General features: G+C 67.6%; 36 protein-coding genes and 7 tRNA genes. 32 read left to right on the forward strand and 11 right to left on the reverse strand.

The window, feature by feature from the left end; genetic code table 11:
- The 12 genes from VF651_00085 to VF651_00140 form a co-directional block, all read left to right on the forward strand.
- On the forward strand, nt 1–2,234 hold a 2,234-nt coding region (locus tag VF651_00085; GenBank protein HEX7964091.1), incomplete at its 5' end, for a FimV/HubP family polar landmark protein.
- 70 nt (nt 2,235–2,304) lie between these two features.
- Nucleotides 2,305–3,117, forward strand: coding sequence for a tRNA pseudouridine(38-40) synthase TruA (gene truA / locus VF651_00090; GenBank protein ID HEX7964092.1), 813 nt, complete (start codon nt 2,305–2,307; stop codon nt 3,115–3,117).
- 3 nt (nt 3,118–3,120) lie between these two features.
- Complete coding sequence (locus tag VF651_00095) at nt 3,121–3,747, forward strand: phosphoribosylanthranilate isomerase (protein ID HEX7964093.1); 627 nt, start codon at nt 3,121–3,123, stop codon at nt 3,745–3,747.
- A complete protein-coding gene (gene trpB, locus VF651_00100; protein HEX7964094.1) occupies nt 3,731–4,960 on the forward strand; it encodes a tryptophan synthase subunit beta in 1,230 nt (409 codons plus the stop codon). Before VF651_00095 ends, trpB begins: the two co-directional genes overlap by 17 nt.
- Nucleotides 4,957–5,778, forward strand: coding sequence for a tryptophan synthase subunit alpha (gene trpA, locus VF651_00105; GenBank protein HEX7964095.1), 822 nt, complete (start codon nt 4,957–4,959; stop codon nt 5,776–5,778). The genes trpB and trpA overlap by 4 nt, the downstream gene beginning before the upstream one ends.
- A gap of 7 nt (nt 5,779–5,785) precedes the next feature.
- Nucleotides 5,786–6,667 (forward strand): acetyl-CoA carboxylase, carboxyltransferase subunit beta, encoded by an 882-nt coding sequence (gene accD / locus VF651_00110; protein HEX7964096.1) that lies wholly within the window; start codon nt 5,786–5,788, stop codon nt 6,665–6,667.
- A gap of 20 nt (nt 6,668–6,687) precedes the next feature.
- Nucleotides 6,688–7,944, forward strand: a complete 1,257-nt coding sequence (gene folC / locus VF651_00115; protein HEX7964097.1) for a bifunctional tetrahydrofolate synthase/dihydrofolate synthase — start codon at nt 6,688–6,690, stop codon at nt 7,942–7,944.
- A 56-nt stretch (nt 7,945–8,000) separates the two neighbouring features.
- Nucleotides 8,001–8,579, forward strand: coding sequence for an SPOR domain-containing protein (locus tag VF651_00120; protein HEX7964098.1), 579 nt, complete (start codon nt 8,001–8,003; stop codon nt 8,577–8,579).
- 139 nt (nt 8,580–8,718) lie between these two features.
- The gene (locus VF651_00125) at nt 8,719–9,243 is read left to right on the forward strand and encodes a CvpA family protein (GenBank protein HEX7964099.1); all 525 of its coding nucleotides are present in this window, start codon (nt 8,719–8,721) and stop codon (nt 9,241–9,243) included.
- Between the two features lie 23 nt (nt 9,244–9,266).
- A complete protein-coding gene (purF, locus tag VF651_00130; protein HEX7964100.1) occupies nt 9,267–10,766 on the forward strand; it encodes an amidophosphoribosyltransferase in 1,500 nt (499 codons plus the stop codon).
- A gap of 20 nt (nt 10,767–10,786) precedes the next feature.
- A complete protein-coding gene (locus VF651_00135; GenBank protein ID HEX7964101.1) occupies nt 10,787–12,007 on the forward strand; it encodes a DUF4147 domain-containing protein in 1,221 nt (406 codons plus the stop codon).
- 1 nt (nt 12,008) lies between these two features.
- Nucleotides 12,009–12,623: a tRNA-(ms[2]io[6]A)-hydroxylase gene (locus VF651_00140; protein ID HEX7964102.1), complete on the forward strand. Its 615-nt coding sequence runs from the start codon at nt 12,009–12,011 to the stop codon at nt 12,621–12,623.
- Here VF651_00140 and VF651_00145 read toward each other — a convergent pair.
- Genes VF651_00145 through VF651_00155 form a run of 3 tightly spaced genes read right to left on the reverse strand, consistent with a single transcriptional unit; the run spans nt 12,620 to nt 14,904 of the window.
- Nucleotides 12,620–13,363, reverse strand: coding sequence for a UDP-2,3-diacylglucosamine diphosphatase (locus VF651_00145; protein HEX7964103.1), 744 nt, complete (start codon nt 13,361–13,363; stop codon nt 12,620–12,622). The two genes, VF651_00140 and VF651_00145, sit on opposite strands and share 4 nt — an antisense overlap.
- Nucleotides 13,360–14,109 (reverse strand): peptidylprolyl isomerase, encoded by a 750-nt coding sequence (locus VF651_00150; GenBank protein ID HEX7964104.1) that lies wholly within the window; start codon nt 14,107–14,109, stop codon nt 13,360–13,362. Before VF651_00150 ends, VF651_00145 begins: the two co-directional genes overlap by 4 nt.
- A gap of 36 nt (nt 14,110–14,145) precedes the next feature.
- Nucleotides 14,146–14,904, reverse strand: a complete 759-nt coding sequence (locus VF651_00155) for a peptidylprolyl isomerase (GenBank protein HEX7964105.1) — start codon at nt 14,902–14,904, stop codon at nt 14,146–14,148.
- Between the two features lie 86 nt (nt 14,905–14,990).
- Here VF651_00155 and gltX (VF651_00160) point away from each other — a divergent pair, with 86 nt between their 5' ends.
- Nucleotides 14,991–16,409 carry a glutamate--tRNA ligase gene (gene gltX, locus VF651_00160; protein ID HEX7964106.1) on the forward strand — a complete coding sequence of 473 codons (1,419 nt, stop codon included), beginning with the start codon at nt 14,991–14,993 and terminating at the stop codon, nt 16,407–16,409.
- A gap of 11 nt (nt 16,410–16,420) precedes the next feature.
- Nucleotides 16,421–17,806 (forward strand): cysteine--tRNA ligase, encoded by a 1,386-nt coding sequence (cysS, locus tag VF651_00165; GenBank protein HEX7964107.1) that lies wholly within the window; start codon nt 16,421–16,423, stop codon nt 17,804–17,806.
- 163 nt (nt 17,807–17,969) lie between these two features.
- On the opposite strand, the gene VF651_00170 is transcribed toward cysS, so the two are convergent.
- From VF651_00170 to VF651_00180, 3 genes are all read right to left on the reverse strand, one after another.
- Nucleotides 17,970–18,045 (reverse strand) — tRNA-Lys (locus VF651_00170).
- A 37-nt stretch (nt 18,046–18,082) separates the two neighbouring features.
- Nucleotides 18,083–18,158, reverse strand: a tRNA-His gene (locus tag VF651_00175).
- 38 nt (nt 18,159–18,196) lie between these two features.
- A tRNA-Arg gene (locus tag VF651_00180) sits at nt 18,197–18,273 on the reverse strand.
- A 233-nt stretch (nt 18,274–18,506) separates the two neighbouring features.
- On the opposite strand from VF651_00180, the gene VF651_00185 reads away from it, so the two are divergent.
- The 11 genes from VF651_00185 to VF651_00235 all read left to right on the forward strand — a co-directional run bounded on the left by VF651_00185 (nt 18,507) and on the right by VF651_00235 (nt 28,548).
- A tRNA-Pro gene (locus VF651_00185) sits at nt 18,507–18,583 on the forward strand.
- Nucleotides 18,584–18,667: 84 nt separating this feature from the next.
- Nucleotides 18,668–19,516, forward strand: a complete 849-nt coding sequence (folD, locus tag VF651_00190; GenBank protein ID HEX7964108.1) for a bifunctional methylenetetrahydrofolate dehydrogenase/methenyltetrahydrofolate cyclohydrolase FolD — start codon at nt 18,668–18,670, stop codon at nt 19,514–19,516.
- 209 nt (nt 19,517–19,725) lie between these two features.
- Nucleotides 19,726–19,810 (forward strand) — tRNA-Leu (locus tag VF651_00195).
- A 60-nt stretch (nt 19,811–19,870) separates the two neighbouring features.
- A complete protein-coding gene (gene tig / locus VF651_00200; protein HEX7964109.1) occupies nt 19,871–21,202 on the forward strand; it encodes a trigger factor in 1,332 nt (443 codons plus the stop codon).
- A 32-nt stretch (nt 21,203–21,234) separates the two neighbouring features.
- On the forward strand, nt 21,235–21,855 hold the full coding sequence (clpP, locus tag VF651_00205; protein HEX7964110.1) for an ATP-dependent Clp endopeptidase proteolytic subunit ClpP: 621 nt from the start codon (nt 21,235–21,237) through the stop codon (nt 21,853–21,855).
- Between the two features lie 107 nt (nt 21,856–21,962).
- Nucleotides 21,963–23,249: an ATP-dependent Clp protease ATP-binding subunit ClpX gene (clpX, locus tag VF651_00210; protein ID HEX7964111.1), complete on the forward strand. Its 1,287-nt coding sequence runs from the start codon at nt 21,963–21,965 to the stop codon at nt 23,247–23,249.
- Between the two features lie 134 nt (nt 23,250–23,383).
- Nucleotides 23,384–25,762 carry an endopeptidase La gene (gene lon / locus VF651_00215; GenBank protein HEX7964112.1) on the forward strand — a complete coding sequence of 793 codons (2,379 nt, stop codon included), beginning with the start codon at nt 23,384–23,386 and terminating at the stop codon, nt 25,760–25,762.
- A gap of 326 nt (nt 25,763–26,088) precedes the next feature.
- On the forward strand, nt 26,089–26,361 hold the full coding sequence (locus VF651_00220) for an HU family DNA-binding protein (GenBank protein HEX7964113.1): 273 nt from the start codon (nt 26,089–26,091) through the stop codon (nt 26,359–26,361).
- A gap of 21 nt (nt 26,362–26,382) precedes the next feature.
- Nucleotides 26,383–26,458 (forward strand) — tRNA-Val (locus tag VF651_00225).
- 8 nt (nt 26,459–26,466) lie between these two features.
- A tRNA-Asp gene (locus tag VF651_00230) sits at nt 26,467–26,543 on the forward strand.
- A gap of 70 nt (nt 26,544–26,613) precedes the next feature.
- Nucleotides 26,614–28,548 carry a SurA N-terminal domain-containing protein gene (locus VF651_00235; GenBank protein HEX7964114.1) on the forward strand — a complete coding sequence of 645 codons (1,935 nt, stop codon included), beginning with the start codon at nt 26,614–26,616 and terminating at the stop codon, nt 28,546–28,548.
- A gap of 67 nt (nt 28,549–28,615) precedes the next feature.
- On the opposite strand, the gene VF651_00240 is transcribed toward VF651_00235, so the two are convergent.
- The 3 genes from VF651_00240 to gloB are packed head-to-tail and all read right to left on the reverse strand — an operon-like array spanning nt 28,616 to nt 31,706.
- On the reverse strand, nt 28,616–29,401 hold the full coding sequence (locus tag VF651_00240) for an enoyl-ACP reductase (protein HEX7964115.1): 786 nt from the start codon (nt 29,399–29,401) through the stop codon (nt 28,616–28,618).
- 42 nt (nt 29,402–29,443) lie between these two features.
- Nucleotides 29,444–30,904, reverse strand: coding sequence for a transglycosylase SLT domain-containing protein (locus tag VF651_00245; protein ID HEX7964116.1), 1,461 nt, complete (start codon nt 30,902–30,904; stop codon nt 29,444–29,446).
- Nucleotides 30,905–30,929: 25 nt separating this feature from the next.
- Entirely contained in the window at nt 30,930–31,706 is a 777-nt protein-coding gene (gene gloB, locus VF651_00250; protein ID HEX7964117.1) for a hydroxyacylglutathione hydrolase, read from the reverse strand.
- Nucleotides 31,707–31,784: 78 nt separating this feature from the next.
- On the opposite strand from gloB, the gene VF651_00255 reads away from it, so the two are divergent.
- The 6 genes from VF651_00255 to hrpB are packed head-to-tail and all read left to right on the forward strand — an operon-like array spanning nt 31,785 to nt 37,986.
- Entirely contained in the window at nt 31,785–32,489 is a 705-nt protein-coding gene (locus VF651_00255; GenBank protein ID HEX7964118.1) for a methyltransferase domain-containing protein, read from the forward strand.
- Nucleotides 32,486–32,935 carry a ribonuclease HI gene (gene rnhA / locus VF651_00260; protein ID HEX7964119.1) on the forward strand — a complete coding sequence of 150 codons (450 nt, stop codon included), beginning with the start codon at nt 32,486–32,488 and terminating at the stop codon, nt 32,933–32,935. Before VF651_00255 ends, rnhA begins: the two co-directional genes overlap by 4 nt.
- A 1-nt stretch (nt 32,936) precedes the next feature.
- Nucleotides 32,937–33,653 (forward strand): DNA polymerase III subunit epsilon, encoded by a 717-nt coding sequence (dnaQ, locus tag VF651_00265; protein ID HEX7964120.1) that lies wholly within the window; start codon nt 32,937–32,939, stop codon nt 33,651–33,653.
- Entirely contained in the window at nt 33,653–34,897 is a 1,245-nt protein-coding gene (locus tag VF651_00270; GenBank protein HEX7964121.1) for a sodium:proton antiporter, read from the forward strand. The genes dnaQ and VF651_00270 overlap by 1 nt, the downstream gene beginning before the upstream one ends.
- A gap of 13 nt (nt 34,898–34,910) precedes the next feature.
- The gene (locus VF651_00275; GenBank protein ID HEX7964122.1) at nt 34,911–35,504 is read left to right on the forward strand and encodes a hypothetical protein; all 594 of its coding nucleotides are present in this window, start codon (nt 34,911–34,913) and stop codon (nt 35,502–35,504) included.
- Entirely contained in the window at nt 35,452–37,986 is a 2,535-nt protein-coding gene (gene hrpB, locus VF651_00280; protein HEX7964123.1) for an ATP-dependent helicase HrpB, read from the forward strand. The genes VF651_00275 and hrpB overlap by 53 nt, the downstream gene beginning before the upstream one ends.
- On the opposite strand, the gene VF651_00285 is transcribed toward hrpB, so the two are convergent.
- Nucleotides 37,987–38,331: a hypothetical protein gene (locus VF651_00285; protein HEX7964124.1), complete on the reverse strand. Its 345-nt coding sequence runs from the start codon at nt 38,329–38,331 to the stop codon at nt 37,987–37,989.
- A gap of 173 nt (nt 38,332–38,504) precedes the next feature.
- On the opposite strand from VF651_00285, the gene gltX (VF651_00290) reads away from it, so the two are divergent.
- The gene (gene gltX, locus VF651_00290; protein HEX7964125.1) at nt 38,505–39,908 is read left to right on the forward strand and encodes a glutamate--tRNA ligase; all 1,404 of its coding nucleotides are present in this window, start codon (nt 38,505–38,507) and stop codon (nt 39,906–39,908) included.
- A 67-nt stretch (nt 39,909–39,975) separates the two neighbouring features.
- On the opposite strand, the gene VF651_00295 is transcribed toward gltX (VF651_00290), so the two are convergent.
- A partial coding sequence (locus VF651_00295) for a hypothetical protein (GenBank protein ID HEX7964126.1) occupies nt 39,976–40,582 on the reverse strand: 607 nt, incomplete at its 5' end.

Genomic DNA, 40,582 nt, shown 5'->3' on the forward strand with positions numbered 1-40,582 from the left:
CGACGCCCGCCACCGCCGCGCCGGCGATGACCGCACCCGAGAGCCAGGCTCCCGCCGAACAGGCGCCAGCGGAAGTCGCCGCTGCGCCGCAAGCGCAGCCGCAAGCAGCCACGCCCGAGCCGACCGCTTCGCCGCCGCCCGCACCCGCGCCCTCGTTCGAACAGGCGCCCGCACAACGGGCGCTTGGCATGAATTACGGCCCGATTCATCGCGGTGAGACCCTCTCCAGCATCGCCAAGTCGGTGCGTCCGGAGGGCGTGACGCTCAACCAGATGATGATCGCCATCTACCAGGCGAACCCCGAAGTCTTCATGCGCAACATCAACCGCATGAAGTCGGGCTACATCTTGCGGATGCCGGCTGCGACCGACGTGCAGGCCATCAGCGTCGCCGACGCCAACGCCGAAGTGCGCGAGCAGATGCAGGCCTGGCGCGAGAACCGCATCGCGGCGGCGCCGTCGTCCGCCGCGCCCGCCACCACTTCGCCGGAGCTGCAGATCGTGGCCCCGGGTTCCGCCGCCGAGAGCAGCGCAGAGGTGCCGGGTGCCGAGCAGCAGGGCAGCGGCACCGCGCCTTCCAGCACCGGCAAGCCGGGCACGGGCAGCGCGCCGTCCGGTGGCCTGACGCCGCCCGCACCGACGCCCGCCAACCAGGCGCCGCTGTCGGTCAACAGCAACTCCTTGGCGAACGTGCAGCAGCAGGCCACGCAGCAGAACGCCGCGCCCAGTCTGCCGACGCCGCCCGCCGCCACCAACGTGCCGCTGCCCCAGGCGGCGCAGTCCACGCCTGCCAAATCCAAGCCCGCGCCGCAACCGGTGCAGGAGTCCGGCGGCATCCTGGACATGGTGTTCAGCCTCTACGGCATCATCGCCCTGATCGTCATCGCGATGATCGTGCTGGCGGTGGTGATCATCAGGAAGCGCAAAGCTGCTGGCGGCGGTTCCGGTGCCACCGCCAAGGGCCCGGGCCGCATCAAGGCCGACTGGATGAAGCAGGAGAGCGTGGATTCCGGTGACGACACCGCCGCGTCCTCCACCACGCGTACCCGCAACCGCAAGAAGATCGCGGCTTCGGAAGACGTGCAGGAGAAGACGGTGCTGGCCGAGCCGCCGAGTGAGCTCGGCGACAGCGACAAGACCATGCTCATGGCCTCGCCTCCGCCGATGCCCTCGGGCGGTGACACCATGATGGGCGGCGCCGCGACCGGCGGCTCGCAGCTCGACGTGTCCGATCCGATGGCGGAGGCCGACTTCCACATGGCCTACGGCCTGTATGACCAGGCCGCGGACGTGCTGCGCAAGGCGTTGCGCCAGGATCCGAACGCGCGCGCGGTGCAGGTCAAGCTGCTGGAGGTGTTCTTCACCGCCGGCGACAAGGACAACTTTGTCAACGAAGCCAAGAAGCTGCGCCAGTCCATGGGCGGCGCGCCGGACAAGGACTGGGAGAGCGTCGCGATCATGGGCCGCCAGGTGGCCCCCGACGAGCCCTTGTTCAGCTCCGGAGGCGGCGCCGTCACCGGCGCGGTGGACCTCGCGCTCGATGGCGGCGGCACCGACACGGTGGTCAGCGACCTGGACGCGCTCGGCGGCGCCTTCACCAGCGCCGGTGCGGCTCCGATCCCTGAGGCTCCGGCTCCCGCGCCGGCCCCGGCGGCTGACAACAGCATGGATTTCTCGCTGCCGGACATCGAGCCGATGGCGGCCGAGCCTGCGGCGGAACCCGTGGCCGAAGCCCCCAAGGCGGCTGAAGGCGGCATGGAGTTCGACCTGGGTGACCTCAACTTCGAGCCCACCCCGGCCAAGCAGGGCGGCGTCGAGAAGGCAGCCCCCTCGCTCGGCACAGACGAGCCCACAGTGGCCACGGACTTCGGCACGGATTCCCAGGTGGAGTTCGACAAGGCCCTGAACGACCTGGCCTCGTTCGTGAACACCAACGTCCCGGCCCAGCCGGCGACGGAAGAAGAGGACGATAAGACGCTGGCGATCCGCCCGCCGAAGGCCCCGGCCCCGGCGGATGACCTCAGCATGGATCTCGGCAGCGTGCCCGCCGCCGAGGACGCCCCTGCCGGCGGCGGCAGCAGCATGAACGAGATCGGCACCAAGCTGGACCTCGCCCGCGCCTACATCGACATGGGCGACCCGGACGGTGCCAAGAGCATCCTCGAAGAGGTGATCGCCGAGGGCAACGCCCAGCAGAAGTCGGAAGCCCAGGAGCTGATCAAGCACGTCTCCTGACCGGCCGGTCCGTCCCGACGTACATCTGCGCCGCCTTCGGGCGGCGCAGTCCTTTCAAGCGGTGGCACGAGTGACCCGTTACGCAGTCGGCATCGAATACGACGGTTCCGCCTTCATGGGCTGGCAGCGCCAGGTCCATCCCGGCCGCACCGTGCAGGCCGCCGTGGAAGACGCGCTGGCGAAGGTGGCCGACCATGTGGTCGAGGTCACTTGCGCCGGCCGCACCGACGCCGGCGTGCATGCCTCGGGCCAGGTGATCCACTTCGACACGGGCGCGAGACGCGACCTGCGCGGCTGGCTGCTCGGCACCAACGCCAACCTGCCGCCGGACGTGGCGGCGGGCTGGGTGATGGAGGTGCCGGAGACGTTCCACGCCCGCTTCAAGGCCAACGCGCGCCAGTACCGCTACGTGATCCTGAACCGGGCCACGCGCCCGGCGCTCATGCGCGGCGAGCTCACCTGGATCCACCGGCCCCTGGACGAGTCGGGCATGGCGGCGGCGGCACGTTATCTCACAGGCAAGCATGACTTCTCCGCATTCCGCTCGGTGGATTGCCAGGCGAAGCAGCCGGTGCGCACGCTGACGCGGCTCGACGTCAGGCGCGAAGACGAGCGCATCGTCATCGATGCGGTAGCCGACGGTTTCCTGCACCACATGGTGCGCAACATCGCCGGGGTGCTGGTGGCGGTGGGCGAGGGCAAGCGCGATCCTGGTTGGGCGCGCGAGGTGCTGGAGGGACGCGACCGCACCCTGGGTGGCGTGACCGCGCCGCCGAACGGCCTGAGCCTGACCGCGGTGCAGTACCCGCCGGAATTCGGCATCCCGGTCCCGGCCGGCGCGCTCTTTTCTGATACGCTTTCCGTCCTTCCACGGGAGAGATGAGCTTTGCGCGTCAGGGTCAAGGTCTGCGGCATGACACGGAGCGAGGACTGCGCGGCGGCCGCGCGCCTCGGCGTGGATGCGGTGGGCCTGGTGTTCTATCCCAAGAGCCCGCGCCACGTCGGCGTGGAGCAGGCCCGCACGCTGGTGACGAGCTTGCCGGCCTTCGTCACCGTGACCGCGTTGTTCCTGGACCCCTCCCGGGAACAGGTGCAGCAGGTCCTGGACAACGTGCGTGTGGAGCTGCTGCAGTTCCACGGCGGCGAGCCGGCGGAGTTCTGCCGCGGTTTCGCCCGTCCCTACATAAAGGCCGTGCCCATGGGCAGCCAGGCGGACGTGGCGGAGTATGCACACCGCCACGCCGGCGCCGCGGCGCTCCTGCTGGACAGCCATGCCGCGGGCCAGGGCGGCGGCACCGGTGTGAGCTTCGACTGGGCCGCGCTGCCCAGGTTCGAAGGACCGCCGCTGATCCTGGCAGGCGGGCTCAACCCTTCCAACGTCGCTACCGCCATCCGCATCGTGCGGCCCTACGGCGTCGACGTGTCGAGCGGCGTCGAGTCCAAGCCCGGCATCAAGGATGCGGACAAGATGGCGGACTTCGTGCGCGAGGTGAACGATGCCGCAGACGCTTAAGAAGGAAGCGCTCAAGGAGTCGCTGCGCACTCTGCCCGACGCGGGCGGACGCTTCGGCGCCTATGGCGGACGCTTCGTGGCCGAGACCCTGATGGGCCCGGTCGAACAACTCAGGCTTGCATACGATGAATCCCGCCGCGACGCAGCATTCCAGGCGGAACTGCAGCGCCACCTCCGGGACTTCGTCGGCCGGCCCTCGCCCCTCTACCTCGCCGAGCGGCTCACCGCCGATGCCGGCGGTGCGCGAATCTGGCTCAAGCGCGAGGACCTGAACCACACCGGTGCCCATAAGATCAATAACGCGCTGGGCCAGGCGCTGCTCGCCAGGCGCATGGGCAAGAAGCGGCTCATCGCCGAGACCGGTGCAGGCCAGCACGGCGTGGCCACGGCCACGGTGGCGGCACGCTTCGGCTTCGAGTGCGTGGTGTACATGGGCGAGGAGGACATCCGTCGCCAGGCCATCAACGTCTACCGCATGAAGCTCCTGGGTGCGACGGTGGTGCCGGTGACTGCCGGCTCCCGCACCCTCAAGGACGCGCTCAACGAGGCGATGCGCGACTGGGTCAGCAACGTGGATGACACCTATTACGTCATCGGCACCGTGGCGGGACCGCATCCCTATCCCATGATGGTGCGCGACTTCCACGCCTGCATCGGCGAGGAGACGCGGCGGCAGATCCTGGCGGCGGAGGGCAAGCTTCCCGATGCGCTGGTAGCCTGCGTCGGCGGCGGCTCCAACGCCATCGGCCTGTTCCACGCCTTCCTCGACGATGCCTGCGCCATCTACGGCGTGGAGGCGGGCGGCGACGGCCTGCATACCGGAAAACACGCGGCCTCCCTCACGGGCGGGCGTCCCGGTGTGCTGCATGGCAACCGCACTTACGTGCTGGAGGACGCCGCCGGCCAGATCACCGAGACCCACTCCATCTCTGCCGGCCTCGACTACCCCGGCGTCGGTCCTGAGCATTCCTGGCTCAAGGACATCGGCCGCGTGAAGTACGAGGTGGTGACCGACGCGGAAGCGCTGGAAGCCTTCCACGCGCTCACCCGCAGCGAGGGGATCATGCCGGCGCTGGAATCGAGCCACGCCATCTACTGGGCCCTCAAGCTCGCCCCGCTCATGCGCAAGGAACAGTCCATCGTGGTGAACCTCTCGGGCCGCGGCGACAAGGACATCCACACCGTGGCGGCGCGGGAGGGCATCGAGCTGTGAGCCGCATCGCGGAGCGTTTCGCCGCCGTGAAGGCCGCTGGCCGCAGCGCGCTGGTGCCCTACATCGCCGCAGGCGATCCGGGCAAGGCCGCCACCGTCCCGCTGATGCACGCGCTGGTGGAAGCCGGGGCCGACGCGCTGGAGCTTGGCGTGCCGTTCTCCGACCCGAGCGCCGATGGGCCCGTGATCCAGGCCGCCTGCGAGCGGGCATTGGCCGCCGGCACCACTCTCAAAGACGTGCTGGCCATGGTGCGGGAGTTCCGTGCCACGGACCGCGACACGCCGGTGATCCTCATGGGCTACCTCAATCCGGTAGAGGCATTCGGCGCCGAGGCCTTCGCCGCCGCTGCCGCCGAGGCGGGCGTGGACGGTGTGCTCACCGTGGATATGCCGCCGGAGGAGGCCGCGCCGCTGGCGGGGCTGCTCAAGGCCCGGGGTCTCGACCCCATCTTCCTGCTGGCGCCCACCACAGACATGGCGCGTGCCCGCCGCATCACGGAAACCGCCTCGGGCTTCGTCTATTATGTCTCCCTGAAGGGCGTGACCGGGGCCGCGCGCCTGGACTTGGACGAGGTCCGCTCAAGGCTCGGAGCGCTACGCGGCCTGACCCCGCTGCCCGTGGGTGTAGGCTTCGGTGTGCGTGACGCGGCCACCGCCGCGGCGCTCGCCGGGGTGGCAGACGCGGTGATCGTCGGCAGTGCGGTGGTGAGCCGCGTCGCCGAGCACAGGCATGATGCCGCGGCCATGACCGCCGCGGTGCAGGAATTCGTGAAGGGACTGCGCCAGGCGATGGACGCGGCCCGCAGGACAGGAGCATGAGGATCCGATGAACTGGTTCAAGAAGCTCGTCCCCTCCCGCATCAACACCGAAGGCCGCGCCAGCCGGCGCAGCGTGCCCGAGGGGCTGTGGACCAAGTGCGACGAGTGCAACTCGGTGCTGTACCGCGCCGAGGTGGAGCGCAACCTCTACGTCTGCCCCAAGTGTAACCACCACATGCGCCTGGGCGCGCGCCAGCGCCTGGACTTCTTCCTGGACGCGGGTTCCGGCGTCGAGATCGGCGCCTCAGTGGAGCCGGTGGACGTGCTCAAGTTCCGCGACAGCAAGAAATACAAGGACCGCATCACCTCCGCCCAGAAGGCGACCGGCGAGAAAGACGCGCTGGTGGCCATGAAGGGCCGCCTCAAGGGCATGCGCATCGTCGCCTGCGCCTTCGAGTTCCGCTACATGGGCGGCTCCATGGGCTCGGTGGTGGGTGAGCGCTTCCTGCGGGCCGCCGATGCGGCCCTGGAAGAGGGCGCGCCGCTGGTGTGCTTCTCCGCGAGCGGCGGCGCCCGCATGCAGGAGGCGCTGATCTCCCTGATGCAGATGGCCAAGACCAGCGCCGCCTTGGCGCGGCTCGCCAAGGCCGGTGTCCCCTTCATCTCGGTGATGACCGATCCCACCACCGGCGGCGTCTCCGCCAGCCTCGCCATGCTGGGCGACGTGAATGTGGCGGAGCCCAAGGCGCTGATCGGCTTCGCCGGCCAGCGCGTCATCGAGCAGACCGTGCGCGAGACCCTGCCGGAGGGCTTCCAGCGCAGCGAGTTTCTGGTGGAACACGGCGCGGTGGACCTGATCGTGGATCGGCGCGAGATGCGCGATAAGCTCGCGAGCCTCCTGGCGATGATGACGCGCCAGCCCGCGCCGGCTGAAGCCGAGAATTCCTGAGGCGCTCTCGCGCCCGATCCATGCGCTTCAAGACTCTTCCCGAATGGCTGGCCTGGCAGGAGCAACTGCACCCGGACGTCATCGATCTCGGGTTGCACCGGGTACGCCACGTGCTCGCTGCGCTCAAGCTGGACCGGCCCGCGTACCCCTTCCTCACGGTGGGCGGCACCAACGGCAAGGGCTCCTGCGTCAGCTTCGCCGAGGCCATGCTCATGACCGCCGGCCGCAAGACCGGCGCCTACGTCTCGCCCCACCTCCTGCGTTACAACGAGCGCGTGCGCGTGGACGGTGAGGATGTCCCTGATGAAGAGTTCTGCGAGTCCTTCGCGCGCATCGACGCGGTGCGCGGCGACCTCAAGGTCACCTACTTCGAGTTCGGCACCCTCGCCGCCATCGATATCTTCGCGCGCCGCGGTGTGGAGGCGGCGGTACTGGAGGTGGGCTTGGGCGGGCGGCTGGATGCGGTGAACGCGCTGGACCCGGATGCAGCGCTGGTGTCCTCCATCGGCTTGGACCATCAGGATTGGCTGGGCCCCGATCGGGAGAGCATCGGCCGCGAGAAGGCCGGCATCTTCCGCACCGGTAGGCCCGCGGTGTGCGGTGATCGGGAGCCGCCCGCATCCCTGCGGGACTACGCCACGACCCTCCATGCGGATCTAAGACTCATCGGCCGCGACTTCGAGCATCACCCGGCTGGCGGGGGCTGGACTTGGCGTGGACGGGAGGGCAGCTATACGGGGCTGCCGGCACCGGCGCTGCCGGGCCGCGTCCAGTACGACAACGCCGCTTCGGTGATCGCCGCGCTGCAGGCCAGCGAGCGACTGCGGGTGCCGGAAGCCGCCATCCGCCGGGGCCTGATGGAGGCGCGCATCCCGGCCCGCTTCCAGCGCGTGGCGGGGCCGGTGGAGACCGTGTTCGACGTGTCCCATAACCCAGACGCGGCACGAGTGCTGTCGGAGAACCTGCTGGCGGCGCCGGCGCAAGGACAGAACGTCGCGGTGATGGGCATGTTCAAGGACAAGGCCGTGGAGGAGGTGGCCCGCGCGCTCGCCGGCCGCTTCCAGCGCTGGTACCTGGGGGGGCTCGAGGGCCCGCGCGGCCAGAGCGCGGCGGCCCTGGCGGCACGCGTGCACGCGGCGCTGCCTGAGGCACAGCTCGCGGAATTTCCCTCGGTGCCGGCCGCCTATGCCGCGGCCATGGGAGAAGCCTGTCCCGGCGACCGGGTGGTGGTGTTCGGCTCGTTCCAGACGGTGGCCGCCGTCCTCAAGGACGCCTGACAAGCTATACTCCCCCGCGCGCGGCGGTTCCGCCGCTACCGACCGGGAGATCGGCAATGGAGCTCGGACTCAAAGAACGCCTCATCGGCGCCGCGGTGCTGGTGGTGCTGGGCGTGATCATCATCCCCTTCTTCCTCAAGGGCTCGCCCGCGCCGGATTCCAGCGTGAACCAGGCGCTGACGCTGCCGCCCTCCGGTTCCACCGCCGTCCAGCAGTACACGCTGCCGCTCGACGCATCCACCGCGCCCGGCGCCGCCCTGGCGGCGGCACCGGCCACCGCAGCCGCACCCACGGCCGCCACGGCGCCGGTCCTGCAGCCCGCGCCGAAGGCCAAGGCGCCTGTGCACAGCATCGCGCGCACCCCGGCGCCCAAGCCGGCTCCGGTCGCGACCCAGGCGAACGGCAAGTGGATGGTGCAGGCGGGCAGCTATGGCACCCAGGCCAATGCCGACAAGGTGGTGAAGACCCTCAAGGCACACGGCATCAAGGCCAGCGTCAGCCGCTTTGCCAAGGCGGGCCACACCTACTACCGGGTGCGCACCGGCCCCTACGCGGAACGTTCCGATGCCGACAAGGCGGCCGGCGTGGTCTCCAAGGCGATCGGCGGCAAGGCCAGCGTGGTGCCGAACGACTGATTGACGCCGCCGCGTATGCATCCATGCCTTCCGCGGCCCCGACGTTCCGACGCGTCCTCGCCGGTCCGAAGCGTGGGTTTGACGCCTCTGGTAAAATAGGCGTCCGAACGGTTACAGCGGCACGCCGCGCGGGGCGCGCATGACTCCAGCCGACATCGCCATCCTGGCCATCATCTTCGTCTCGGCGCTGCTCGGCCTGGCGCGCGGGTTCCTGCGCGAGGTCGCTTCCCTGCTGCTGTGGATACTGGGCTTCTGGCTGGCGGTGCGCTACGCGGCCCCCATCGGGAACGCTTTCAAGTTCGTGAAGGGCGGAGAGGACCGCCTGATCGTCGGCTACGGTGTGATCCTGGCGGGCGTGCTCATCGTCAGCACCGTGGTCGGCATGCTACTCAAAAAGCTGGTGGAGAGCTCGGGTGCCGGCGTCGGCGACCGCTCCCTGGGCACCGTGTTCGGCACCGCCCGCGGCGTGGTGATCGTGACCGTCATCATCGTGCTCGGCAGCATGGCGCTCGTGCCCCAGCCGCGCTGGTGGCGGGAGTCAAAGCTCATCCCCTACGCCATGCCGCTCGTCAACGTGGTGCGGCGCATGGCCCCGGTGCCGGTGGACTTCCATCCGTTGCCGGCTCCGGCGGCCCCGGCACCCGCGGAACTGGATCCAGGTTGATAACTTCACCGAGGCTCATCTGAATGTGCGGCATCGTCGGAATCGTCGGCAGGGGTGACGTGAACCAGCAGCTCTACGACGCGCTGCTGGTGCTGCAGCACCGCGGCCAGGACGCAGCCGGCGCCATGACCAGCGAGGCTGGGCACCTGCACTTGCGCAAGAGCAACGGCCTGGTGCGCGACGTGTTCCACGAGCGCCACATGCTCCGGCTCAAGGGCAACCTGGGCATCGCCCATACCCGCTACCCGACCGCCGGTAGCCATCATCCCTCCGAGTCGCAGCCGTTCTACACCAACTCGCCCTACGGCATCGGGCTCGCTCACAACGGCAACCTCACCAACGCGCGTGCCCTCAAGGAACTGCTGCTGAAGGAGGACCTGCGCCATCTCAACACAAGCTCCGACTCCGAGGTGCTGCTCAACGTGTTCGCACACGAGCTGCAGCGGGTGGGCGGCGTGGAGCCGGACGAGCGCGCCATCTTCAAGGCGGTGAGCGCGGTGCACCGGCGCTGCCGCGGCGCCTACGCGGTCACCGCGCTGGTGGCCGGTTACGGCGTGGTGGGCTTCCGCGATCCCAACGGCATCCGCCCGCTGGTGTTCGGCAAGCGAGAGACCGAGGCGGGTACCGAATACATGCTGGCTTCCGAGAGCGTGGCCCTTGACGTGTGCGGCTTCCAGCTGGTGCGTGACGTGGCGCCCGGCGAAGCGGTGGTGATCGACAAGGACGGCAAGCTCTACACCCACCAATGCGCCGAGAAACCGCTGTTCGCGCCCTGCATCTTCGAGTACGTGTACTTCGCGCGCCCCGACTCCACCATGGACGACGTCTCGGTGCACAAGGCACGCATGCGCATGGGCGAGAAGCTGGCCGAGAAGATCCAGCGCGAGTGGCCGGACCACGACATCGACGTGGTGATCCCGATCCCCGATACCAGCCGCACCAGCGCGCTGCAGCTCGCCAACACCCTCGGCGTGAAGTACCGCGAAGGGTTCATCAAGAACCGCTACATCGGCCGCACCTTCATCATGCCGGGACAGAAGCTGCGCAGCCAGTCGGTGCGCCAGAAGCTCAACGCCATCGACCTCGAGTTCCACGGCAAGAACGTGCTGTTGGTCGACGACTCCATCGTGCGCGGCACCACCTCGCGGCAGATCATCCAGATGGCGCGCGACGTGGGCGCCAACAAGGTGTACTTCGCCTCGGCCGCGCCGCCGGTCAAGTACGCGAACGTCTACGGCATCGACATGCCCACCTCCCACGAGCTCGTCGCCCACGACAAGACCGAAGACGAGGTGGCCAAGTTCATCGGCGCCGACAAGCTCATCTACCAGGACATCGACGACCTCATCGACGCGGTGCGCCGCGGCAACCCGCGCATCCAGCGCTTCGAGACCTCCGTGTTCACGGGCGAATACATCACCGGCGACGTGACCCAGGACTACCTGGACTCGTTGGAGAAGGAGCGCTCCGACGAGGCCAAGCAGAAGCGCAACAAGACCGAACGCCTTGTCAACATCTCCTGATCCCGGCCGGCGCCGGAGCCATGCGCGGCACCGCCTTCCCGCAGGATCTGATCCTCGACCTCTACCGGCGCGCGCTCGCGGCGGTGGAAGGGCGTGACTGCGTGCGGGACTGGCTGCGTGCCCATCGCATGGGAGAGCCCTACTATCTGGTGGCGCTCGGCAAGGCTGCCGGGGCCATGGCGGCCGGCGCGCTGGAGGTGGACGGCGAGGGCCTGCGCTCGGGCCTGGTCATCACCCGTCACGGGCACCTGGACGACGCGGCGGTGTACCGCGACCCTCGCATCCTGGCGCTGGAGGCGGGTCATCCACTGCCGGACGAACACAGCCTCGCCGCCGGCGCCGCGCTGCGCCTGTTCCTGGAGCAGGCGCCGGACGATGCGCGCTTCCTGTTCCTGGTGTCGGGCGGCGCCTCGAGCCTCGTGGAGGTGCCGGTGGATGGCGTGTCCCTGCAGGACCTGCGCCAGCTCAACCTGTGGCTGCTGGGCAGCGGCTTGCCCATCGCCGCCGTGAACCGGGTGCGCACCGCGGTCTCGCGCATCAAGGGCGGGCAGCTGGCGGCGGAACTGCACGGCCGCGCCGCGACTCTGTTGCTCATGTCCGATGTGCCGGGTGACGTGCCCGAGGGCATCGGCTCGGGTCTCCTGCTGCCATCTGTGCCGCAACCCCTGCCGGAACTGCCGGCACGCTTCGCCGCATTGCCCCTGCGGCGCGAACCTGTCCCTGCAGCCGCCAGCATCGATACGCACCTCATCGCCTCAAACCGCCATGCAAGGGAGGCGGCGGCCGGGGCAGCCCGCGCCGCCGGATACGCGGTAGAGGACCATGGCCCGTTCCCCGAGACGGATGCAGCTGCTTGCGGGCAACGCATCGCACAGTTGATGCTCAAGGCCGGCAAGGGCGTGCATGTGTGGGGCGGCGAGACCACGGTGAAATTGCCCGAGAACCCGGGGCAGGGCGGGCGCAACCAGCACCTGGCGCTGGCCGCCGCACGCGTGCTCGCAGGCACCGATGGCGTGACGCTGCTCGCCGCCGGTACCGACGGCAGCGATGGCGCCAGTGACGATGCCGGCGCGCTGGTGGACGGCGCCACCCTGGAGCGGGGCGCCGATGCGGGTTACGATGCCGCCGACTGCCTCGCCCGTGCCGATGCCGGGAGCTTCCTGGAGGGCAGCGGCGACCTGGTGCATACCGGTCCCACCGGCACCAACGTCATGGACCTCGTGATCGCCTTCAAGACCTGATATGCCCGTCACCAAGGAACATCCGAGCCCCGCCGCGATGCTGGGCTGCCCGACTCCCGCCCGCTGGGTGGAGGCGGCGCTCGCGCAGCAGGACGTGCTGCTCATAGATCACGCTAACTGCGAGAAGAAGGCCGCCGCCACCGCCTTCAACCTCATGTTCCGCTATGGCGAGCGGTTGCCGGAACTGCAGGAAGCGCTCTCGCGCCTCGCGCGGGAGGAACTGCGCCACTTCGAGCAGGCGGCGCGCATCCTGCGCGCCCGCGGCATCGAGTACCGGCCGCTCACGGCGGCGCGCTACGCGGAAGGCTTGCGCGGGCACCTGCGCAAGAAGGAGCCTGAACGTCTCACCGACCTCCTGGTGATCGGGGCGTTCATCGAGGCCCGCTCCTGCGAGCGCTTCGGCGCCCTGGCGCCGGTGTTGGACGGGGAACTATCGGCTTTCTACCACGGCCTGGATGCCGCCGAGTCGCGGCACTTCAGGCTCTACCTCGGCATGGCGGAGAAGTATGGCGCGGGGGATGTGGCGGAGAGAGTAGAGCTGTTCCGGGGCGTGGAAGCGGAACTGATCGGTTCCAAAGACAAGCTATTCAGGTTTCATTCAGGGATGCCGGTTTAATCCGCCTTCCCGTCGGACACGCGCCGGTCCGAGAGCATCCCGCCGCTCTTATCCCAAGTTAATCTGCTGGACTGTTCGTACCAGTCTCCCAGCACGATGCGCTCCAGGTGCTTGCCGTCCGCTGACGTGAAGCGGTGCACCGCGGGCCGGTGGGTGTGGCCGTGGATGAGGCGCGTCACGCCGTGCTGGCGCATCAGCTCCTCCACCGCCTTCGGGTTCACGTCCATGATGTACTCCGCCTGGGTGGCGGTGTGGGCCTTGCTCTGGGCGCGCGCGGCGGCGGCGATGGCGCGCCGCTCCGCGATGGGCTTGGAGAGGTAATCCTGCTGCCAGGCCGGGTCCCGCAGCATGCGCCGCACCATCTGGTATTCCTTGTCGTCGGTGCAGAGCGTGTCGCCGTGGACCAGCAGGGTGGGGACGCCATAGAGGTCCAGCACCGTGGGCTCCGGCAAGAGCTCCACGCCGGTCCTGTCCACGAAGCCCTGGCCGATGAGGAAGTCCCGGTTGCCGTGCATGAGACGGATCGGCAGGCCGGCGCGGGTGGCTCCGCGCAAGGCCGCCATCACCAGCGCCGAGTGGGCGTCATCGTCGTCGTCGCCGATCCAGGCCTCGAAGAAGTCCCCCAGGATGTAGAGCGCCTGGGCGCGGCGCGCGTCTTCCCGCAGCAGCTTCAGGAACGCATCCGTGGTCTCCGGCCGCGACCCATCCAGGTGCAGGTCGGAGATGAAGAGGGTGGTCATTGCCTGACGGCACCCGGCAGCGGTTCCAGCGTGACCTTGAGGATCTTCACCGGCTGCACCGGTACGTCGTGGAACGCATCATCGGGTTTGTTGCCCTTCGGCACCACGGTATGGGTCTCGACGGTGGCGATCTTGCGCACCACGTCCATGCCTTCCACCACCTGGCCGAACACCGCGTAGCCCCAGCGGTCCGGGCGCGGGTCGAGCTTCCGGTTGTCCTCGAGGTCGATGTAGAACGCCGCTTGGGCGCTGTGAGGATAGGCGTCGGTGCCCATGCCGATGGCTCCCGGCTGGTTGCTGAGGCCGTTGCCGGACTCGTTCGGGATGGGCGCGCGCTTGGGCTGGTGGTACTTGAGCTCGGGCGTGAAATCGCCGCCCTGGATCACGAAGCCAGGGACCACCCTGTAGAAGCCGCTGTTGTCGTAGTAGCGGTCCTTCACGTAGGCCAGAAAATTCTTCACCGTGAGCGGCGCGCGTTCGGCATTGAGCTGTACCAGGATATCGCCCATGTTGGTCTCGATCTTCACCAGCCGGTGGTTCTCGTCCACTGGCACGCGCTGCACCGGAGTTGGGGGCGGCGGCGGCAGGTAGCGCACGGGCTGGGCCGGCGGGGGCGGGCAGTCGGCGGCCGCCATCGTGGCGCCGGCGGGTGCCTGGGTCTGCACCGGTGCCGCCGGGTTCACCGGGGCCTGGCTGCAGGCGGCGAGCATGGCGACGCTCAGGAGAGCGATGAGTGATGTGCGCATGGCGGTTCCTTGTCGATGATCAATCATATCAAGACGTCACGGTTTCCCGGCGCGTGGCATGGGCAGCAGCGTCACCTTGAGGACTTTCACCGGCTTCACAGGCACGTCATCGTAAGGCGCCACCGCGTTCATCAGCGTCACGGTATGGGTCTCCACCGCGGCGATCTTATCCACCACGTCCATGCCCGCCACCACCTGACCGAACACCACGTAGCCCGGGTTGCCGGCGTAGGGAGCGAGTTGCTGGGTGTTGTCCTGCACGTCTATGAAGAACGCGGCGTTGGCGCTGTTCGGGTCCTGGTCATGCGCCAGTGCGACGCTGCCGCGCTGATGGATCAAGGAGTTCTTCTCGAAGCGCACGGACTTGTGCGTGGGTGGGCGGTAGTCGAGACCTGCCGTGTAGTCACCGGCCTGGATCACGAAGCCGGGTATCACCCGGTAGAAACCACTGCCGTCGTAGTAACGTTCCTTGACGTACATCAGGAAGTGCTTGACCGTGAGCGGCGCCTGGACGGCGTCCAGTTGCAGGGTGATGTCGCCATAGTTGGTGTGGACCCGCACCTCGCGGTGATCCTTGTCCACCGGTACCTCATGGGGCGGTGGGGGTGAGGCAGGGGCAGCGGGTGCAGCCGGCTGGACCTGCGGCGGCGGGGCGGCAGCCGGTGCCGGGACGGTGGCAGCGGCGGGCGCAGGAGCGGCCGCAGGTGCCGGTTGCACCGGAGCAGGCTGCACGGGCGCCTGGCTGCAGGCGGTGAGCAAGGCCAGGGTCAGGAGAGCGGTGAGCGAGACGCGCATGGGGCAGTCCGGGGCTGACGATATCTCATCATAACCAATACCCGGCGGCGGTCCGTGGGTTCGGCCCTGATAAAATGCCGCCAGCTATGGTCACCCGCACCCGTTTCGCGCCGAGCCCCACCGGCCACCTGCACGTGGGCAATGCCCGCACCGCGCTGTTCTCGGCGCTGCTGGCGGCGCGCGACGAAGGCAGCTTCCTGCTGCGCATCGAGGACACCGATGCCAGCCGTTCCCTGCGGGCGCTGGAGGACGAGTTGCGGGAAGACCTCGCCTGGCTCGGCATCGCCTGGCAGGAGGGTCCGGACGTGGGCGGCTCGCATGGTCCCTATCGCCAGTCCGAGCGCGGCGACATCTACGCGGACCATCTCAAGCAGCTCGCCGACAGGGGCAAGGTCTATCCCTGCTTCTGCACCGCCACCGAGCTCGAGGTCTCGCGCAAGGCGCAGCTCTCCGCCGGCAAGCCGCCGCGTTACGCCGGCACCTGCGCGAAGCTCGGTACCGCCGAGATCGAGACGCGGCTCGCCCGGGGAGACCGGCCGGCATTGCGCTTCCGGGTGCCGGAGCAGGGCGAGACCGTGTTCGTGGACCTGGTGCGGGGCCGGCAGGCCTTCGCCCACCACGACATCGGCGACTTCATCATCCGCCGCGCCGACGGCAGCCCGGCGTTCTTCTTCAGCAACGCGGTGGACGACGCGCTCATGGGCGTGACCCACGTGCTGCGCGGTGAGGACCACCTGGCCAACACGCCGCGCCAGTTGCTGCTGCTGGAGGCCCTCGGCCTCAAGGCGCCTTACTACGCGCATCTGTCGCTCATTGTGGGACAGGGCGGTGCGCCGCTCTCCAAGCGCGAGGGCGGCGGCAGCCTCAAGGACCTGCGGGCCGAGGGCATCCTGCCCAAGGCGCTGCTCAATTACCTGGCGCGCCTCGGCCACAGCTACGCCGATAACGCGCTGGCGGATTTCGCCACCTTGGCCCGTAGTTTCGATGCCGCGCACCTGGGGCATTCGCCGGCCCATTTCGACCATACCCAGCTGGAGCACTGGCAGGGAGAGGCGGTGCGCCATGCCTCCAGCGCGGAGCTGTGGGATTGGATGGCGGTGGTGCATCCTGAGATCGCCCGGCTGGTCCCGGAATCGCGGCGGGAGGCATTCGTGGCAGCGGTGCGGGGCAACGTCACCCGGCCGCTGCATGGCGCGGAATGGGCCGCAGCGCTGTACGTGGCGAAGGTCGAACCCGCCCAGGATGCCCTGGCCGCCCTGAAGCGGGCGGGCAGGGGCTTCTTCGACGCGGTGCAGGGCGTGCTGCGCCAGTCTCAGCCTGAGTTCAAGCCCTTCGCCCAGGCGGTGGGCGCCGCCACCGGGTGCTCAGGCAAGGCCCTCTACCAGCCGCTGCGGGCCGCGCTCACTGGCCGCCTGGACGGACCGGAGATGGAGAAGCTGTGGAAGCTCATGGACCCCAAGCTCATCGAAGCCCGATTTAACCGCGCCGCAGCCGACAACCTATAACATCAGCCGCCATGCTCGAGATATACAACTCACTCACCCGCAGGAAAGAGACTTTCAAGCCCATGCGCGACAGGGAAGTGCGCATGTACGTCTGCGGGCTCACGGTCTACGACCACATGCACATCGGCCACGCGCGCATGCTGGTGGCCTTCGACATGGTGGCGCGCTGGTTCCGGGCGAGCGGCTACAAGCTTACCTACGTGCGCAACATCACCGACATCGACGACAAGATCATCAAGCGCGCCGCCGAGAATGGCGAGAGCATCGAGGCCCTGACCGGACGGTTCATCGGATACGTCCACGAGGATGAGCGGGCGCTCAAGGTGCTGCCGCCGGACATCGAGCCCAAGGCAACCGGCTCCATCGAGGCCATGATCGACATCATCCAGCGGCTCATGGATAAGGGCCTTGCCTACCAGGGCAGCGACGGCGACGTGTTCTACGCGGTATCCAAGTTCAAGGACTATGGCCAGCTCTCCGGCAAGCGCCTGGAAGACCTGCGGGCCGGCGAAAGGGTCGAAGTGGACAGCGCCAAGAAGGATCCGCTGGACTTCGTGCTGTGGAAGAGCGCCAAGCCCGGCGAGCCCGCCTGGCCCTCGCCCTGGGGCGCGGGCCGCCCCGGCTGGCACATCGAATGCTCGGCCATGTCCACCACCGCGCTGGGCGAGACCTTCGACATCCACGGCGGCGGCATGGACCTCGCCTTCCCGCACCACGAGAACGAGATCGCCCAGTCGGAGGGCGCCACCGGCAAGCATTTCGTGAACCTGTGGATGCACAACGGTTTCGTCAACGTGGACGACGAGAAGATGTCCAAGTCCCTGGGCAACTTCTTCACGGTACGGGACGTGCTCAAGCTCTACCCGGCGGAAGTGGTGCGCTACTTCATCGTGAGCAGCCACTACCGCAGCCCCCTGAACTACTCCGACGCACAGCTCGACCAGGCCCGCGCGGCGCTGGGCCGCCTCTACATCGCACTGCGTAAGATGCCGGCCGCTGAGGCGCCGAAGGAGAGTGTCTACCGTACCCGCTTCGCCGAGGCCATGGACGACGACTTCAACACGCCCATCGCCATGAGCGTGCTCTTCGATCTCGCCCGAGAGGTGAATACCCTGCGCGAGGCCAAGCCCGCTGAAGCGGCGTCCCTCGCCGCGCTGCTCAAGGAACTGGGCGGCTTGCTGGGCCTGCTGGAGTCCGATCCGGATGCTTATCTGCAGTCCGGCGCGGAGAAGGGCGAGGGCCTGCCGGCCGAAGAGGTCGAGAAGCTCATCGCCGCACGCAAGGCTGCGCGGGCGAACAAGGACTGGAAGGAAGCGGACCGTCTGCGGGCGGAACTCGACAAGGCCGGGATCGTCATCGAGGACGGCGCCGGCGGGACCACCTGGCGCAGGAAATGAGATTTAAGAGAGTGAAAAGCAAAAACCCCCTGACGGGGGTTTTTGTTTAAGGAGGAACCCTCTGGTGGGCCGTGTAGGACCGGGCGCATGCGCCCGGCGCTTTGCCATGGATGGCAAAGCCGTTTAGCGCCAGGGAGGGGGAGGAGGCTAGTGAAGAACCCTCTGGTGGGCCGTGTAGGACTTGAACCTACGACCTACTGATTAAGAGTCAGCAGCTCTACCAACTGAGCTAACGGCCCACCAGAGGGTTCTTCAATCTTCAGACTAGACCAAATTTGGGGTGGACGATGGGACTCGAACCCACGACAACCGGAATCACAATCCGGGGCTCTACCAACTGAGCTACGCCCACCATAGAAAACCGCGATCGGACCCAGGCGCCTTGCTTAATGGCGCGCCCGGGGAGACTCGAACTCCCAACCGCCGGCTTAGAAGGCCGGTGCTCTATCCAGTTGAGCTACGGGCGCTTCGACGTCTATCTGGGCTCTCTCCGGGGCGCAGATTCTATCAGACCGGGAAAGCGCTAGCCACGTTTTTGAGGGGAATCAGGGGGTTGGTCGGGGCGACAGGGCAAGGTCGACAGACCGAGCGCCCGCACAAGGAGGTGCGGGCAGGACATGGCGCCAGGGATGGCACCGTGAAGGGCGTAAACGGGTAGGCTCCGAAAGCAGGCTGTTATACTGCTTCCGTCTTGTGCGACCGGGGCGTAGCTCAGCCTGGTAGAGCACCTGCTTTGGGAGCAGGGGGTCGCAGGTTCGAATCCTGTCGCCCCGACCAAAATTCGGCTATTTTCCTCCTAGCGCATGTCCAGGCCATCCGCCGATGGTGGGTCGCTGCCACGCATGCGACAATCCGGCGCATATGACCGCCCAGCTCATAGACGGTAAAGCCTTCGCCGCAGGATTGCGCCGGGATATCGGCCGGCAGGTGGCCGCGCGCCAGCGCGCGCCGGGCCTCGCGGTGGTGCTGGTGGGGGCGGACCCGGCTTCGCAGATCTACGTGCGCAACAAGCGTCAGGCCTGTGAGCAGGCGGGCTTCGTCTCCAAGGCCTACGACCTGCCGGTGGACACCTCCGAGGCCAGGCTCCTGGGCCTCATCGACGAGCTCAACGCGGACCCGGCCATCGACGGCATCCTGGTGCAGCTCCCCCTGCCGGGGCACATCCACACCGAACTCGTGATCGAGCGCATCCGCCCCGACAAGGACGTGGACGGCTTCCATCCCTACAACATCGGCCGCCTGGTCCAGCGCATCCCGCGGCTGCGGCCCTGCACGCCTTTCGGCATCATCAAGCTCCTGGAGCACTACGGCGAGAAGTTCTACGGCCGCCACGCGGTGGTGGTGGGGGCTTCCAACATCGTGGGCCGGCCCATGGCCTTGGAGCTCTTGCTGGTGGGTGCCACCGTCACGGTCTGCCACCGCTTCACCGACCATACCGAGCGCTACGTGGGAGAGGCCGACATCCTGGTGGTGGCGGTGGGCAAGCCGGGGCTGATCCGGGGCGAGTGGGTGAAGCCCGGCGCCACGGTGGTGGACGTGGGCATAAACCGCATGCCGGACGGCGGCGTGCGGGGCGATGTGGAGTTCGAGAAAGCCCGGGAGCGGGCCGCTTTCATCACGCCGGTGCCCGGGGGTGTCGGGCCCATGACCGTCACCATGCTGCTCGCCAACACCCTGACCGCCGCCGAAGAGCACGACCGGGCCAGATAATCCCCCGTTTCCGGAGCCTTGTACCGCTTCCCGCCGCCCATATGTCATGGAAGACATGCGTTTTGGCGTGAAAAGCGTCCTCCGACCCCTTCCAGAGCCGGTTTTGCCGAGTCTGACCCCAAAATTCGGGGTTCCCGCCCCTAGCCGGTATAATAGTGTCCGGGCAGGCTCGTCCGCGGGCCGGCCCGCCGGTGACGGCCACTCAAACCGCGAAAGTGGCGGAACTGGTAGACGCGCTGGATTTAGGTTCCAGTGGGGTAACCCGTGAGAGTTCGAGTCTCTCCTTTCGCACCAGAGACCAGTAAGCCTTCCGGGGCTGCGCAACGTTAAACGCATACAGAGGAACGAGTCCAAATGCAGGTTTCACTCGAAAAGTCCGACGGCCTGGAGCGCCGCATGAAGGTGCAGGTCCCCGCAGAGCGCGTGGAGCGCGAGACGGAGGATCGCCTCAAGTCCCTGAGCAAGCGCGCCAAGGTCGACGGTTTCCGTCCCGGCAAGGTGCCGTTCAAGGTGGTGAAGCAGCGCTTCGGCGAGCAGATACGTTCCGAGGTGGTCACCGATCTCCTGCAGTCCAGCTTCAACGAGGCCCTGGCGCAGCAGAAGCTGAATCCCGCCGGCGGCCCGCGCATCGACTCCATCGATGCCGCCCCGGGCAAGGACCTGAAGTTCACCGCGGTGTTCGAGGTCTATCCCGAGATCAAGCTCAAGGGCGTGGAAGGGATCAAGGTCGAGCGTCCTGTGGCCGAGGTGGCCAAGGAGGACATCGACGCCATGGTGGACAACCTGCGCCACCAGCGCGCCACCTGGGAAGCCGTGGAGCGCGCCGCGAAGGACGGCGACCGCGTGCTGATCGATTTCGAGGGCTCGGTGGACGGCGTGCCGTTCCCGGGCGGCAAGGGCGAGCGCGTGCCGGTGGTGCTGGGCGAGAAGCGCATGCTGCCGGACTTCGAGCAGGGCCTGCAGGGCATCAAGTCCGGCGAGTCGCGCGAGTTCGGCGTGAAGTTCCCGGCGGACTATCACGCCAAGGAGCTGGCCGGTAAGCAGGCCCAGTTCAAGGCCTCCGCCCATGAGGTGGAAGGCCAGGTGCTGCCGGCGCTGGACGATGAGTTCTGCAAGGCCTTCGGCATCAGCGAGGGCGGCATCGAGAAGCTGCGCTCGGAAGTCGCCGACAACATGAAGCGCGAGCTGGATGAGACCATCCGCCGCAAGCTCAAGGACCAGGCGCTGGAAGCGCTGCTGAAGGCGAACAAGCTCGACCTGCCCAAGTCGCTGGTGGACGAGGAGATCGAGCGGCTGCGCCACGATGCGCTGGTGCGCATCGGCGTGCGCGACGCCAAGAAGGCCTCCGAGCTGCCGCGCGAGCTGTTCGAGGAGCAGGCCGTCAAGCGCGTGAGCTTAGGGCTTCTGGTGGGCGAGGTCATCAACCAGCAGCGCCTCACGGTGGACCCGAAGCGCGTGGACGAGCGCCTGCAGCGCATGGCCGGCGAGTACAGCACGCCGGCCGAGGCGGTGCGCAGCTTCCGCGCCAACCAGGACATCATGCGCCAGGTCGAGACCCTGGTGCTGGAGGAGCAGGCGGTGGACTGGCTGTTGGGCCAGGCCTCGGTGACCGACAAGCCGACCACCTTCAAGGCCCTCATGAACCTGCACGAGCATGACCACGATCATGACCATCACGACCATTGACGCCGCGACCCGGCGAAGGTGACTGAACGAACATGAATACGGAAACCAAGGCTCTGAACCTCGTCCCCATCGTGGTGGAGCAGACCGCCCGCGGCGAGCGTTCCTACGACATCTACTCGCGCCTCCTGAAGGAGCGGGTGGTGTTCATCGTCGGGCCGATCGACGACTACGTGGCGAACGTGGTGGTGGCGCAGCTCCTGTTCCTGGAATCCGAGAACCCGGACAAGGACATCAGCGTGTACATCAACTCGCCGGGCGGCGTGGTGACCGCGGGCCTGTCGATCTACGACACCATGCAGTTCGTGAAGCCGGACATCTCCACTATCTGCGTGGGCCAGGCGGCCAGCATGGGCTCGCTGCTGCTGGCGGCGGGCGCCAAGGGCAAGCGCTACTCGCTGCCGCACTCGCGCGTCATGATCCACCAGCCCCACGGCGGCGCCCAGGGCCAGGCCTCGGACATCGAGATCCAGGCCAAGGAGATCCTGTACCTGCGCGAGCGGCTGAACCAGATCTTCGTGAAGCACACCGGCCAGACCCTGGAGGCCATCCAGCGCGACACCGACCGGGACCGTTTCATGAGCGGCGAGGAGGCGGTGAAATACGGCCTCATCGACAAGGTGCTGGAGCGCCGCGCGGTCCTGCCGGCGGCCTGAGGGCCTTGGCCCGCGCGGGGCTTGAGGACTATTGAAGGCGGGGCCCGGGCCCCCCATAGTGTGTAGAGGCCCGGCCGGGAGGCGGGGCCCCAAGGAGGCGAGGCGAGATGGCGGAAGATACCCGCGGCAAGGGTGAAGACGGCAAGCTGCTTTACTGCTCCTTCTGCGGCAAGAGCCAGCACGAGGTGCGCAAGCTCATCGCCGGGCCCTCCGTGTACGTGTGCGACGAGTGCGTGGAACTGTGCAACGACATCATCCGCGAGGAGATGCAGGAGCAGTCCCAGGCCTCGCGCAGCAAGCTGCCGCGCCCGCAGGAGATCAAGACCGTACTGGACCAGTACGTGATCGGCCAGGAGCGCGCCAAGAAGATCCTCTCGGTCGCGGTCTACAACCACTACAAGCGCCTCGACGTCCGCAGCGCCCGCAACAAGGACGACGTGGAGCTGGCCAAGAGCAACATCCTGCTCATCGGCCCCACCGGTTCGGGCAAGACCCTGCTCGCCGAGACCCTGGCGCGCCTGCTGAACGTGCCGTTTACCATCGCCGACGCCACCACGCTTACCGAGGCCGGTTACGTCGGCGAGGACGTCGAGAACATCATCCAGAAGCTGCTGCAGAAGTGCGACTACGACGTGGAGAAGGCCCAGACGGGCATCGTCTACATCGACGAGATCGACAAGATCTCGCGCAAGTCCGACAACCCCTCCATCACCCGCGACGTGTCGGGCGAGGGCGTGCAGCAGGCCTTGCTGAAGCTGATCGAGGGCACCATCGCCTCGGTGCCGCCGCAGGGCGGCCGCAAGCACCCCCAGCAGGAGTTCCTGCAGGTGGACACCAGCAACATCCTGTTCATCTGCGGCGGCGCGTTCGCCGGTCTCGAGAAGATCATCCGGCACCGCACCGAGAAGAGCGGCATCGGCTTCATGGCCGAGGTGAAGGGCAAGTCCGAGATCCGCAACGTCGGCGAGGTGCTGCACGAGGTCGAGCCGGAGGACCTGATCCGCTTCGGCCTGATCCCGGAGTTCGTCGGACGCCTGCCGGTGGTCGCGACCCTGGAGGAGCTCGACGAGACCGCGCTCATGCGCATCCTCACCGAGCCCAAGAACGCGATCACCAAGCAGTACCAGAAACTGTTCGAGATGGAAGGCTGCGAGCTCGAGTTCCGCGACGACGCGCTGCGCTCCGCCTCCCGCAAGGCCATGGAGCGCAAGACCGGCGCCCGCGGCCTGCGCACGATCCTTGAATCTGTCCTGCTCGATACCATGTATGAGCTGCCGTCCATGGACAACGTGTCCAAGGTGGTGATCGACGAGTCGGTCATCAACGGCGACAACAAGCCGTACATCATGTACGAGCGCGAGAAGAAGCAACTGGCCGCCTCGGCGCGCGAATGAACCGGGAGCGGGGCTTGAGCCCCGCTCCGGTGATCCCGCCCGTCCCGCCTGCGGCGCCCTGACCAAACCCTATTTCCTGACAGGTAAATACCGTGGCCGAAAACCGTCAATCCGATCTGCTCGAAGGCCAGCCGATGCTGGTGCCGGTGCTGCCGCTGCGCGACGTGGTGGTGTACCCGCACATGGTCATCCCGCTGTTCGTGGGCCGCGACAAGTCCATCAAGGCGCTGGATCACGGCATGCAGGCCGGCAAGCAGATCCTGCTGGTGTCGCAGAAGAGTCCCGAGGTGGATGACCCGTCCGACAAGGATCTCAACCACGTCGGCACCCTGTCCACCATCCTGCAGCTTCTGAAGCTGCCGGACGGCACCGTCAAGGTCCTGGTGGAGGGCGGCGACCGCGCCAAGATCCTGCAGATCAACGACGGCCCGTACTTCTCCGCCATGGTCACGGTGCTGCGCCAGCAGGGCCAGTACGACGAGCGCGAGGCCGACGTGCTGATGCGTTCCGCGCTCTCGCTGTTCGACCAGTACGTGAAGCTCAACAAGAAGATACCGCCGGAGATCCTCACCTCCCTGGCGGGTATCGACGCGCCCGGGCGCCTGGCGGACACCATCGCCGCTCACATGCAGCTCAAGCTGGACGAGAAGCAGAAGATCCTCGAGATCGAGGACGTGCGCGAGCGCCTGGAGCACGTCATGGCCCTGATCGAGGGCGAGATCGACGTGCTGCAGATCGAGAAGCGCATCCGCACCCGCGTCAAGCAGCAGATGGAGAAGAGCCAGCGCGAGTACTACCTCAACGAGCAGATGAAGGCGATCCAGAAGGAGCTCGGCGAGCTCGAGGATGCGCCCAACGAGCTAGAGGAGCTGGAGCGCCGCATCCAGAAGTCCGGCATGGGCAAGGACGCGCGCGAGAAAGCCACCTCCGAGCTCAACAAGCTCAAGCTCATGTCGCCCATGTCCGCGGAAGCGACCGTGGTGCGCAACTACATCGACTGGCTGGTGAACGTGCCGTGGAAGCGCCGCACCCGCGTGCGCCACGACCTGGCCGGCGCCCAGGCGGTGCTGGACGAGGACCACTACGGGCTGGAGAAGGTCAAGGAGCGCATCCTCGAGTACCTCGCGGTGCAGCACCGCGTGCAGAAACTCAAGGGCCCGATCCTGTGCCTGGTGGGCCCCCCGGGCGTGGGCAAGACCTCGCTCGGCCAGAGCATCGCCCGCGCCACTAACCGCAAGTTCGTGCGCATGTCGCTGGGCGGCGTGCGGGACGAGGCCGAGATCCGCGGCCACCGCCGCACCTACATCGGCTCCATGCCCGGCAAGATCCTGCAGAACATGTCCAAGGTCGGCACCCGCAACCCGCTGTTCCTGCTGGACGAGATCGACAAGATGTCCATGGACTTCCGCGGTGACCCCTCGTCGGCGCTGCTGGAGGTGCTGGACCCCGAGCAGAACACCACCTTCAACGACCATTACCTGGAGGTGGATTTCGACCTCTCCGAGGTCCTGTTCGTCGCCACCGCCAACACCATGAACATCCCGGCTCCGCTGCTGGACCGCATGGAGGTGATCCGCCTCCCCGGCTACACCGAGGACGAGAAGATCAGCATCGCCAGGAACTACCTGGTGCCCAAGCAGATGCGCAACAACGGCCTCAAGCCGGAGGAGCTGTCCATCGGCGAGGGCACGCTCACCGACATCGTGCGCCATTACACGCGCGAGGCCGGCGTGCGCAACCTGGAGCGCGAGATCTCCAAGATCTGCCGCAAGGTGGTCAAGAACCTGCTGCTGAAGCCCCAGGCAGACAAGGTCGAGGTCAACCCCAAGAACCTGGACGAGTACCTGGGTGTGCAGCGCTTCCGCTACGGCCGCGCCGAGGAGCACGACCAGGTGGGCCAGGTCACCGGCCTCGCCTGGACCGAGGTGGGCGGCGAGCTGCTCACCATCGAGTCGACGGTGGTGCCCGGCAAGGGCAAGCTCATCCACACCGGCCAACTCGGCGGCGTGATGCAGGAGTCCATCCAGGCGGCCATGACCGTGGTTCGCAGCCGCGCCAGCCTGCTCGGCATCGAGCCGGACTTCCACCAGAAGTACGACGTGCACATCCACGTCCCCGAGGGCGCCACGCCGAAGGACGGACCCAGCGCCGGCATCGGCATGTGCACCGCGCTGGTCTCGGCGCTCACCAAGATCCCGGTGCGGGCTGACGTCGCCATGACCGGCGAGATCACCCTGCGCGGCGAGGTGCTGCCGATCGGCGGCCTCAAGGAGAAGCTGCTGGCGGCACACCGCGGCGGTCTCACCACCATCGTCATCCCGCAGGAGAACGAGAAGGACCTGGCGGAGATCCCCAAGAACATCAAGAGCGCACTCGACATCAAGCCCGTGCGCTGGATCGACGATGTGCTCAAGATCGCCCTGCAGCACATGCCGGAGCCCAAGCCGGCCGAGCAGGCCGCCGTGGCCGACGGCGCGCCCAAGGCCGAGCCGGAAGGCGTGCGTCCGCATTGATAAAGTGCGGCCACGTTTTAACTTAAGACGAGAGGCGCGCCTGACGGCGCGCCTCTCTTTATCCAGCCCCGTCAACCACTTGCCGCCGCCTGTGCGTGAGGCGGTGGACCTGTCCGGAGCCGCCGCGGACGGCCGTTTGCACGGAGCTTCCGGTTGACATGCCTTTTCGGCGCTTGGTAGCTTGATGCGCGACCCCCCGTGCTTTCAGGGAGTGCGGGGTCAGAAGACGAAGCTCGAGCCGCCTCCAAGCGGCCGGACGGAAGTATCAAGAGGCCCCCGACAGGGGATACCCATCCAGATCCAGGCAACCCACAAGGTAAATCAACATGAACAAGGCTGAACTGATCCACGCGGTGGCGGAATCGACCAAGCTCTCGCAGGCCGACGCGGATCGCGCGGTGCAGGCGGTGCTCGGCGGCATCACCAATGCGCTCGTCAAGGGCGAGCAGGTGGTGCTCGTGGGCTTCGGCACCTTCACCGTGAAGCAGCGGGCTGCCCGTACCGGTCGCAATCCCCAGACCGGCCAGACCATCCACATCGCCGCCAGCAAGGTTCCGGGTTTCAAAGCTGGCAAAGCCCTGAAGGATGCCGTAAACTAGCGCGCTCTCTGACCGGCCAAGGGGTGTTTAGCTCAGCTGGTAGAGCACCGCCCTTACAAGGCGGGGGTCGTGGGTTCGAGCCCCTCAGCACCCACCATCCGCTGCGGAGCGGTAGTTCAGCTGGTTAGAATACCGGCCTGTCACGCCGGGGGTCGCGGGTTCGAGTCCCGTCCGCTCCGCCATTTGAACTCGAGTGAAGGGCGCCGCAAGGCGCCCTTCACACATGGGAATCCCGACTAGAGGTCTGTCTCCATGGTCATCCAGGCACTACGCGACAACATCCCGAAATGGATCACCGGCCTCATCCTGGGGCTCCTGGTGGTGCCCTTCGCCCTCTGGGGTATCAACTCCTATTTCACGGCCTCGGCCGACAACTCCGCCGCCGTGGTGAACGGCGACGAGATCACGCCCAGCGACTACCAGCGGGCCTACCAGGGCCAGTACGCGCGTCTCGAGCAGTATTACGGCGAGGCCTTCCGGCCGGAGATGATCGACGAGAAGATGTTGCGCCAGCAGGTGCTGGACAGCCTGGTGAACGAGACCCTGCTCAACCAGCAGGTGGCCAAGGACCACTACACCGTCGGTGATGCCCAGCTGGTGGACGCCATCCAGAAGATGTCCCAGTTCCAGGTGGAAGGGAAGTTCTCCACCCAGGTGTACCGCTCCACGCTGGCAGCCTCCGGCCTCACGCCCGAGGAGTTCGAGCGCCGTGACCGCCAGGGCATCGTGGTGGGCCAGTTCCAGGGCTCCATCACCGACAGCGCCATCGCCACCCCGGCCGAGCTCGCCGCCGCCATGGCCGTGCGCGGCCAGCAGCGCGAGCTGAGCTACCTCCTGGTGAACAGCAAGCCGTTCCTCGCCAAGGCCCAGGCCAGCGATGCCGAGATCGAGGCCTATTACAAGGCCCACCAGTCCGAGTTCATGACGCCGGAGAAGGTCACGCTCGCCTACGTGGAACTCGACGAGGCCGCGCTCGCCAAGCAGGTGCAGCCCTCCGACGCCGAGCTGCAGGCGCTCTACCAGCAGCAGATGGACAAGTACCGCCAGGACGAGACCCGCGACGCGCGCCACATCCTGATCGCGGTGAAGGACGGCGATCCCAAGGCCGACGCGGCCGCCAAGGCCAAGGCCGAGGATATCCTGAAGCAGCTCAAGGCAGGCGCCGACTTCGCCAAGCTCGCCCGCCAGTACTCCGATGACCCGGGTTCCAAGGGCCAGGGCGGCGACCTCGGCAAGGTCTCGCGCGGCGTGATGGTGAAGCCCTTCGAGGACGCGCTGTTCGGCATCGCCAAGGTCAATGACATCGCCGGCCCGGTGAAGACGCAGTTCGGCTACCACCTCATCCAGCTCGAGGGCATCGAGGCGGCGCAGGTGAAGTCCTTCGCCGAGGTCAAACCGCAGCTTCTGGCGGACTACCAGAAGAAGCAGGTCGACGACAAGTATTTCGCAATGGGCGACCAGCTCGCGAACCTCGCCTACGAACATCCCGAGTCCCTGGACGCGGTGAGCAAGCAGCTCGGCCTGCCGGTGCAGGTGACGGGCGACGTCACCCGCGATGGCGGCGAGGGCATCGGCGCCAACGCCGACGTGCGCAAGGCCGCGTTCAGCGAGCAGGTGCTGACCCAGGGCGGCAACAGCGAGCCCATCCCGCTCGGGCCCAACCACGCGGTGGTGGTGCGGGTGAAGGGTCACGTGCCGAGCGAGGCCATACCGCTGGCGCAGGTGAAGGACAAGATCGCAGGCCTCGTGAAGCAGCAGCATGCCACCGACGAGACCGCCAAGCTCGCCGCCTCGCTGCTGGACAGCCTGAAGAAGGGCACCGATCCCGCCGCCGCGGCCAAGGCCGCCGGTGCCGGCGTCACCCAGGTGAGCCCGGGTTTCGTCAGCCGCAACCAGCAGGGCGTCGCGCCGGAGATACTCTCCGCCGCATTCGGCGCGCCGCAGCCGGCTCCCGGCGCCAAGAGCTACGCCAGCGCGCAGCTCGATGGCGGCAACGAGGCGGTGGTGGTGGTGAGCGCGGTGAAGCCGGGTGACACCGCCAGCATGACCGAGCAGCAGCGCCTGGCCGCCATGCGTAGCCTCTCGCGGCAGGACGGCGATGCCGAGTTCGGCGCCTACCTCGCCTACCTGAAGAAGAAGGCCGACATCAAGGTCAACACCAAGAACATCGACCAGTCGGACCAGTAAAAGGCTTTCCTTCGAGAAGCAAAAAAGGCCCGCCAATGGCGGGCCTTTTCTTTGCACGTCGCCGGAACTATTTGGTGATGTTCATGGCCACGTGGCTGTAGCCCGCGTCCACGTACAGGATCTCGCCGGTGATGCCGGACGCGAGGTCCGAGCAGAGGAAGGCGGCGGCGTTGCCCACATCCTCCGTGGTCACGTTCCGGCGTAGCGGGGTCTGGCTCTCGGCATGCTTGAGGATGTCGCGGAAGCCGGAGATGCCGGCGGCCGCCAGGGTCTTGATCGGCCCGGCGGAGACGGCGTTGACGCGGGTGCCCTCCGGCCCCAGGGCGTAGGCGAGGAAGCGTACGTTCGCTTCCAGGCTGGCCTTGGCGAGGCCCATCACGTTGTAGCTCGGCAGGGCGCGCACCGCGCCGAGATAGCTCAGGGTGAGGATCGAGCCGTTGCGGCCCTGCATCAGCGGGCGCGCCGCCTTGGCCAGCGCCGCCAGGCTGTAGGAGCTGATGTCGTGGGCGACGCGGAAGCCCTCGCGGTTCACCACGTCGGCGTAGTTGCCCTCCAGCTGGTCGCGGGGTGCGAAGCCCACCGAGTGGACCAGGATGTCCAGGTGGTCCCAACGCTGCTTGAGGCCGGCGAAGGCGGAGTCGATCTCGGCGTCGCTCGCTACGTCCATGGGGAACACGATGTCGGAGCCGAATTCCCGGGCCATCTCGATGACCCGCTCCTTGAGGCGCTCGCCCTGGTAGGTGAAGGCCAGCTCCGCGCCCTCGCGCTTGAAGGCCTCGGCGATGCCGTATGCGATGGAGCGGTCGCTGGCCAGGCCGACGATGAGCGCGCGTTTACCTGCGAGAAAACCCATGGCTGTTCCCCGTATGTCGGAAGGCGACAGTATAAAGCAGCGTCAGCTGCCGGAGTTGACCCGACGGCCCCCGTAGATCACCAGCCGGTCGCCCTTGTGCAGGACGTGCCGGGTGGAGATCTTGTTCCACTGGCGGATGTCGTTGACGGTCACATGGTAGTGCTGGGCGATGACCCACAGGGACTCGCCGTCCTTCACCTTGTGCAGGATGCGTCCGCCCGGCAGGTGCAGGTCTGTGATGCCGGCGATGCGCTGCTGCTGCGCCTGCACGCTGGCGGCGGCCAGCGTCTGGCGCGACACCGGCACCAGCAGGGTCTGGTTGACGTGCAGCAGGTTGCTGCGCAGGCCGTTCAGCTCCTTCAACACCGCCACCGTGGTGTGGGCCTTGGCGGCGACGCCGCCGATGGTGTCGCCCTTGCCCACCTTATGGGTGGCCCACTGGATGCGGTCATGGGGCGGCAGCGCGGCGAGGCCTTCCTGGAAGGTCTCCTTGGAGTCCAGCGGCACGAACAGGAGATAGGGGCCCGCCGGGTCCGTGGCCCAGCGGCTGTAGCCGGGATTGAGCAGGTACATCTGCTCGGTGGTGATGCCGGCGAGCTTGGCAGCGGTGGCAAGGTCGATCTGGCCGCCCGCGTCCACCTGCGTCAGGTACGGCTGGTTCGGGATGGCAGCGAGGTCCACGCCCATGTGCTTGGGGTCCGCCACCAGCTTGCAGATGGCCATGAGGCGCGGCACGTAGGCGCGGGTCTCCGCCGGCAATTCCAGGTTCCAGAAATCGGTGGGCTTGCCGCGGCGCTTGTTGAGCGCGATGGCGCGCTCCACCGTACCGGGGCCCGAGTTGTAGGCGGCGAGCGCGAGCAGCCAGTCGCCGTCGAACTCGTTGTGCAGGGCCTGCAGGTAGTCGAGCGCGGCCTGGGTCGAGGCGGCCACGTCACGGCGGCCGTCATACCACCAGTCCTGCTTAAGCTCGTAGATGTTGCCGGTGGCCGGCACGAACTGCCACAGGCCGGAGGCGCGGCCATAGGAATAGGCGAAGGGATCGAAGGCGCTCTCCACCACAGGCAGGAGCGCGATGTCGAGCGGCATCTTGTGCGCCTCCACCTGCTGCACGATGTAGTGCAGGTAGGGGCGGGCGCGGCCGGCCACGCGGTTCAGGTACTCGCCATGGGCGGCGAACCAGGTGAGCTCGCCTTGCACCCGCGCATCGCTGACGATCCCTGAGCCCTGCAGCGTGAAATGCCGGGCCAGGTAGTCCCACAGGTCGTCGTACTTCGGCTCCTCCGCGGGCGTGAGCGTCACATCGCTCCACTGCACGTCGGGACCGGTGTCGGTGCCGTCGGCGAGGTCCGGGATCGGCGTCGCACTGTCGGTGCCGAGGCCGTAGGTGGTCGCGGCGGCGGGCGCCATGCTGGTGGCGGGAGCCGGAGCGGTGGCGTCCTGGCGCGGAGCAGCGGCGCAAGCCGCGAGCGAGAGCAGGGCACAGGACAAGGCGAGGCGTTTCATCGGGTCTCCGGTCTCGGCAGCAAGGCTACTGGAATCCATCCTTCCAACTGCGGATCGCGGCGAACACGTCCACCGGATCCGTCAAAACTCTTCCGGCCTGTCGCGAGGCCGCTTCCATCACCGCCGGTTCAGTGCAACGCAAGAATGGGTTCACTTGCCGTTCAATGGCGAGCGTCGAGGGGAGAGTGGCTTCACCCCGCGCGCGTTTCGCCTCGCACTCGGCGGTGTAACGTCGTATCGCCCGGTTGTCAGGCTCCACCGTTGCCGCGAATCGCAGGTTGGCAAGGGTGTATTCGTGTCCGCAACAGATCCGCGTGTCGGGTGACAGTGCCGCGAGCTTCGTGAGCGAGCCGTGCATCTCCTCGGGTGTGCCCTCGAAGAGCCGGCCACACCCCGCGCTGAACAGGGTATCACCGCAGAAGATTATACCGCAGCCTTCGAAGGCGATATGTCCCGCAGTGTGGCCCGGTATGTCCAGTACCCGGAAGCGGGCCTGGAGTCCCGGCAGTTCCACCAGCACGCCTTCGCCCAGGGCGACGGTCACCGCATCCTGCGCCTCGCGGGCAGGGCCGAACACCGGGCAACGATGCCGAACTGCGAGTTCCGCGGCGCCACCCATGTGGTCGGCATGGTGATGCGTCACCAGCACGGCACAAAGTTTAAGATTCCGTGCATCCACTGCGGCGTTCACCGGAGCGGCATCGCCCGGATCCACCGCCGCGGCGTTGCCCGCGGCATCCACAAGCAGCCATATGTAATTATCGCGGAAGGCGGGGAGCGCGCTTAGGGTGAGTTTGTCCATGCGGACATCCTAGCGGAGGTGCGGCCAACCAGCCCGCGAATTATGTTACTGTCGCGCAGCAATCAGCCCGGCACAGCGATGGACACGGATCTCAAGGCCTGGTGGCAGACCAAGACCGGCGCCTACCTGCTGAAGCAGGAGCGCGCCGCCCTGGGCTGCACCTTGCCCACCCAGTTCGGCTTCTATCTGGTGCAGTCCGGCTGCTGGGGACCGCCCGGCACTCTGCTGGAGTCCAGCCCCATCCGCACCCGGCTGATCGTGGGCGAGTGCGGAGAGGCGGGTGCCGGCGTTTCCGGCGATCCTTCCTATCTGCCGCTGGCGTCGGATTCCGTGGACACGGTGCTCCTGCCCCACACCCTCGAACGGGTGGCGGAACCGGAGAAGGTGCTGCGCGAGGCGGAGAGGGTGCTGCACGGGGAGGGCCATGTGGTGGTCCTGGGCTTCCACCCTTTCGGCCCTTGGGGCCTGCTGCGCTACTTCGGCGCACGCCCGCCCTGGAACGGGCGTTTCCTGAGCGTCTGGCGCCTCAAGATCTGGCTCAGGGTGCTCGGCTTCGAGGTGATCAGCGTGAGGCAGACCCTGTTCCGCCCGCCGTGGCGCGCGCCCGGCATGCTGCTGCGCAGCGCGTTCCTGGACCGTCTGGGCTGGCGCCTGAGCGCGGGGGGTTATATGGTTGTGGCGCGCAAGCGCGTGTTCGGCATGACACCGCTGCGCATGAAGCGTGCGCGGCCGCAGCCCGCCTTCAGTGGGGTGGCGAAACCGACGATCCGGAGCATGTCATGAGCGGGATGGAGATTTACACGGACGGGGCCTGCCGCGGCAACCCCGGGCCCGGCGGCTGGGGGGTGCTGATCCGCGAAGCGGGGAGTGAGCGCGAGCTGTCCGGCGCCGAGTCCGCGACCACGAACAACCGCATGGAACTCACCGCCGCCATCATGGCGCTGCGGGAGGCGCCTGCCGGCAGCAGCGTGGACATCTATACCGACTCGAAATACGTGCTGGACGGCCTCAATACCTGGTTGCCCGCCTGGAAGCGGCGCGGCTGGAAGACCGCCGACAAGAAGCCGGTCAAGAACCAGGACCTGTGGCTGGCGCTGGACGAGGCCAACGCGCGCCACAGCGTGCGCTGGCACTGGGTGAAGGGCCATTCGGGCCACGACGGCAACGACCGGGTGGACCGCCTCGCGAACCTCGCCATAGACAAGCTGCTCAGCATCGGGGCGCCCTGACATGCGCCAGATCGTGCTCGACACCGAGACCACCGGCCTCGAACCGGGGCAAGGCCACCGCATCATCGAGATCGGCTGCATCGAGATCCTCGACCGCCGCGTCACGCGCAATTCCTTCCATACCTACATCAACCCCGAGCGCGAGGTGGATCCCGGCGCGCTCGAGGTGCATGGCATCGACAACCGTTTCCTCAAGGACAAGCGCCGCTTCGCTGAGGTGGCGGGGGAGTTCCTGGAGTTCATCCGCGGCGCCGAGCTCGTGATCCACAACGCGGCCTTCGACGTGGGCTTCCTCAACCATGAGCTCAAGAGGATGCAGCACGCGGTGCAGGACATCCACGGCGTGTGCGGCGTGCTCGACACCCTCGAGCTGGCGCGCCGCCAGCACCCGGGCCAGAAGAACAGCCTGGATGCCCTGTGCAAGCGCTACAGCGTGGATAACTCCGGCCGTGAGTATCACGGCGCGCTGCTGGACGCCCAGCTCCTGGCGGAGGTCTACCTCGCCATGACCGGCGGCCAGGCGGCGCTGGTGCTGGATGCGGAGGCAGCGGGTGCCGCGGGCGCGGGTGCCATCAAGGTGCGCAAGCTGGACAGGGCCGGCCTCATCCTCATGGTGCCGGCTGCGAGCGAGGCAGAGCGCGCCGCCCACGCCGCCAAGCTGCAGGAGATCGCCAAGGCCAGCGGCGCGCCCGCGCTTTGGCCGCAGGAGGAGCCTTGATGGCCATGCCCGCCCAGGAATCGTTATCGGCCGCCGCGCCCTTGCTCAAGTTCGTGACCTTGCTGCTGGCGGCCGGCAGCGTCTCCGGCTACCTGGCGCAGCGCCTGCGGATTCCGGATGTAGTGCTGTACCTGTTGGCGGGAGTGCTGTTGGGTCCGCAGGCGCTCGGCATCGCGGACTTGCCGGCCGGATCGGTCCTCAACCAGGCCATCCTTATCTTCGGCGCCTCCTATATCCTGTTCGAGGGCGGCGCCGAGGTGCGGCTTGCCGTGCTGTCGCGCATCTGGCTTGGGTTGACCCTGCTCGCCACCCTCGGCGTGCTGGTCACCGCCGCCGTCACGGCCGCGGCGGCCCACTGGCTGCTCGGCCTCGCCCCGCTGGTGGCGTTGCTGCTGGGCGCCGTGATCGCCTCCACCGACCCGGCCACCCTGGTACCGGTGTTCAAGCAGGTGCGGGTGCGCGAGCGCCTGGCGCAGATGGTAGTGAGCGAATCGGCGTTCAACGACGCGGTGGGCGCGATCCTGACCTTCACCCTGCTCGCCATGGTGAGCGGCACGGACAGTTTCTCTTTGCAGGGTGCGCTCTTCGATCTGGTGCGCCAGGCGGGCCTCGGTATCGCGGCCGGCGTCGGCCTGGGTTTCGCGGCGGCATTGCTGATGGGGCATGCGCGCTACGGGTTCCTGCGCGACTATGCCCCTCTGGTCACTCTCATGGCCGTTGCCGGTGCCTATCTGGGCGCCGAGAACCTGCAAGCCAGCGGCTTCATGGCGGTGTTCACCGCCGGGATCATCGTGGGTAACCGCGAGCGGTTCGGGTTCGGGCTGGACGAGCGCGACACGCGCCGCCTGCATGAGTACATTGGCATAACGTCCCTGGTGATGCGGATGCTGATCTTCATCCTGCTGGGCATGCATGTGGACTTCCGGGCGGTGGGCGCGCACCTCGGCGGCAGCCTCGCCGTGGTGGCTGTGTTCATGTTCGTCGCCAGGCCGCTGGTGGTGTTCCTGTGCGCCGCGCCGGACCGGCGCGCCCGCTGGAGCCTGAAGGAGCTCCTGTTCATGTGCTGGACCCGCGAGACCGGGGTGATTCCGGGCGCGCTTGCCGGTATGCTGCTGGCTATGGGTGCGCCCGAGGCCGGCACGATCGCGGCGGTCACGTTCGTGGCGATCCTTGCCACGCTGCTGCTGCAGGCCACCACCACCCGCTGGCTCGCGGCACGGCTGGAGTTGCTGGAAAAGAACTGAAGGAGCAGAAGCGATGAACCTGCGTACCCTGGGCCTGCTGGCCGCCTGCCTGATGGTCCCCGGCCTTGCCAATGCCGCCGCCGATGCCACCAATAACGACGTGTTCGACTACAACGTCCTGCAGGTGGAGCGCCTGCACGAGCATTCCGATTTCTTCGCTGACAGCTCCGGCGGCACCGGTCTGCGCTTCGCCTATGACATGGAAGGCGGCGTGTACGTGTTCGGCCAGTGGCACAAGCTGGACTTCGACACCCTGGGCGGCGGCCACACCCTGCAGGGCATCGGCGTGGGCGCGCACCAGGCCTACAGCAGCACCACCTCCTTCTATATAGACCTCAGCTTCATGCGGGACGCGCTGGACTCCAGCCTGGGCGGCGCCGCCGACAACTATTGGCGCGTGAGCTACGGCTTCCGCAACCATTCCACCGACCTCATCGAGGTGGAGGGCGGCATCTTCACCGAGCGCAATACCAGCTTCGGCGGCCGGCCCTTCGGCGAGCGCCTGGGGATAGGCTTCGACTTCACCGGCTTCGACCTGAAGGCCGCGGTGGAGCATGCCGCCGACGGAAACAGGACGATGCTCACTCTCAGCTGGAATTATCGGTAAGCCCCTGGCCTCCCTGCCCATCGACGCGCTGCTGCCGGAGATCCGGCGGCAGCTCGGATCCCATACCGCCCTCGTGATCCAGGCGCCGCCCGGCGCCGGCAAGACCACGCGCGTGCCGCCGGCACTGCTGGACGAGCCTTGGGCCAGGGGCCGCAAGCTCGTGATGCTGGAGCCGCGCCGTCTCGCGGCCCGCGCCGCGGCCCGCTACATGGCGGAGGAGCGGGGCGACGGCCTCGGCGCCACCGTCGGTTACCGGGTGCGCATGGACACCCGCGTCGGCCCCAACACCCGCATCGAAGTGGTGACGGAGGGCGTACTCACGCGCCTCCTGCAGGAAGACCCCGCACTCGAAGGCTATGCCGCCGTCATCTTCGATGAGTTCCACGAGCGCAGCCTGCAGGCGGACTTGGCGCTCGCGCTCTGCCTCGAGTCCCGTTCGGCCCTCAGGCCCGACCTCAAGCTCATCGTGATGTCCGCGACCTTGGATGCGGCGCCGGTGGCGAAGCTCCTGGGCGATGCGCCCATCCTCACCAGCGAGGGCCGCGCCTTCGAGGTGACCACGCACTACCGTCCGTTGCGCGAACGTGAGCCGGAACTGCCACAGGTGCAGTTCGCGGTGGAGCGCGCGCTGCAGGAAGAGAGCGGCAACCTGCTGGTGTTCCTGCCGGGTACCGGCGAGATCCGCAAGCTGCAGCAGCGCCTGGAGGAACGGCTGCCGCCTGAGGTGCTGGTGGCGCCGCTCTACGGCGACCTGGACAACGCCGCCCAGGACCGGGCCATCGAGCCGCCGCCGCCCGGCAAGCGCAAGGTGGTGCTCGCCACGTCCATCGCCGAGACCAGCCTGACCATAGAGGGCATCCGGGTGGTCGTGGATACCGGCGAGATGCGCGTGCCGCGTTTCGATCCGGTGAGCGGCATGTCGCGCCTCGAGACCGTGCGGGTGTCCCGTGCTTCCGCTGACCAGCGGCGCGGCCGCGCCGGCCGCCTGCAGGCCGGCGTGTGCCATCGCCTATGGAAGGAATCCGAGACCCTCGCGCCCGCCAGCACGCCCGAGATCATGGCGGCGGACCTCTCGGACCTGGCGCTGGAGCTCGCGCGCTGGGGCGCCGCCGATCCTGGCGCGCTGCGCTGGCTGGATCCGCCGCCTGCCGCGGCCTATGCCCAGGCGCGGGAACTCCTGCAGGAACTGGGTGCGCTGGATGCGGCCGGGCGCATCACGCCGCACGGCGGCGAGATGCGCGGCCTCCCGCTGCATCCGCGCCTCGCCCACATGGTGTTGCGAGGCAAGGCCTTGGGGTGGGGCGCGCTGGCCTGCGAGCTCGCCGCGATCCTGAGCGAGAAGGATCCCCTGCGCTCGCCCGGCGGCTTCAATCCGGCGGACGTGCATGCGCGCCTGGAGCTCATGCGCTCCAACGGCGTGGAGGCCCAGAGGCGCACGCGCCTGATGCGCGCCGTGGCGGCGGACTTGAGACGCAGCGCCGGCGTCGCCGCGCGCGACCGGGAAGAAGGGGAGGCGGGCGTATTGCTCGGTTTCGCCTATCCCGACCGGCTCGCCCAGCGCCGCTCCGGCGAGGCGCCGCGTTACCTGCTTGCCAACGGGCGCGGTGCGGCGCTGCAGGAGGGCGACGCCCTCGGCAAGTCCGCCTGGCTCGCGGTGGCGCAGCTCGACGGCGTGGCACGGGAGGCTCGCATCTTCATGGCGGCGAGCCTCGGCAAGCACGACATCGAGCGGCATTTCGCGGGGCTCATCGAGGAGAAGGAGTCCGTGAGCTGGGACGAGGCCGGCGGCGCGGTGCTCGCGCGGCGGCAGAAGCGCCTGGGTGCGCTGGTGCTGGAAGATGCGCCGGCCACCGCCATCTCGCCTGAAGCGGTGACCCAGGCGCTGCTGCAGGCGGTGCGGGAGCGCGGACTCGGCGTGCTGCCCTGGACGCCGGCCCTGCGCAACCTGCAGGCGCGGCTCGCGTTCCTGCGCCGCACCCTGGGACCGGAATGGCCCGACGCGGGCGACGCGGCGCTGCTCGCGTCCCTGGATGCCTGGCTCGCGCCCTGGCTGCAGGGCATGAGCCGTCTATCCCACCTGGAGCGCCTGCCCCTGGACGAGGCCCTGCGCGGGCTCATGGACCACAAGCAGCGGCGCGAGCTGGAGGAACAGGCGCCGACCCACGTCACGGTGCCGAGCGGCTCCAGCATCCGGGTGGACTACACGGAGGGGGATACGCCGGTGCTCAGGGTGAAGCTGCAGGAGATGTTCGGCCAGGCGGACACGCCGCGGCTCGCCCGCGACAAGGTGCCGGTGATGCTGCACCTGCTCTCGCCGGCGCAGCGGCCGGTTCAGGTGACCCAGGACCTCAAGGGCTTCTGGCAGCGCACCTGGCCGGAGGTGAAGAAGGAGATGAAGGGACGCTATCCCAGGCACCAGTGGCCGGAGGACCCGACCGCCGCCGTACCGAGCCGCACGGGCAGGAAACCCCGCCCGCGCTGACTAATGAAACAACTTCTTCCAGAGGGGCGTGTCGCCCTCTTTCTTGGGGTTCAGGTTGATGTGGATGAGGTAGCCCGGCTCGGCGCGGGACTCCTCGATGCCGGTGATCACGCCCGAGAGGTGGTAGGCCTTGCGGTGGCCCTCCAGGTTCAGCAGCACTTCCACGTTGCTGCCGAGCTGCATCTTCTTGCTGGTGCGGATCTTCACGCTATGGGCGTTGAAGTCCACGGTGGTGCCGTAGAACTTCGAGACCGTCACGTCCTCGCCCCCCACGTTGAGGGTGTGGATGATGGCCTTCTCCTCGGTCTTCATCGCGTGCTTGACGATCCCTGGATCTGTGAGCATTGCAGTCAGCCTCGAAATTGACCCCTGGCAGGGATTCTAGCAACTGGCTCGCGGTGTTCCAGGCGTTCGTGACATCTGCACTTGCTTGACATAGCGCGGCCCGGAAGAGGATTAAGTGAAATGCCCGGGTCGGCTCTGCTAAAATCGCCGCCTTTGGCCCTGCGCGAGCTTCCATGACCGTCCGTACCCGTTTCGCCCCCAGTCCCACCGGCTACCTGCATATCGGCGGCGCACGCACCGCGCTGTTCTGCTGGCTGTACTCCCGCCACCACGGCGGCACGTTCATCCTGCGGGTGGAGGACACGGACCGGGAGCGCTCCACGGACGCCGCGGTGCAGGCGATCCTGGACGGCATGGCCTGGCTGGACCTCAAGCAGGACGAGGGCCCGTTCTACCAGACCCAGCGCTTCGACCGCTACCGAGAAGTGGCCCAGCAGATGCTGGCGGCGGGCACGGCTTATCACTGCTACTGCAGCAAGGAAGAGCTGGATGCCATGCGGGCCGAGCAGATGGCGCGCAAGGAGAAGCCCCGCTATGACGGCCGCTGCCGCGACCGCAGGGAGCCCAAGCCGGGCGTGACGCCTGTCATCCGCTTCAAGAACCCCCAGGAAGGGCAGACGGTGGTGGAAGACGCGGTCAAGGGCCGCGTGGTGTTCGACAACCACGAGCTGGACGACCTCATCATCGTGCGCTCCGACGGCAACCCCACCTACAACTTCTGCGTGGTGGTGGACGACATGGACATGCGCATCACCCACGTGATCCGCGGCGACGATCACCTCAACAACACCCCGCGCCAGATGAACATCCTGAAGGCGCTGGGGTTCACCCCGCCCCAGTACGCGCACCTGCCCATGATCCTGGGGCCGGACGGCACCAAGCTCTCCAAGCGCCACGGCGCCGTGAGCGTGATGCAGTACCGGGAAGACGGCTACCTCCCCGAGGCGGTGCTGAACTACCTGGTGCGGCTGGGCTGGTCCCACGGCGACCAGGAGGTGTTCAGCCGCGAGGAGATGGTGAAGCTCTTCGACATCAAGGACGTGAACACCTCCGCTTCCGCCATCAACCCCCAGAAGCTCTTGTGGCTCAACCAGCACTACATCAAGACCGGCGACCTGAAGCGCCTCGCGGACGAGCTCAAGTGGCATCTCGAGCGCATCGGCGTGGACGTGTCCAAGGGTCCTTCGCTCGAGGGCCTGGTGAAGGCGCAGCAGGAGCGGGCCAAGACCTTCAAGGAGATGGCCGAGGGCAGCCGCTTCTTCTTCGAGGACGTGAAGGAATACGATCCCCAGGCCGCCGCCAAGAACCTCACGCCGGACGTGCTGCCGGGACTTATGACCCTGCGGGAGAAGCTGGTGGCGCTGCCGGAGTGGGCAGCCCCGGCACTGCACGATGCGCTCAACCAGACCGCCGAGGGCCTGGGCCTGAAGCTCGGCAAGCTGGCCCAGCCCCTGCGGGTGGCGGTGTCCGGCGGCGGCATCTCGCCGCCCATCGACGCTACGCTGGAACTCTTGGGCCGCGAGACCACGCTCACGCGCCTCGACCGGGCCGTCAAGCACATCGAGAAGGCCGCCTAAGAAAAGCTTTGGGTTCATAAAAAAGCCGCGGCCTAGCCGCGGTTTTTTTATGCCTGGAGCGGGGTGCTCAGTTCAGTTGCACCCGGAAGGTGAGGGTGAAGAAAGGGCTGCTCGCGCCGGTCTTGCCGTTCATGAAGGTGCCGGCGGTGAAGGTGGCCTTGATGCACTTCACGTTCGCATCCAGCGTGCCGGCACCGCCGGTGGGCGAGTAGCTGGTTGTACAGGCGGCGTTCGAGAAGAACGTGTAGGTCGGCGCCGAGAGGCCGCTGCTGGTGGTGCCGTCCGTGAAGCTCGGGCTGCCGATGATGTAGGTGGTGTTGGTGGGGGTGGCGTCGCTGATGGAGACGCCGTTGGCACGGCCCTTGCCGCCGTTGCTCACCACCACGCTGTACTGGCTCACGCTGCCGCTCACGGCGCGGGGCTTCACGCTGCCCAGGGGATCGGAGATCACGCTCACGGACTTCACGATGGTGAGGCTCGGCCGGCGCAGCTCGAAGCTGCCGTTGGCGGTGTGGGTGACCGTGCCCTCGGTACCTTCGAAGCCCTTGACCGTTGGAGTCCAGAAGCCCTCCGCGACGGTGTCGCCGAGGACATAGCCGATGGTGTTGGTGGGTGAATTGCTGTAGTACTCGAAGGTCTTGGTGTCGGCGCCGGAGTCCGCCACCTGGACCATG

The sequence above is a fragment of the Gammaproteobacteria bacterium genome (assembly GCA_036383255.1).
Taxonomy (GTDB): domain Bacteria; phylum Pseudomonadota; class Gammaproteobacteria; order Natronospirales; family REEB76; genus DASUBN01.

What these genes read in the sequence shown, in the direction of transcription:
- trpB (HEX7964094.1), top strand. Translation starts at nt 3,731, where the DNA reads ATGCCGCAGACGCTTAAGAAGGAAGCGCTCAAGGAGTCGCTGCGCACT.
- accD (HEX7964096.1), top strand. Translation starts at nt 5,786, where the DNA reads ATGAACTGGTTCAAGAAGCTCGTCCCCTCCCGCATCAACACCGAAGGC.
- folC (HEX7964097.1), top strand. Translation starts at nt 6,688, where the DNA reads ATGCGCTTCAAGACTCTTCCCGAATGGCTGGCCTGGCAGGAGCAACTG.
- VF651_00120 (HEX7964098.1), top strand. Translation starts at nt 8,001, where the DNA reads ATGGAGCTCGGACTCAAAGAACGCCTCATCGGCGCCGCGGTGCTGGTG.
- VF651_00125 (HEX7964099.1), top strand. Translation starts at nt 8,719, where the DNA reads ATGACTCCAGCCGACATCGCCATCCTGGCCATCATCTTCGTCTCGGCG.
- purF (HEX7964100.1), top strand. Translation starts at nt 9,267, where the DNA reads ATGTGCGGCATCGTCGGAATCGTCGGCAGGGGTGACGTGAACCAGCAG.
- VF651_00135 (HEX7964101.1), top strand. Translation starts at nt 10,787, where the DNA reads ATGCGCGGCACCGCCTTCCCGCAGGATCTGATCCTCGACCTCTACCGG.
- VF651_00140 (HEX7964102.1), top strand. Translation starts at nt 12,009, where the DNA reads ATGCCCGTCACCAAGGAACATCCGAGCCCCGCCGCGATGCTGGGCTGC.
- VF651_00145 (HEX7964103.1), bottom strand. Translation starts at nt 13,363, where the DNA reads ATGACCACCCTCTTCATCTCCGACCTGCACCTGGATGGGTCGCGGCCG.
- VF651_00150 (HEX7964104.1), bottom strand. Translation starts at nt 14,109, where the DNA reads ATGCGCACATCACTCATCGCTCTCCTGAGCGTCGCCATGCTCGCCGCC.
- VF651_00155 (HEX7964105.1), bottom strand. Translation starts at nt 14,904, where the DNA reads ATGCGCGTCTCGCTCACCGCTCTCCTGACCCTGGCCTTGCTCACCGCC.
- gltX (HEX7964106.1), top strand. Translation starts at nt 14,991, where the DNA reads ATGGTCACCCGCACCCGTTTCGCGCCGAGCCCCACCGGCCACCTGCAC.
- cysS (HEX7964107.1), top strand. Translation starts at nt 16,421, where the DNA reads ATGCTCGAGATATACAACTCACTCACCCGCAGGAAAGAGACTTTCAAG.
- folD (HEX7964108.1), top strand. Translation starts at nt 18,668, where the DNA reads ATGACCGCCCAGCTCATAGACGGTAAAGCCTTCGCCGCAGGATTGCGC.
- tig (HEX7964109.1), top strand. Translation starts at nt 19,871, where the DNA reads ATGCAGGTTTCACTCGAAAAGTCCGACGGCCTGGAGCGCCGCATGAAG.
- clpP (HEX7964110.1), top strand. Translation starts at nt 21,235, where the DNA reads ATGAATACGGAAACCAAGGCTCTGAACCTCGTCCCCATCGTGGTGGAG.
- clpX (HEX7964111.1), top strand. Translation starts at nt 21,963, where the DNA reads ATGGCGGAAGATACCCGCGGCAAGGGTGAAGACGGCAAGCTGCTTTAC.
- lon (HEX7964112.1), top strand. Translation starts at nt 23,384, where the DNA reads ATGCTGGTGCCGGTGCTGCCGCTGCGCGACGTGGTGGTGTACCCGCAC.
- VF651_00220 (HEX7964113.1), top strand. Translation starts at nt 26,089, where the DNA reads ATGAACAAGGCTGAACTGATCCACGCGGTGGCGGAATCGACCAAGCTC.
- VF651_00235 (HEX7964114.1), top strand. Translation starts at nt 26,614, where the DNA reads ATGGTCATCCAGGCACTACGCGACAACATCCCGAAATGGATCACCGGC.
- VF651_00240 (HEX7964115.1), bottom strand. Translation starts at nt 29,401, where the DNA reads ATGGGTTTTCTCGCAGGTAAACGCGCGCTCATCGTCGGCCTGGCCAGC.
- VF651_00245 (HEX7964116.1), bottom strand. Translation starts at nt 30,904, where the DNA reads ATGAAACGCCTCGCCTTGTCCTGTGCCCTGCTCTCGCTCGCGGCTTGC.
- gloB (HEX7964117.1), bottom strand. Translation starts at nt 31,706, where the DNA reads ATGGACAAACTCACCCTAAGCGCGCTCCCCGCCTTCCGCGATAATTAC.
- VF651_00255 (HEX7964118.1), top strand. Translation starts at nt 31,785, where the DNA reads ATGGACACGGATCTCAAGGCCTGGTGGCAGACCAAGACCGGCGCCTAC.
- rnhA (HEX7964119.1), top strand. Translation starts at nt 32,486, where the DNA reads ATGAGCGGGATGGAGATTTACACGGACGGGGCCTGCCGCGGCAACCCC.
- dnaQ (HEX7964120.1), top strand. Translation starts at nt 32,937, where the DNA reads ATGCGCCAGATCGTGCTCGACACCGAGACCACCGGCCTCGAACCGGGG.
- VF651_00270 (HEX7964121.1), top strand. Translation starts at nt 33,653, where the DNA reads ATGGCCATGCCCGCCCAGGAATCGTTATCGGCCGCCGCGCCCTTGCTC.
- VF651_00275 (HEX7964122.1), top strand. Translation starts at nt 34,911, where the DNA reads ATGAACCTGCGTACCCTGGGCCTGCTGGCCGCCTGCCTGATGGTCCCC.
- hrpB (HEX7964123.1), top strand. Translation starts at nt 35,452, where the DNA reads ATGCCGCCGACGGAAACAGGACGATGCTCACTCTCAGCTGGAATTATC.
- VF651_00285 (HEX7964124.1), bottom strand. Translation starts at nt 38,331, where the DNA reads ATGCTCACAGATCCAGGGATCGTCAAGCACGCGATGAAGACCGAGGAG.
- gltX (HEX7964125.1), top strand. Translation starts at nt 38,505, where the DNA reads ATGACCGTCCGTACCCGTTTCGCCCCCAGTCCCACCGGCTACCTGCAT.